Annotated in this window: 46 protein-coding genes, 3 tRNA genes and 1 pseudogene (2 of these 50 cut by a window edge); 19 read left to right on the top strand and 31 right to left on the bottom strand. The window is 67.5% G+C overall.

Annotated elements, in window-relative coordinates; all coding sequences use genetic code 11:
• Positions 1-545: the 3' portion of a type II secretion system F family protein gene (locus FYC51_RS05705; protein ID WP_148732660.1), read on the top strand. Its footprint begins 322 nt before the window's first position; the window shows 545 of its 867 coding nt (coding positions 323-867); its start codon lies beyond the left edge, outside the window; the stop codon is at positions 543-545.
• Positions 546-631: 86 nt separating this feature from the next.
• Here the strand turns inward: FYC51_RS05705 and FYC51_RS05700 are convergent, their stop codons facing one another.
• Together FYC51_RS05700 and FYC51_RS05695 are read right to left on the bottom strand one after the other, a co-directional pair.
• Positions 632-1441: an HTTM domain-containing protein gene (locus tag FYC51_RS05700; protein ID WP_148732659.1), complete on the bottom strand. Its 810-nt coding sequence runs from the start codon at positions 1439-1441 to the stop codon at positions 632-634.
• Positions 1432-1809, bottom strand: a complete 378-nt coding sequence (locus FYC51_RS05695; protein ID WP_148732658.1) for a hypothetical protein — start codon at positions 1807-1809, stop codon at positions 1432-1434. Before FYC51_RS05695 ends, FYC51_RS05700 begins: the two co-directional genes overlap by 10 nt.
• Before the next feature lie 147 nt (positions 1810-1956).
• Between FYC51_RS05695 and FYC51_RS05690 the strand changes: the two genes are divergently transcribed.
• The gene (locus FYC51_RS05690) at positions 1957-3000 is read left to right on the top strand and encodes an alpha/beta hydrolase (RefSeq protein WP_148732657.1); all 1044 of its coding nucleotides are present in this window, start codon (positions 1957-1959) and stop codon (positions 2998-3000) included.
• Positions 2997-3461, top strand: a complete 465-nt coding sequence (locus tag FYC51_RS05685) for a hypothetical protein (protein WP_148732656.1) — start codon at positions 2997-2999, stop codon at positions 3459-3461. The genes FYC51_RS05690 and FYC51_RS05685 overlap by 4 nt, the downstream gene beginning before the upstream one ends.
• Positions 3462-4075: 614 nt before the next feature.
• Here FYC51_RS05685 and FYC51_RS05680 read toward each other — a convergent pair.
• The 7 genes from FYC51_RS05680 to FYC51_RS05650 all read right to left on the bottom strand — a co-directional run bounded on the left by FYC51_RS05680 (position 4076) and on the right by FYC51_RS05650 (position 12646).
• A complete protein-coding gene (locus FYC51_RS05680; RefSeq protein WP_338014673.1) occupies positions 4076-4831 on the bottom strand; it encodes an NUDIX domain-containing protein in 756 nt (251 codons plus the stop codon).
• A gap of 1 nt (position 4832) precedes the next feature.
• Positions 4833-5321, bottom strand: a complete 489-nt coding sequence (locus FYC51_RS05675) for a YajQ family cyclic di-GMP-binding protein (RefSeq protein ID WP_148732655.1) — start codon at positions 5319-5321, stop codon at positions 4833-4835.
• Positions 5322-5427: 106 nt separating this feature from the next.
• Positions 5428-7110, bottom strand: coding sequence for a glycoside hydrolase family 13 protein (locus tag FYC51_RS05670; protein WP_148732654.1), 1683 nt, complete (start codon positions 7108-7110; stop codon positions 5428-5430).
• Between the two features lie 148 nt (positions 7111-7258).
• Positions 7259-8167 carry a carbohydrate ABC transporter permease gene (locus FYC51_RS05665; RefSeq protein ID WP_148732653.1) on the bottom strand — a complete coding sequence of 303 codons (909 nt, stop codon included), beginning with the start codon at positions 8165-8167 and terminating at the stop codon, positions 7259-7261.
• A complete protein-coding gene (locus FYC51_RS05660; RefSeq protein ID WP_148732652.1) occupies positions 8167-9105 on the bottom strand; it encodes a carbohydrate ABC transporter permease in 939 nt (312 codons plus the stop codon). Before FYC51_RS05660 ends, FYC51_RS05665 begins: the two co-directional genes overlap by 1 nt.
• 1 nt (position 9106) lies before the next feature.
• Complete coding sequence (locus FYC51_RS05655; protein ID WP_148732651.1) at positions 9107-10426, bottom strand: ABC transporter substrate-binding protein; 1320 nt, start codon at positions 10424-10426, stop codon at positions 9107-9109.
• An 81-nt stretch (positions 10427-10507) separates the two neighbouring features.
• Positions 10508-12646 (bottom strand): alpha-galactosidase, encoded by a 2139-nt coding sequence (locus FYC51_RS05650; RefSeq protein WP_148732650.1) that lies wholly within the window; start codon positions 12644-12646, stop codon positions 10508-10510.
• A 132-nt stretch (positions 12647-12778) separates the two neighbouring features.
• Here FYC51_RS05650 and FYC51_RS05645 point away from each other — a divergent pair, with 132 nt between their 5' ends.
• Positions 12779-13927, top strand: a complete 1149-nt coding sequence (locus FYC51_RS05645) for an ROK family transcriptional regulator (protein WP_148732649.1) — start codon at positions 12779-12781, stop codon at positions 13925-13927.
• A gap of 4 nt (positions 13928-13931) precedes the next feature.
• Here FYC51_RS05645 and FYC51_RS05640 read toward each other — a convergent pair whose 3' ends face one another.
• A complete protein-coding gene (locus FYC51_RS05640; RefSeq protein WP_148732648.1) occupies positions 13932-14951 on the bottom strand; it encodes a LacI family DNA-binding transcriptional regulator in 1020 nt (339 codons plus the stop codon).
• Between the two features lie 267 nt (positions 14952-15218).
• Here FYC51_RS05640 and FYC51_RS19155 point away from each other — a divergent pair, with 267 nt between their 5' ends.
• The 6 genes from FYC51_RS19155 (at position 15219) to FYC51_RS05615 (ending at position 20995) form a co-directional block, all read left to right on the top strand.
• Positions 15219-15383 carry a hypothetical protein gene (locus FYC51_RS19155; protein WP_187432509.1) on the top strand — a complete coding sequence of 55 codons (165 nt, stop codon included), beginning with the start codon at positions 15219-15221 and terminating at the stop codon, positions 15381-15383.
• Positions 15384-15390: 7 nt separating this feature from the next.
• Positions 15391-16104, top strand: a complete 714-nt coding sequence (locus FYC51_RS05635; protein ID WP_148732647.1) for a PH domain-containing protein — start codon at positions 15391-15393, stop codon at positions 16102-16104.
• Positions 16105-16257: 153 nt separating this feature from the next.
• Positions 16258-16339, top strand: a tRNA-Tyr gene (locus FYC51_RS05630).
• Positions 16340-16442: 103 nt separating this feature from the next.
• The gene (locus FYC51_RS05625) at positions 16443-17273 is read left to right on the top strand and encodes an inositol monophosphatase family protein (protein ID WP_148732646.1); all 831 of its coding nucleotides are present in this window, start codon (positions 16443-16445) and stop codon (positions 17271-17273) included.
• 308 nt (positions 17274-17581) lie between these two features.
• Positions 17582-19783 carry a peptidoglycan DD-metalloendopeptidase family protein gene (locus tag FYC51_RS05620; protein WP_148732645.1) on the top strand — a complete coding sequence of 734 codons (2202 nt, stop codon included), beginning with the start codon at positions 17582-17584 and terminating at the stop codon, positions 19781-19783.
• A gap of 264 nt (positions 19784-20047) precedes the next feature.
• Entirely contained in the window at positions 20048-20995 is a 948-nt protein-coding gene (locus FYC51_RS05615; protein WP_148732644.1) for an endonuclease domain-containing protein, read from the top strand.
• A 142-nt stretch (positions 20996-21137) separates the two neighbouring features.
• Here the strand turns inward: FYC51_RS05615 and FYC51_RS05610 are convergent, their stop codons facing one another.
• Positions 21138-22838, bottom strand: coding sequence for a glycoside hydrolase family 13 protein (locus FYC51_RS05610; protein ID WP_148732643.1), 1701 nt, complete (start codon positions 22836-22838; stop codon positions 21138-21140).
• A gap of 281 nt (positions 22839-23119) precedes the next feature.
• Here FYC51_RS05610 and FYC51_RS05605 point away from each other — a divergent pair, with 281 nt between their 5' ends.
• The 3 genes from FYC51_RS05605 to FYC51_RS05595 all read left to right on the top strand — a co-directional run bounded on the left by FYC51_RS05605 (position 23120) and on the right by FYC51_RS05595 (position 27105).
• Positions 23120-24355, top strand: coding sequence for a sugar ABC transporter substrate-binding protein (locus FYC51_RS05605; protein WP_148732642.1), 1236 nt, complete (start codon positions 23120-23122; stop codon positions 24353-24355).
• Positions 24356-24478: 123 nt separating this feature from the next.
• Positions 24479-26098 carry an ABC transporter permease subunit gene (locus tag FYC51_RS05600; protein ID WP_148732641.1) on the top strand — a complete coding sequence of 540 codons (1620 nt, stop codon included), beginning with the start codon at positions 24479-24481 and terminating at the stop codon, positions 26096-26098.
• Positions 26098-27105, top strand: a complete 1008-nt coding sequence (locus FYC51_RS05595) for a sugar ABC transporter permease (RefSeq protein WP_148732640.1) — start codon at positions 26098-26100, stop codon at positions 27103-27105. The genes FYC51_RS05600 and FYC51_RS05595 overlap by 1 nt, the downstream gene beginning before the upstream one ends.
• Positions 27106-27115: 10 nt before the next feature.
• Here the strand turns inward: FYC51_RS05595 and FYC51_RS05590 are convergent, their stop codons facing one another.
• A complete protein-coding gene (locus FYC51_RS05590) occupies positions 27116-27733 on the bottom strand; it encodes a DUF3558 domain-containing protein (RefSeq protein WP_148732639.1) in 618 nt (205 codons plus the stop codon).
• A gap of 164 nt (positions 27734-27897) precedes the next feature.
• Here FYC51_RS05590 and FYC51_RS05585 point away from each other — a divergent pair.
• A tRNA-Thr gene (locus tag FYC51_RS05585) sits at positions 27898-27969 on the top strand.
• A gap of 33 nt (positions 27970-28002) precedes the next feature.
• A tRNA-Met gene (locus FYC51_RS05580) sits at positions 28003-28076 on the top strand.
• 157 nt (positions 28077-28233) lie between these two features.
• Here the strand turns inward: FYC51_RS05580 and FYC51_RS19800 are convergent.
• From FYC51_RS19800 to FYC51_RS19790, 3 genes are read right to left on the bottom strand one after another with little or no spacing between them, the layout of a single operon-like run.
• A complete protein-coding gene (locus tag FYC51_RS19800; protein ID WP_338014672.1) occupies positions 28234-28533 on the bottom strand; it encodes a tyrosine-type recombinase/integrase in 300 nt (99 codons plus the stop codon).
• The gene (locus tag FYC51_RS19795) at positions 28431-28844 is read right to left on the bottom strand and encodes a tyrosine-type recombinase/integrase (protein ID WP_338014670.1); all 414 of its coding nucleotides are present in this window, start codon (positions 28842-28844) and stop codon (positions 28431-28433) included. The genes FYC51_RS19800 and FYC51_RS19795 overlap by 103 nt, the downstream gene beginning before the upstream one ends.
• Positions 28841-29212 (bottom strand): tyrosine-type recombinase/integrase, encoded by a 372-nt coding sequence (locus FYC51_RS19790; protein ID WP_338014669.1) that lies wholly within the window; start codon positions 29210-29212, stop codon positions 28841-28843. Before FYC51_RS19790 ends, FYC51_RS19795 begins: the two co-directional genes overlap by 4 nt.
• 327 nt (positions 29213-29539) lie before the next feature.
• Here FYC51_RS19790 and FYC51_RS05570 point away from each other — a divergent pair, with 327 nt between their 5' ends.
• Genes FYC51_RS05570 through FYC51_RS05560 form a run of 3 tightly spaced genes read left to right on the top strand, consistent with a single transcriptional unit; the run spans position 29540 to position 33205 of the window.
• A complete protein-coding gene (locus tag FYC51_RS05570) occupies positions 29540-30964 on the top strand; it encodes a hypothetical protein (protein WP_148732638.1) in 1425 nt (474 codons plus the stop codon).
• A 14-nt stretch (positions 30965-30978) separates the two neighbouring features.
• A complete protein-coding gene (locus FYC51_RS05565; RefSeq protein WP_148732637.1) occupies positions 30979-32313 on the top strand; it encodes a KAP family P-loop NTPase fold protein in 1335 nt (444 codons plus the stop codon).
• Positions 32282-33205, top strand: coding sequence for a hypothetical protein (locus FYC51_RS05560; RefSeq protein ID WP_148732636.1), 924 nt, complete (start codon positions 32282-32284; stop codon positions 33203-33205). The genes FYC51_RS05565 and FYC51_RS05560 overlap by 32 nt, the downstream gene beginning before the upstream one ends.
• A gap of 284 nt (positions 33206-33489) precedes the next feature.
• Here FYC51_RS05560 and FYC51_RS19150 read toward each other — a convergent pair whose 3' ends face one another.
• Both FYC51_RS19150 and FYC51_RS19545 read right to left on the bottom strand, forming a co-directional pair.
• Positions 33490-33828 carry a hypothetical protein gene (locus tag FYC51_RS19150; protein WP_187432657.1) on the bottom strand — a complete coding sequence of 113 codons (339 nt, stop codon included), beginning with the start codon at positions 33826-33828 and terminating at the stop codon, positions 33490-33492.
• A pseudogene (locus FYC51_RS19545) lies at positions 33808-34192 on the bottom strand (integrase core domain-containing protein); the annotation flags it as partial. The pseudogene FYC51_RS19545 and the gene FYC51_RS19150, both read right to left, overlap by 21 nt.
• A 370-nt stretch (positions 34193-34562) precedes the next feature.
• Between FYC51_RS19545 and FYC51_RS05550 the strand changes: the two are divergent.
• A complete protein-coding gene (locus FYC51_RS05550; protein ID WP_148732635.1) occupies positions 34563-35960 on the top strand; it encodes a hypothetical protein in 1398 nt (465 codons plus the stop codon).
• A gap of 126 nt (positions 35961-36086) precedes the next feature.
• On the opposite strand, the gene FYC51_RS05545 is transcribed toward FYC51_RS05550, so the two are convergent.
• From FYC51_RS05545 to FYC51_RS05485, 14 genes are all read right to left on the bottom strand, one after another.
• Entirely contained in the window at positions 36087-36911 is an 825-nt protein-coding gene (locus FYC51_RS05545; RefSeq protein ID WP_148732634.1) for an abortive infection family protein, read from the bottom strand.
• Between the two features lie 523 nt (positions 36912-37434).
• Entirely contained in the window at positions 37435-38862 is a 1428-nt protein-coding gene (locus FYC51_RS05540; RefSeq protein ID WP_148732633.1) for an ATP-binding protein, read from the bottom strand.
• Between the two features lie 77 nt (positions 38863-38939).
• Positions 38940-39743, bottom strand: a complete 804-nt coding sequence (locus tag FYC51_RS05535) for a TIGR02391 family protein (protein ID WP_187432508.1) — start codon at positions 39741-39743, stop codon at positions 38940-38942.
• Positions 39744-39751: 8 nt separating this feature from the next.
• Positions 39752-40315, bottom strand: coding sequence for a hypothetical protein (locus FYC51_RS19145; protein ID WP_187432507.1), 564 nt, complete (start codon positions 40313-40315; stop codon positions 39752-39754).
• Between the two features lie 135 nt (positions 40316-40450).
• A complete protein-coding gene (locus FYC51_RS05530; protein WP_148732631.1) occupies positions 40451-40978 on the bottom strand; it encodes a helix-turn-helix domain-containing protein in 528 nt (175 codons plus the stop codon).
• A 333-nt stretch (positions 40979-41311) separates the two neighbouring features.
• Complete coding sequence (locus FYC51_RS05525; protein ID WP_148732630.1) at positions 41312-41812, bottom strand: hypothetical protein; 501 nt, start codon at positions 41810-41812, stop codon at positions 41312-41314.
• 308 nt (positions 41813-42120) lie between these two features.
• Entirely contained in the window at positions 42121-43446 is a 1326-nt protein-coding gene (locus FYC51_RS05520; protein WP_148732629.1) for an MFS transporter, read from the bottom strand.
• Positions 43443-46370: an alpha-mannosidase gene (locus tag FYC51_RS05515; RefSeq protein WP_187432506.1), complete on the bottom strand. Its 2928-nt coding sequence runs from the start codon at positions 46368-46370 to the stop codon at positions 43443-43445. The genes FYC51_RS05520 and FYC51_RS05515 overlap by 4 nt, the downstream gene beginning before the upstream one ends.
• A 145-nt stretch (positions 46371-46515) precedes the next feature.
• Positions 46516-47085: a dihydrofolate reductase family protein gene (locus FYC51_RS05510; RefSeq protein WP_148734147.1), complete on the bottom strand. Its 570-nt coding sequence runs from the start codon at positions 47083-47085 to the stop codon at positions 46516-46518.
• Positions 47086-47294: 209 nt separating this feature from the next.
• Positions 47295-52010 (bottom strand): NAD-glutamate dehydrogenase, encoded by a 4716-nt coding sequence (locus FYC51_RS05505; protein ID WP_148732627.1) that lies wholly within the window; start codon positions 52008-52010, stop codon positions 47295-47297.
• Positions 52007-52912 carry a universal stress protein gene (locus FYC51_RS05500; RefSeq protein WP_148732626.1) on the bottom strand — a complete coding sequence of 302 codons (906 nt, stop codon included), beginning with the start codon at positions 52910-52912 and terminating at the stop codon, positions 52007-52009. The genes FYC51_RS05505 and FYC51_RS05500 overlap by 4 nt, the downstream gene beginning before the upstream one ends.
• Positions 52909-54399, bottom strand: a complete 1491-nt coding sequence (locus FYC51_RS05495; RefSeq protein WP_148732625.1) for an APC family permease — start codon at positions 54397-54399, stop codon at positions 52909-52911. The genes FYC51_RS05500 and FYC51_RS05495 overlap by 4 nt, the downstream gene beginning before the upstream one ends.
• Before the next feature lie 182 nt (positions 54400-54581).
• Positions 54582-56162 carry an alpha/beta fold hydrolase gene (locus tag FYC51_RS05490; protein WP_187432505.1) on the bottom strand — a complete coding sequence of 527 codons (1581 nt, stop codon included), beginning with the start codon at positions 56160-56162 and terminating at the stop codon, positions 54582-54584.
• Between the two features lie 131 nt (positions 56163-56293).
• Positions 56294-57671: the 3' portion of an acyl-CoA dehydrogenase family protein gene (locus FYC51_RS05485; protein WP_148732623.1), read on the bottom strand. The gene runs 419 nt beyond the window's last position; 1378 of the gene's 1797 nt are visible here — the last part of the coding sequence; its start codon lies beyond the right edge, outside the window — the gene reads right to left on this strand; its stop codon occupies positions 56294-56296.

The raw sequence follows: 57671 nt of genomic DNA, 5'->3' as shown, positions 1-57671 counted from the left end.
CCCCCGACGCGATACGGGTACTGATCGTGACTGCATCGGTACTCATGCTGTTCTTCCTGCCCGATGTCATGATTCACAGCCGTGCGCATGACCGCCAGATGAGCATCAAGCGCTCGCTGCCTGACACTCTGGATCAGATGACGATCGCCGTCGAGGCCGGGCTCGGCTTCGACGCGGCAATGGCGAAAGCAGCGCGGAACGGTAAGGGTCCGCTCGCGGAGGAATTCATTCGCACGCTTCAGGACATGAGCATCGGACGAACGCGCCGCGACGCCTTCATGGAGCTCGAGCGTCGGACGAACTCCGAGGACCTTCGACGGTTCGTACGCGCGATCATCCAAGCCGACGCGTACGGTGTCGCAATCGGTGACGTGCTTCGGGTGCAAGCCGGGGAGATGCGTCTCAAGCGTCGTCAGCGCGCGGAAGAGGAGGCCATGAAGGTCACCATCAAGGTGCTCTTCCCGTTGATCTTCTGCCTGCTCCCGGTGCTGTTCATCATCGTCCTCACACCTGTGGTGATCCGTATGGTCGAGATGTTCGGCTGACCCACCTCCAGGTAAGCCGGCATCATCTCAGTCGCAGGCGGCGCAGAGTACGGTCGATCGTCTGGCATGCGGAGACGTCGCCGAGCTCATGCGTCGACCTCCTTCTTCTGCGTCGACATAACGTCCGCTCGGCTCGTGACACGAAATGCCGGTCGGAAGAGGAAGAGTGGGTAGAGGGACACACACGTGAGCGCGAATGCGAAGAGCGCCACGTTGTCGTGATCCATGAGGGTCACGATCGAGATGTGGAGCCCCAGGCCGAGGACCACCGCAACGCGACGGGTCGAGCGAAACCATAGGCCGACGGCGATCACCAACTCGACAACCACCGTGCCCAATGCAGCGAGGGTGAAGAACTGCTGCGGAAGCTCGATCCAAACCCACTGGGCGAGCGGAATCCCGGACAGGAAGACGAAGCTCATCTTGCTGAGTGCCGAGAACAGGTAGCAGACCGAGAGCTGGGTCATCATCAACAACTGCGGCCACCACCTCACGGCGGGCCGACCGGACACCGGGCGTATCGACCAGGCAGTACCGGATCTGGCGAAGATCAGGTAGGACATGATGAGGGTTCCCAGCAGCCGGTGGCTGCTGTAGGTCTGCTGATCCCAAACGAGGAATGCGACGCTGCACGCTACCGATGTGATCGCCGCCGCCTCGGTTCGCCATCCGACGGTGACCGCGAGAGCTGCTCCGAACGACAGCACCAGCAAGACCGTGAGAAGGGGATCGCTTGGTACCGGAGCGCCGGCGATGACTGGGGTTGCAAGTCTTCCACCGGCGATCCGCTGGAGGATGTCCCACGCTTCAACGGCATTGAGCATCGTGGCGATCCCCACGCCGATCCGAGCGATGGCGACCGGACGCGGATCTGTACGGATCTCGATCAATCGCACGTGATGCTCCGCTCGTGCGCGGACTGTTCCACGATTACGCGGTCAGCGCCTGGTACCTCTTGGCACAGCCGCTCCGGCAGGACGGGCAGCCAATCGATGTCCGGGCGGAGTTGTCCGACGAGTTCATCAATGTCTACGGGCTCGATCGGGTCGCCGTCGGCATCGAAGATCGTTACGGCCACGCCGCCGGCGCCCGAGTACATCTGAAACCCGAACTTCTGCGGCGGGGGAAGTAGGAGCGCAATCGCGGGCACCGCGAATTGCACCAGGACGACCAATAGGATCACGATCGTGCCGATACGATCGGACCGGGCACGGACACGGGTCATCGCTGCGGCTTCGTCGGAGGCTCCGGGCGATGACGACATGGGTACCACCGTAAGCCGAGGAACAACGGCCCCCAATGCCCCATTGATGGGACATCATCGACTCTTCAGCGCCGAGCCCGCCAACAGTCGGAACTCGCGTATCACCATCTGTCCGTAGGCTGGAGCCACACCCATGGGGGAGGTGCCGTGGCCGAGCAGCAGCAGGCGGAGCAGCGCACCGACGAGCAGCACGCCGAGCGCTGGCGCCCCGACGTGCTCGGCGACGGGTTCGAGCAGCTCTCGCTGCCGCTCGGCAGCGACGACGAGGGGGACCTCGTCGCGACCCTCGTGCGGCATCGGCCGGCGCGGCGGTTCGAGTGGCCGTGGGAGCGGCGGGGCGCGGCATCCGGCTGCGACGTGCTCTACGTGCACGGGTGGAGCGACTACTTCTTCAATCGCGAGCTCGCCGCGTTCTGGTCGGCGGCCGGCGCCCGGTTCTTCGCGCTCGACCTGCGCAAGTACGGGCGCAGCCTGCGGCCAGGCCAGACGCCCGGGTTCATCACCGACCTCGCGGCCTACGACGTCGACATCGAGGCGGCGCTCACGGCGATGGGACACGGGGCGGATGCCGCGGCATCCGCTCGGCCGTTGGTACTGCTCGGCCATTCGACCGGCGGGCTGACGCTGAGCCTGTGGGCTGCGCGGCATCCGGGTCGGGCGGCGGCGCTCGTGCTCAACAGTCCGTGGCTCGAGTTCCAGCTGAGCCGAGTCGGGCGCGAGGCGATCACGCCGATGGTCGCGTGGGGCGCGCGCGTGAACCCGATGGGCCCGATGCCGAACGTCGATCTCGGGTTCTACACGCGATCGGTGTCGAAGGAATTCGACGGCGAGTGGGAGTATGACCCCGCGTGGCGGCCCGAGCGAGGGTTCACGACGCATCCGGCCTGGCTCACCGCGATTCTCGCCGGGCACGCGAAGGTCGCGGCGGGCATCGACGTGGGCGCGCCCGTGCTGACGCTGCTGTCCGCACGGTCGACGATTCAGGCGAAGTGGGATGACGCGATGCTGACCACCGACATCGTGCTCGTGGTCGACGACATCGCCGACCGGGTGCTGAAGCTCGGCCCCGAGGTGACCGTCGCGCGCATCGACGGCGCCATGCACGACGTGTTCCTGTCGCGCGAGCCGCCCCGGACCGCCGCCTACGCGGCCATCACACGGTGGCTTCGCGGATACCGGCCACGATCATGAGCACGACGACGAAATGGACCCGGCGAAGCATCCTCGCCGTCGGACTCTGGGCATGGGTGGCGGTCGCCGTGTTCGCAACCGCCTGCATCGGAGTCTGGCTGCGGGAATCGTTCTGGCTGATGGATCACACGCTGAGGGCGAACGCAGTTGCAGGAGGAATGCCGTGGCTGATCCTCGGAGCCGCGCTCTCGGTCGTCACCCTGATCTGCGGACGTTTGGTGGGTGGACGGTGGTGGGACTCGACTCTCGCCGTGACACCTGCGATCGTCGTCGTCTTCGTCGAATTGATCACCGGAGTCGCAATGACCCTGTACGGACATGTGCTCTTCCTGCCGGCGGTCGTGATCGCGATCATCGGCATCGGAGGAGTCATTCACGCCACGGTCAGGCGGCTCCGCCAGATGCCGGACCCGACGCCGGAGCGAACGGACCGCGCAGCGCCGCCCACTCCAGGAGCATGATCGTCTTCGCGCCGAGCGAGGCACCGCTCACCACTACTGGGGGCTACCGGGTCGGGGTACCCAGGCGTAGCGTCGCTCACAATCCAGGCCGGGCGACCCGACGTCGAGCCCCTTCGGCGGTCCGGCCAACGGTGGCGGTCGCGAGTGCGATCATCGGGTCGATCGAGCAGTGCGCGAGGAACTCGTGATGAGGAACCCGATCCATCGCGGATCAACCGAAGTGCGGTCGTCGCTGAGCGTGGCGATCACTGCGGTGGCGTCCTCCTCCCTCCGCGTCGTGCCGCTCGCACGATGGACGGCGTCGGGTTCGCCGTTCGTTCCGCCCGCGACCGAGCCGCCCCGCACGACCGCCGTGCGCGCGCCTGACGACACCACGATCGACGAAGTCATCGCGGAGGCGCCGCCGGCACCGGTCCAGGAGGCCGAGTCGGACGCTACCGTTCCGCTCCACCTCCGCGGGGCGATGGGCCCGCTCGTCGATGCCGTAGGCCACGTCGCGACCCCCTCGACGTGATCGCCCGCGGTGTCGGCGGGCGGGACGCTCGACCACGGCGGCGCAGCTGAATGCGACGACGCGGTGCGGATGCCGCGTGGCAGGCTCCGCCGATCGGCCCTCAGCCGGCGGCGCGACCAGCTGAGAACGGCCCCCGAAGCGCCGCCCACTGCAGCAGCATGATCGTCTTCGCATCCACGATGTCGCGGCCGATGCGGTCGAGCGCGTCATCGAACCCGACCTCGAGCACCTCGATGTCCTCGCCTTCCTCGGCCAGGCCGGTGCGGGCGCCGGGCAGCACGTCGCCGCGGCGGTAGGGCGCGGCGAAGAAGTGCAGCCGCTCGGTCACCGAGCCGGGGCTCATGTAGACGTCGAACACGTGCTCGACGTCGCCGACCACGTGGCCGGTCTCCTCCTCGGCCTCGCGGCGGATGGCCGTCTCGGGGTCGTCCTCGTCGAGCAGGCCCGCCGCGGACTCGACGAGCATGCCGTCGGGATGCCCGTTCACGTACACGGGGAAGCGGAACTGCCGGGTGAGCAGCACCGTGCGGACCTCGGGCTCGTAGAGCAGGATGGTCGCGCCGTCGCCGCGGTCGTACGTCTCGCGCTCCTCGACGGTCCACGTGCCGTCGGCGTGCTGGAAGTCGAACGCCGTCGTGCGGGTCACGTACCAGTTCGACGCGAGCACGCGCACGTCGCGCACGCGCACGCGCGGGTTGCGCTCGAGGTCTCGCCCCGTGCGGTCGAGGCCCGTGCGCCCTCGCCGGTCGGGGACGTCGACGCCCGGCTGCGGCATCCGCTCGCCCGTGCGCGCGGCGTCGCCCGTGCGCGCGGCGTCGCCCTGCGGCATCCGCTCGCCGTCGCCCGCCGCCGGCACGTCAGCGGAAGTTGACGAACTGGAGGTCGACCTCGAAGTCGGCGGCCTTCAGCAGGCGGATGACCTCCTGCAGGTCGTCGCGGCTCTTGGAGGAGACGCGCAGCTCGTCGCCCTGGATCTGCGACTTCACCGACTTCGGGCCCTCCTCGCGGATGATCTTGCCGATCTCCTTCGCCGCCTTCTGGTCGATGCCCTGCTTGAGCGCGATCTCGATGCGGAACTCCTTGCCGGAGGCGTACGGCTCGCCGGCGTCGAGGCTCTTCAGGGTGATGCCGCGCTTGATGAACTTCGACTGCACGACGTCGAGGACCGCCTTCACGCGCTCCTCCGACGAGGCCTTCAGCAGGATCTTCTCGCCCGACCACTCGACCGACGCGCCTACGCCCTTGAAGTCGTAGCGCTGGTCGATCTCCTTGCGGGCCTGGTTGACCGCGTTGTCGGCCTCCATCTTGTCGACCTTGCTCACGATGTCGAACGTCGAATCTGCCATGCGGGCCAGTCTATCGAGGGCCGAGCGGATGCCGCGGGGCGAGCGGATGTCGCGGGGTCGGCGGATGCCGCGAGCTCGTGCACGCCGCGGCATCCGCACGCCGCGATCAGCGCAGCCAGGCCGTCGTGGCCGAACCAAGGCGGCCGTCGACGAGCGGCGCGCTCGTGATGAGCACCTCGCCCTCGGGCAGGTCGACGGGTTCCGCACCGAAGTTCGTGATCGACTGCCAGCCGCCCGGCCGTGCGAACCAGAGCACGTCGGAACCCGCGGGGTGGTCGTGCCAGAGCAGCCCCTCCGCGTCCTGCAGCTCGTGCCGCAGTGTCAGGGCCCGCCGGTACATGCCCAGCGTGGAGTCGGGGTCGGCGGTCTCGGCCTCCACCGAGAACTCGCCCCACCACCCGGGCTGCGGCAGGTGCGCGCCGTCGTCGCCGAAGCCGGACGACGAGCCCGCCGTCGTCCAGGGCAGCGGCACGCGGCATCCGTCGCGGCCGACCTCGACCCCCGGGCTGCGGAAGAACGTGGGGTCCTGCCGGTCGGCGTCGGGGATCTCGGCGACCTCGGGGAGCCCGAGCTCCTCACCCTGATAGAGGTAGGCGCTGCCGGGCAGGGCCAGCATGAGCAGGGTGGCCGCGCGGGCGCGACGAAGGCCGAGCGCGGCGTCGAGCTCCGCCGCCGGCCCGCCGTGCAGCAGCCACCGCTTGCCGACCTCGCCGTCGTCCCCGGGGTCGTCGGCGAGGCCGTAGCGGGTGGGGTGGCGCACCACGTCGTGGTTCGAGAACACCCACGTGTTCGACGAGCCGGTCACGGCGACGGACTCGAGGTTGTGGTCGATGATCGCCAGGAACTCGGCGGCGTCGAAGTTCGCGCGCAGCAGGTCGAAGTTGAACGCCTGGCCCAGGCTCGTCGGCAGAGCGTACCGGTAGCGACGCTCGGGCTCCACCCACGCCTCGGCGACCGCGATGCGCGGCGGGTCGTACTCGTCGAACACGGCGCGCCACTCCGCGTAGATCTCGTCGAGCTCCTCTCGGTCCCAGAGGGGGTGCGAGCCGTCGGTCACGAGCTTCAGCTCCTCGAGCTCGGCGTGCGAGCGGAGGGGATAGGTGAGGTCCTTGGCGAGCGCGTGGGCCACGTCGACCCGGAAGCCGTCGACGCCCCGGTCGGCCCAGAACCGCAGGGTCGTGAGGAAGTCGTCGCGCACCTCGCGGTTCGCCCAGTTGAAGTCGGGCTGCTCGGGCGCGAACAGGTGCAGGTAGAACTGCCCGTCGCCGACCGGCTCCCAGGCCGAGCCGCCGAACATCGCCTGCCAGTCGCTCGGCGGCTCGGTGCCGTCGGGCCCCTCGCCGTCGCGGAAGATGTAGCGCTCGCGCGCCGCCGAACCCTTCGGTGCGGCGAGCGCCTCCTGGAACCACACGTGGCGGTTCGACGAGTGGTTCGGCACGATGTCGACGATCAGGCGGATGCCGGCGGCGTGCAGCGCCCGCACCATCTCGTCGAAGTCGGCGAGCGTGCCGAGCTTCGGGTCGACGTCGCGGTAGTCGTCGACGTCGTACCCGCCGTTGGCCAGCGCCGACGGGTAGAACGGTGACAGCCACACCGCGTCGACGCCGAGCTCGGCGAGGTACGGGATGCGGCTCGTGATGCCGCGGAGGTCGCCGATGCCGTCACCGTTCGCGTCGGCGAAGCTGCGGGGGTAGATCTGATAGACGGCGGCCTGGCGCCACCAGGTGGGGTCGTTCGCGATGACGGCCGTCGCGTCCTGGGCGAGGGTCGTGGGGGTCGTGTCGGTCATCGGTCGGGCCTTCCTTTCCGAGCGGATGCCTCGGGCCGCACGATACGCCGATCGAGGGCTCGAGGCATCCGTCGCCTGCTTCGAGGGTTACATGGAACCGGTCGAGGAGGTCACCCCTTGCGGAGGCGACCGCGGTCGGTTCGCGCGGTCACTTGATGGAGCCCCGCGTCACGCCGGAGATGACCCAACGCTGCGAGAACACGTAGACGATGAGCAGCGGCGCCATCGCCATGAGATAGGACGCGAACGCCACCGTGTAGTCGGTGTTGAACTGCCCCTGGAACACGTACTGCGCGAGCGGCAGCGTGCGCGCGGCGGGGTCGCTCAGCACGACGAGCGGCATGATGAAGTCGTTCCACGCCCACACGCACGTGAGGATGCCGACCGTTGCGTTCATCGGCGCGAGCAGCGGGAAGATGACCTGCCAGAACACCCGCCACGTCGACGCGCCGTCCACCCTCGCCGCCTCCTCGAGCTCGATCGGGATCGAGCGGATGTACGCGGTGTAGATGAACACGTTCAGCGAGAGTCCGTAGATCGTGTAGAGCACGATCATGCCCGCCTGGTTGTCGAGTCCGAGGATCGCCGTCTGCTTCACGAGCGGCAGCATGATGATCGGGAACGGGATGAACAGCGCCGCCAGCAGGTAGAAGAACACGCCCTTGAAGAACGGCCGGTGGATGTTGCGGGCCAGGGCGTAGGCGACGATCGAGCTCGTCAGGAGTGTGAACACGACCGACCCCACGGTGATGAGGGCGGTGTTCATGAGCGCCTGCGGGAAGTTCGTGCGCTCCCACGCCTCGGGGAAGTTCGCCCAGTTCACCGGGTTCGGCCATTCGAAGCCGGTGCCCGACGCCAGCTGGTCGGGTGTCTTCAGCGAGACGACCACCGCGAGGTAGAGCGGGATCAGGATCGTGAGCGAGCAGACCGCGATGAGGGCGGTGGCCCACCAGTTGACCCGACGGGTGTCGTCGTCGTCGCTGCGGGCGCGGCGTCGCCGCGGGACGTCGGGCAGGGCCTCCTCGGCCTGCGCGAGGGTGGTGGTTGCGGTGGTCATCAGAAGTCGGCCTCTCTGCGCTGAAGGACCCGGAACTGGAAGAGCGAGACGACCGTGATCACGATGAAGAAGATCACCGCGTTGGCCGTCTGGTAGGCGAACTCGCCGCCCGAGAACCCGCCGCGGAAGATCAGCAGGGTGACGGATTCGGTCGAGGTGCCCGGACCGCCGTTCGTGAGGGCGACGATCTGGTCGAAGACCTGCAGGTACCCCTTCAGGCTCAGCACCACGTTGATGGTGAAGAACGCCCCGATCAGCGGGAAGGTGATCGACCGGAACTGGCGCCATGCGGAGGCGCCGTCGAGCGACGCCGCCTCGTAGAGCTCGGCTGGAATGGTCTGCAGGCCCGACAGGTAGATGATGATCGCGAACGCGCACGCCTGCCAGACGGCCAGCACGACGATCGCGGTCCATGCCCAGTCGGGACTGGTGAGGATGTTGTCGGCGAAGAGGGGGATGCCCGACAGGATCTTCGGCAGCGAGTTCGAGAAGAAGAACTGGAACACGTAGCCGATCACCAGGATCGAGAGCACGTAGGGCACGAAGTAGACGCCGCGCCAGAAGTTGCGGGCCTTGATCTTCGCGTGGAGGCCGAGGGCGATCGCGAGCGAGATCACGTTCGTGAGGATCGTCGCGACGATCGCGAACAGGAACGAGAACCCGTAGGCGGCGAGCACGCGGTCGTCGCGGAAGAGGTTGACGTAGTTCGAGAACCCGACGAAGTTCCACTCGCCGTAGCCGGCGTAGTTCGTGAAGCTGAAGAAGATGCCCACGAGCACCGGAAGGGTGTGGAACAGCGCGAACGCGATGACGGCGGGCCACACCATCCAGTAGAAGGCGGGCAGGGCGCGGCGGCTCTCGAGCCTGACGCGCTTGGCGCGGGCGGGCTTCTCGCCGGCGGTGGACGAGCTGCGCACCGCCTGGGTCAGCGTGGTCATGTCATTCTCCCGTCACGGGGATCGTGCGAGCGGCGACCTTGGCCCACTCGCGGTCGAGGGTGGCGAGCGCGGCATCCGCGTCGCCGGTGAAGAGGAACTCCTGGTCGATCGCGGCGAGCGGGATGCTCGGCGGGATCTGGTGGTCGATGAAGCCGGTGATGCGGCCCTCGTCGAACCAGGGCGCGACCGACTGGATGGCCGGGTCGTCGCTGAGCTGCGCGCCCTCGACCGAGGGCACCATGTTCTGGGATGCGGCGAACTGCTCGATCACGTCCTGCTCGAACAGGTAGTCGATGAAGCGCAGGGCCTCCTCGCGGTGCGGCGTGTTCTCGCCCATGGTCACGACCACGTCGACGCCCGAGACGAGCAGCCGGTCGTCGGGATCGTCGGTCGCGGGGTAGGGGAAGATCGCGGCGTCGATGTCGGGGTTGATCTCCTTCACCGGGTTGATCGCCCAGATGCCCTGCATGAGCATGGCGACCTCGCCGTTCGCGAACGCGGCGTTGCCGTCGTCGTAGGTCTTGCCGCGGTAGCCCTCCTGCGTGTACGAGAACAGCTCGTACTGCTGGTCCATGGCCTCGGCGAAGTCCTGCTGGAACGACACCTCCGAGTCGGGGCCGACGTCCTCGCCCTCCTCGCGCATCTGCTCGAAGAAGTCGCCCTGCGCGGGGTAGGCGCCGAGCGCGTTGAACGAGGGGAGCCCCGTCCACGAGTCGGCGAGCGTGCCGTAGAAGGGCACGATGCCCGCGTCCCGGAGCGCGTCGCACACGGCGATGAACTCGTCCCAGGTCTCGGGCACCTCGAGGCCCTGCTCCTCGAAGATCTCGCGGTTGTAGATGACGCCGTTGGCGTTGTTCACGTAGCCGAGGCCGTTGACCTCGCCCTCGGCGTTGCCGAGGTCCGCCAGGATCTCCTGCACGGCGGGGTTGATGGTCTGCAGCACCGGCTCGTCGGAGAAGTCGTAGAACACGCCGGCCTGCGCGAGCCGGCCGAAGTTGCCGTTGGCGTTCAGCGTGATCACGTCGGGCGCCTTGTCCTTCACGAGCAGCGTGCGGATGATCGTGTCGGCGTCGGCGACCTGGTTCTGCACCACGTCGATGTCGGGGTTCTCGGCCTCGAAGTCCGCGATGACCTGCTCGAAGTCCTCGAGCGCCTCGCCCTTGAACTGGAAGAAGTCGAGCTGCACGCGTCCGTCGCCGGGCGCCGAGCAGCCGGCGAGCAGCAGGGCGCCGAGGGCTGCGGATGCCGCGACGGCGAGCGTGCGGCGGCGCCGTGCTCGTCGCCGATGCTCGCGCGCCGGGCGGATGGGCTGGTCGGTCATGGTGCGCCTCCTTGCGCTGCGGATGCGGTGGGTGCTTGGTGTCAGGACGGATCGGAAGGTGGTCTCGATACGCGCATCGCGCTACTCGACCACCGGAGTCAGCTCGAGGAGCACGAGCTGGGCGGGGAAGAGCACGGGGGCCTGCAGGCCCGCCGTGCCGAGTTGCCGGCCGGTCAGCGTGATCGGCTGCTCGGCCCAGGGGAGCGGGGACTGGCCGGGTCCGTCGGCCACGTTCCCCGCCGCGATCCGCACGGAGTACCGGCGGTCCGCGTCGAGGCCCGGCAGCGTGAAGCGTCCGGGCGGATACGTCACGCTGGTCGAGACCTGCGTGAAGGTGAAGAGGGCGGATGCCCCGTCGCGGGCGACGACGCCGCGGACGTCGGTCGTGGCATCCGCCGTGTCGCCGTGCACGAGCACGCCGGAGTGGATGAGGGCGCGGTGCCGCTTGTGCAGGTCGACCCAGCGGGCGACCGACGCGAGCCCGTCGTCGTCGAGCGCGGTGAGGTCCCACTCGATGCCGAGGTGGCCGAGCATCGCGACGCCGGCGCTGAGGTCGAGCGAGACACGGCGGCCGGTGGAGTGCACGACGGGGCTCGTGAGGTGCGCGCCCATCATCTCGGGCGGCACGACGAGGCTCGTGTAGCGCTGGATCTGCAGGCGCTCGACGGGGTCGAGGGTGTCGCTCGTCCAGACGCGGTCGGTGTGCTCGAGGATGCCGAGGTCGACGCGGGCGCCGCCCGACGCGCACGACTCGATCTCGAGCGACGGATGCCGCCGCTTCAGCTCCGCGAGCAGGCGGTAGAGCGCCTCGACGTTGTCGTGCACGCGGGCACGACCCGAGTCGGCCGCGCCGGCCTCGAGGAGGTCGCGGTTGTGGTCCCACTTGAGGTACGCGATGTCGTACGCGGCGAGCAGCGCGTCGAGCCGCTCGAGCAGGTGCGCCCAGGCGCCCTCGTTCGCGAGGTCGAGCACGTACTGCTGCCGCGCGGGCACGGGCAGCTCGTCGCGGCCGCGGAGGATCCAGTCGGGATGCGCCCGTGCGAGCTCGCTGTCGAGGTTCACCATCTCGGGCTCCACCCACAGGCCGAACTCCATGCCGAGCCCGCGGACGCGCTCGATGAGCGGGCCGAGGCCCGACGGCCAGACCGTGTCGTCGACCTCCCAGTCGCCGAGGCCCGCGGTGTCGTCGCGACGGCCGCGGAACCAGCCGTCGTCGAGCACGAACCGCTCCACGCCGACGGCCGCGGCGCGCTCGGCGAGCGTGGCCAGGGTCTCGAGGTCGTGGTCGAAGTACACGGCCTCCCACGTGTTCAGGGTCACGGGCCGCGGGCGCCGCGGATGCTGCGGGCGGGCGCGCAGCTCGTCGTGGAAGCGCCGCGCGAGCTCGTTCAGTCCGTCGCCCCACGAGCCGATGGCCCAGGGCGTGGTGTACGACTCGCCCGCTGCGAGCACGATCTCGCCCGCGCCGAGCAGCTCGCCCGCCGAGACGAACGACTCCGCCGTGGGCGTACGCTCCGCCGCGAGGCGGTGGTTGCCGCTCCAGGCGACGTGCACGGCGTGCACGAGCCCGCGCTCGAAGCCGAAGCCCGCGCGCCCGGCGGCGAGCACGAGGCTCGCGTCGGCGCCGGGGCGTCCGCGCCGGCTCTCGCGCACGTGGGTGCCGATGGTGAAGGCGTGCCGCTGCGGCGACCGCTCGCGCAGGTGCCGCCCGGTCGTGTCGAGGAGCTCGCCGAGGTCGCCCGGCACGGGGAACACGGGCGCGAGCGCGGCGAGCGAGTACGGCTCGGCCGCGCGGTTCTCGAGCGCGATGCGCTGGCGGAGGAGGCCCGACGGGGTGACCTCGAGCGTGATGGTGGCCGCGAGGCCGGCCGCGGCATCCGCTGCGCCGATCACGGCCCGGGTGGATGCCTCGTCGACCTCGATCGACTCGGTGACGAGCTTGGTGGAGAACGAGCGGCCGTCGCGGTGCCCCGCGAGCCCGGGCGTGCCGAGCCAGCCCGAGGACTCCTGCGGGATGAGTGTGAGCGGCGCCGGCTGGTCGAGTCCGCCTGAAACCCGCTGGGGGAGTGCCGCCGTGCCGAGGGCCGCGAGCTCCGATTCGCCGAGCTCGCCCTGGTCGATTCCCCAGTAGACGATCGCGGGCAGGGGTGCGTGGCGGGCGTCGAGGACGACGCTGGTCCCTCCGTTGCGGAGGTGGAGGAGCCCGGTGCGGCGCTGCATGAGTTATTTCTACGACAGAAATAACATGGTGTCAATACACCCCTGTTCGGGGGTGAAAACCGCGTCATGCTCGGTTCACCGTGTGATCTTCGTGCCATGATGGAACGAATCCACCGTCCCGGGAGGTCGACGATGACACCACGCGAGTCCGAGGTGAGCGACAGCGCGCGCGACCTCGCCCGCGAGGTGCTCATCCACGGGCCCATCTCGCGCGCCGAGCTCGGGCGCCGGCTCGGGCTGTCGCCGGCGAGCCTGACCCGATTGAGCAAGCCGTTCCTCGACCGCGGACTTCTCGTCGAGGCATCCGAGACCCTGCAGGGATCGACCGGTCGACCCGCGCGGCCGCTCGACGTGCCCGTCGACGCCGGCCGGTTCGTGGGCATCAAGGTCACGGGCGAGTCGGCGTTCGGCGCCGTCACCGACCTGCGCGCGGGTGCCGTGGCGACCGCCGAGCGCGTGCTCGACGACCACGCCGTCGAGCGGGTGGTCGCGAACCTCGCCGACCTCGTGGCCGAACTGCGCGCGGCCGGCGGCGCCGACCTCGCCGGGGTCGGCGTGAGCGTCGGCGGCAATGTCGCGGACGGGCGGGTCGTGACCCGCGCGCCGTTCCTCGGCTGGCGCGACGTTCCCCTCGCCGAGCTCCTCGAGTCGCGTCTCGGCGTGCCCGTCACCGTCGAGAACGACGTGACCGCGCTCACGACCGCCGAGCAGTGGTTCGGCGACGTGCGGGGCCGCGACTCCTTCGCGGTGGTGACGATCGGCGCCGGCGTCGGGTACGGGCTGGTGATGCACGACCGGGTCGTGACCACGCCCGACTCGGGTCTCGGCCTGGGCGGGCACCTTCCGCTCGACCCGAACGGCCCCCTGTGCCCCGAAGGGCATCGCGGATGCTCCAGCGCCATGCTCTCCATCCCGAGCATCACCGCGCAGCTCGGCATCGCCCTCGGCCGCGAGGTCGACTACGACGAGGTGCTCGCGCTCGCCGCGGCGGGACATCCGCTCGCCGTCTCGGTCACGAACGCGGCCGGCCGCGCCCTCGGTCGCATGATCGCCCTCATCGCGAACCTCGCCATGGTCGACGCCATCGTGCTCGCCGGCGAGGGCATGGCGCTCTGGGACGTGGTCGGCGACGTGGCGCTCGCCGCGCTCGCCGCGGACCGCGACCCCGAGGCGTCGGCCGTCGAGCTCTTCGTCGACGACGCCGGGTTCGCGTCGTGGGCACGGGGCGCCGCCGCCGTCGCGATCCAGGCCGCGCTCGGCCGGCTGCGCCTCCCGGCCTAGGGGGTTACGGCTCCAACGGCCGCGCCGAGGAGGACCGCACGCGGAGCTCGTACGGCAGCGGCGTCGCGGCGGGGGGCGCCGCATCCGCGTCGGGCTCGAGCTGCTCCATGAGGATCTCGACCGCCTTCTCGCCCTGGAGGCGCGGGAACTGCGCGACCGTCGAGAGCCCGAAGAAGTCGGACAGGTCGTGGTCGTCGATGCCGACGATCGACACGTCGCGCGGCACGACGAGTCCGAGGTCGCGCGCCGCGAGGATCGACCCGATGGCCATCTCGTCGGATGCCGCGAAGATCGCGGTCGGGCGATCGTGCGGCACGCCCAGCAGCTGCTTCGCCGCGTGGTAACCGCCTCGGATGGTGAAGTCCGCCGGCGCGAACAGGCGCGGGTCCACCTCGATGCCGGCGTCGCGGAGCGCGCCCTCGTAGCCGATGCGCCGGTTCGTCGGCAGGTGGAAGTCGAGGTCGAACTCGATGTCGCCGCCGATGTGGGCGATGCGGCGGTGGCCGAGGCCGATGAGGTGCTCGGTCGCGAGGCGGGCCACGGCGACGTCGTCGATCGTGAGCGTGCGCACGCCGGGGATCGGTCCGCCGACGCCGACGAGCGGCTTTCCGAGGTCGTGGAGCCGTGCGACCTCGGGCTCGGCGAGCTCGAGCGAGACCGCGATGACCGCGTCGACGCGCTGGCGCAGCAGGAAGTGCTCGAACACGCTCGCGCGCTCGCGGCCGTCGCCCGACAGGTTGTACAGCGTGAGGTCGTAGCCGTGCCGCAGCAGCGCCTGCTGCGCGCCCTCGAGCACCGACGAGAAGAACCACCGGTTGAGGAACGGGATCACCACGCCGATGTTGCGCGTGCGTCCCGATGCGAGGCTCGACGCGTTCGACGACACGACGTAGCCGAGCCGCGCGGCCGCCTCGAGCACCTTCTGCCTCGACGAGGGTGAGACGTGGCCGCGGCCGCTGAGCGCTCGCGAGACCGTCGCGGTGGAGACCCCCGCGAGCTTCGCGACCTCTTCGATGCCGGCCATGGCCTCCTCATTCCCGGCCTCGCCGATGCCGACACGACGTCGCATACCGGGCCTCGGCGCGTCATCCCAGGCCTGACCGAGTCACGAGGCATCCTATCGTCTGGCCCTGTCGGAGACCCGTCGTGACCCCCATCGACGGGACACCGTTTGCCGCCTCGCCTGCGTGGCGCGTTGCCAGCGGCGCGCCCGTGCGGTAGAAAAGGCCGGGTTGATGCATGCACGTCGGGGGCGGACCAGCCTCCTCGGAGACTGGAAGGGAGAGCTCGCGTGAAGTGGGTCAAGCGCATACTCATCGCAGCGGTCATCATCTTCGCGGTCTTCTACGTGGTGACGCGCCCGCAGGACGCGGCCAACGCCGTCGAGGGCGCGGTCGGCGCCGTCTGGAACGCCGGCGCGGCCATCGGCCAGTTCTTCACCTCGCTCGCCACCTGAGGCCGGCGTGCTGTTCGACCCCAAGGTCCAGAAGTACCTCATCGCCGACGAGGGCGAGGTGATCGTCGACGAGGTGCGCAAGCACTGGGCCGTGATCATCGGTCCGACCATCGAGATCCTCCTCGCGATCCCGGCACTGCTCCTGCTCGGCGTGATGCCGTCGACGCTGTACTGGGTGCCGATCTTCCTCTCGCTCGCGCTGGCGCTGCACGGCGGCTGGCGCATCCTCGAGGCGCAGATGGACCGCTTCGTCATCACGAACATGCGGGTGTTCCGCGTGCACGGCATCCTGTCGCAGTCGCAGGCCACGATGCCGCTCGCGCGAATCCTCGACATCTCGGTGCACCGGCCGATCATCGGCCGCATCCTCGGCTACGGGCACTTCGTGTTCGAGTCCGCCGCGCAGGAGCAGGGCCTGCGCGAGATCCGGTTCGTCGGCCGGCCGAACGAGCGCGGCCTCACCATCCAGCGCGTCATCGCCCGCTCGGGCCTGCGCGGCCCCGTTCGGCGCCAGGAGACGCCGGCCGCGCCTCCGCCGCCGCCCCAGACGGTTCCGCCGCCCCCGCCGGTCCCCGTCGTGACGGTCGCGCCCGTCACGTCGTCCGACGCGCCCACGGGTCCGATCCCGGTCGCGCACGACCCCGACGCGCCGTACGATCCCGACGCCCCCCACGACCCGAACGACACCGCCGAGATCCCCTGGTGGAGGGCCGCGAACTGACGCTGAATCGGCGCGGAATCTCCGCTGATCAGGCCTTCCATGGCCACGATGGCGGCCGCGGCATCCGGTGCCCGCGTCGATTTCTCACCACGGCACTCCGCGGGTATCCTTGACAGGCCCCCGGTTGTGTGCAGAACGCGGTCGGGTGCGACTGGCGAGTTACCCAAGCGGCCAAAGGGATCTGACTGTAAATCAGCTGTCTACGACTTCGGGGGTTCGAATCCCTCACTCGCCACTCCAGAAGCCCCGGTCCGCCGGGGCTTTCGTGGTTTCCCGGGGCAGTGGCACGGCCTCTCGGCCGTCATCGAACGGATGCCGCGGGGCGTAGCGTGAAGGGCATGACCCAGCTCGACGCCCACGGGGCATCCGCCGGCCTGCTCGACCTCACCCGCGACATCGCCGTACGGGCCGCGGAGTTCGCGCTCGACGCACGACGGGCGGGCGTGCGCGTCGCCGCGACGAAGTCGACGCCGACCGACGTGGTCACCGCGGCCGACCGCGACACCGAGGCGCTCATCCGCTCGTTCATCCTCGACGCGCGTCCCGACGACGGCATCGTCGGCGAGGAGGACTCCGCGCACATCGGCACGAGCGGCATCGACTGGGTCGTCGACCCGATCGACGGCACGGTCAACTTCCTCTACGGCATCCCCGCGTGGGCCGTGAGCATCGCCGTCGTCGAGGGCGCGGGCGGGGGCGACGTCGGCGGGACCACGCTCGCGGGCGTCGTGGTCAACCCGGTGACCGGCGAGGTGTTCGAGGCGTCGGCGGGCGGAGGGGCGCGGCTGTCCGGACGCGAGCTCGCCGTGAACACCGACGTGCCGCTCGCGACGGCGCTCATCGGCACGGGCTTCTCGTATGCCGCCGAGCGGCGCCACGAGCAGGCCGCCGTGCTGCTCGAGCTCATCACGAAGGTGCGCGACATCCGCCGCATCGGCTCGGCCTCGCTCGACCTCTGCGCCGTCGCCGCGGGCCGCATCGACGCCTACTACGAGCGCGGGCTCAACGCCTGGGACCACTCCGCCGGGGCGCTCATCGCCCGCGAGGCCGGGGCCCGCGTCGGCGGACTGCACGGCGGACGCGAGAACCGCGAACTGCTCGTCGCGGCCGCGCCCGCGCTCTACGAGGAGCTCGCGGCGGCCCTGCGGGCGGCCGGCCTCGACGCCTGAGACGCGCCGTGACGGCGTTCTCCACAGACGCCGATTCCGTGCGTGTTCGCGCGCCTGCGCGCGTGATTCTGCGAGCGCTCTCAAGCGATGCCGCGGATGCCGCAACGAACGTGCGCCGGGACGGGCGAATACCTCCGTGCCGCGTGACGACGACCTATGAGAACGGATAGTCTTTACCAACCCGTTATCTCGACACAGGTCGTGATCGCTCACCTCCCCGTTCGTACTCCCCGATACGCCGAAGGTCCCCCCACGTGCTCGAGCCCCACCTCGTGCCCGACGGTTCAGCGCCAGGCACTCAGTCCCCCGTGCGGCCTGAGCGACCCCTGACGCGCCGCGAGCTCCGCGAGCGTGAGGCGGCGGATGCCGCGCGCCAGGCAGGTGCGTCCGGGTCGGTCGAGTCGGGGCAGGTGTCGTCACAGGCGGGGTTCCCGCGGCAGGCCGCGGCGCCGGTGTATCCGCAGCAGGCCGCGGCTCCGGTGTATCCGCAGCAGCCCGCCGCTCCGGTGTATCCCCAGCAGCCCGCACAGGTGGTCCCGCAGCAGCCGGCGTTCTCGCAGCCCGTACGTCCCCAGCACCCCGCGCAGGCGCTGCCGCAGTCGGCGCCGCAGCAGGCGGCGCCTCAGGCGTGGCAGCCGTCCGCGTATCCGACGTCGACCGCTGCCGCACTGCCGCCGGCGCCGATCGTGCAGTCCACCACGCCTGCTCCCTCGGCGCACTATCCGACCGCAGCGCAGCCGACGGCACCGACGCGGCCGGTGGCCCAGCCGACGGAACCCACCGCCCCCGCCGCGCAGCATCCGACCGCGGCGCAGCATCCGACCGCGGCGCAGCATCCGACCGCGGCGCAGCCCGCGCGTCCCGGCTTCGACGACCTCTTCGGCGGCATCGGTGCCGCTCCCCACGAGACCATCGAGGCGCCCGTCCGGCGCCGGGTCGCCGAGACGACTCCGAACTCCGAGGCCGAGCTGGCCGACCGTCGCACCGGTCGAGGCTCGGCCTCCTCCATGTCGGGCGGCTCCGGCTCCGCCGAGGCGCCCTCCGCGCGCGGCCGCGCCGCCGACCGTCGGCCCGCTGCCGCGGAGCCCGGCGGCTTCGACGCCCTGTTCGCCGACCTCGGCGAGGCTGACGAGGCCGACGAAGCTCCCCGCGGCGGGCGCGGCCGGTCGGCTCGCAAGGCCGAGAAGCCGAGGAAGCCGTCGCGCGCCGAGAAGGCCGCCGCCAAGCGGGGGTCGTCGGCGAAGAACGGCGGACCCCGACGTGGATCGTCCGTGCCATCGGCGCCCCGCCCGGTCGGCGGCGACGTCGACCTCGCCGCACTGATCGGCGGCACCGCGGCGACCGGCGCGTCCGCGGCCGGCGCACTCGGTCCCGCCGCGGCCGGGGCCGCATCGGGCAGCGCCGCACCGGCCACGGCCGCCGCTGCGGCGGGCATCGCGGCACCCGCCGTCGTGCCCCCCATCGACGCCACCGCCGGATTCGCGACGGCGATCGCCGCGGCGGCGGGCGCCCGACCGGGGTTCGATGCGGCCGCGCCGGCGCCGGCATCCCTCAACCTCGGCCGGCCGACCCACCGCCCGAACGCCGCGCCGGTCGACGCCGACGTCACGGGCGTGTCCGACCTGCTCGACTTCGGCTCGTCGCCTGACGCGACGCCGACCGCTCCCGCTCCGTCGCGGCGCGCGGCGCAGCGTCCCGAGCCCGCTCGCGAGAGCGCTCGCCCGGCCCCGCAGGCTCGGCGTTCTGCGCCTCGCGTGGCACCGCGCCCGGCGCCGCGGCCCGCGGCAGCCGCCCCCCGCCGCCGTCGCGCCACCCGTCAGCTCGCGAGCCTCGTCGCGATGAGCTTCGCGGCGCTCCTGGCCGTGGCGACGACGATCCCGTCGCTCTCGCTCCTCACGCCCGAGGACGTGCAGGCGCTCGCCATGTCGGACTCGTCGGGCTTCGGCCTCGACGGCCAGCGCGTGACGATCAACGGCGACGTCGTGGCGCAGAGCGTGCAGCGCGAGGGCTACCAGCACCAGTCGATGGCCGAGTACGCGGAGGCGGCGGGCATCCGCGCCGAGGCGGACTTCATCAACAACCCGGCCGGCACGATCCAGTGGCCCTTCGCAGTCGGCGTGCACGTCGGCGACCGCTTCGGCTACCGCGACTGCGCCGGCTGCTCGAGCGACCACGGCGGCCAGGACTTCAACCCCGGACTCGGCGCCGAGATCCAGGCGATCGCCGACGGCACCGTCGCCGTCTCGACGGACTCCGGCGGCTCGCTCGGCGTGGTCATGATGATCGACCACGTCATCGACGGCGAGCTCGTGACGAGCGTGTACGCGCACATGGAGTACGGCTCGCGCCGCTTCGAGGTCGGCGACACGGTGCGCGTGGCCGACGTGATCGGCACCACGGGCTCCACGGGAATGTCGACGGGTCCGCACCTGCACTTCGAGATCCGCCTCGGCGGCGTCGACGGCACCAAGGTCGACCCGCTCGAGTGGCTCTACGCCAACACGAACTAGCCGCGGCGCCCAGCGCGCCCGCCACACGGATGCCGCGACACCGTGGGTGCCCTGCCACGCGCTTCCGCGCGCAAGCTCACAGCGTTGCGCGAATCGACGCGACCCCAGACCGTCGCGATCCCGTCCGAATCGCGTTCGCAGGATGAGCTGGATCATGATGCTCGTCCGGGCCGCTGAGCCCACTTGGTCCTCCGAACCTGGTGCGGATCGGCGCTTGTCCACAGGCTCACGGCGCTGAGCGCCCCGGCTCGACACACTCGGGACATGCGCTATGCACCTGCAGCCGTCGCCAGCGTCATCCGCGAGCGCGGCGGAGCGCTGCCGTACCGAGCACTCGACTCAGCCGGGGTCGCCCGCGCAGACGTGCGACGCGCCCTCGCGGCTGGCGGGATCCGCCAGGTGAGAGAACGCTGGTTCGCCGTGCCGGATGCTCACGCCGACATCGTCCGCGCCGTCCACGTCGGGGGCAGCCTGACCGCCGGATCCGTTGCCCGACTGGAGGGGTTGTGGTCGCGACCGGATGGACTGCTGCATGTGCGTGTTCCGCGCACCGCGGGACGCCTGTGGGCACCCGACGGTTCGCACCTCCCGCTTCATCGAGGCGAGCACCATGTCTGCGTTCACTACCGGACAGCGCGCACCGGCACGCCCGCGCGGGATCCGTTGACGCTCGCGCTGGCGGAACTCGCAGCATGCGCGCCGAGACTCGATGCGATCATCGCGATCGACGCTGCGCTCGCCACCCGTCGGCTTCAGTACGCGGAGCTACCGGCGCTGAGATCGCTGATGATGCCCTCTCGGAGGAATCTGCTCGACTTGGTCGACGGCGGCTGCCAGTCCGGCACCGAGACGATCGTGCGCATGCTGCTCCGCTCGCGGCGGCTTCGCCACCGCACCCAGGTGTGGATCGACGGGGTGGGTCGTGTCGACATCCTCGTCGGCGATCGACTCATCATCGAGATCGACGGCGCGGGCTTCCATACCGACGTCGAGTTCGAACGGGACCGCCGCCGCGACTTCGAACTCGTCATGCGCGGATACCAGGTGCTCCGACTCAGCTACTCCATGGTGATGACCGAGTGGGACGCGGTACAGCGCGGCGTACTCGACCTCCTCGATCGCGGCGAGCATCTCTGGGGATACCGCGCCGGCCCGTTCCAGCGTGATCCCACCCGGTCGATCGCTCGAAAGCACCTCGATCCCGAGCAATGACGCGGATTTGTAGGAAGAGCGCGAGCAGGTGCATCTAGATAACCCACATCGCACGCGTCATCCTGCGAACTCGGCGGTGACGGCCGCCGCGGCGGCGCGGCCGCGGCGCCGTGCGAAACTGCTGCGTGTCGCGCCCGCGGAACTACGCGCGGAGCCAGGCCGTGGTGTCGTGGGGGAGCGTGCGGCCGTCGAGGGGCCCGCTCGCGAGCAGCACGTCACCGGCCGGCAGCTCCACGGGCGACGTGCCCGTGTTCGCGACGACCACGACGGGCCCGTTCCGGAGCGCGACGACCGAGTCGGGGAACCCGGGCAGCCACTCGAGCGTCCCGGCGCCGAGCGCGTGCTCGCGTCGCAGGCGCAGCGCGTCGCGGTAGAGCGAGAGCGTCGATCCGGGGATGCCGCGCTGCGCGTCGCGCGCGAGCGACGCCCACTCGGCGGGCTGCGGCAGCCACGCGGCATCCGTCGGCCCGAAGCCGTAGGACGGCTCGGCGCCCTCCCAGGGGATGGGCACGCGGCATCCGTCGCGGCCGTAGCGCTCGCCGTCGGTGCGGAACCAGGTCGGGTCCTGGCGGGCGTCGTCGGGGAGGTGGATGACCTCGGGCAGGCCGAGCTCCTCGCCCTGGTAGAGGTACGACGAGCCGGGCAGCGCGAGCATGAGCGCGGTCGCGGCGCGGGCGCGGCGCAGGCCGGGCGCGTACTCGGGCAGGCCCTTCGAGCGGGGGCCGAGGCCGTGGCCCTGCGGGTTGGCCTCGGTGACCGAGAGGCGCGTGGCGTGGCGCACGACGTCGTGGTTCGAGAGCACCCACGTCGAGGGCGCGCCGACGGCGCCGAACGCGTCGAGCGACGCGTCGATCACGCGGCGGAGCGCCGCGGCATCCCACGGCGTCTCGAGGTAGGCGAAGTTGAACGCCTGGTGCATCTCGTCGGAGCGCACCCACTTCGCCACGCGGGGGAGCGGGTCGACCCACGCCTCGGCGGCGAGGATGCGCTCGCCGGGGTACTCGTCGAGCAGCGCGCGCCAGTCGCGGTAGATCTCGTGCACGCCGTCCTGTCCCCAGTACGGCGCGCCGTCGCCCTCGTCGCTGATCTCGGGCTCGAGGGGCACGCCGGCCTCGTCGGGCGGGACCGCGCCGGGCACGCCGCCGGCGCCGCCCATGCTGCCGCCCTCGGCGGGCGGCGTGTAGTCGGGCAGCCCGTCTGCCTTGACCATGCCGTGCGCCACGTCGACGCGGAACCCGTCGACGCCGCGGTCGAGCCAGAACCGCAGGATGCGCCGGAACTCCTCGCGCACCTCCTCGTTGGTCCAGTCGAAGTCGGGCTGCGAGCTGTCGAACAGGTGCAGGTACCACTGGCCGGGGCTGCCGTCGGGCTCGACGACGCGCGTCCACGCGGGACCGCCGAAGACGGACTCCCAGTTGTTCGGCGGCTCGTCGCCGGCGGGGCCGCGGCCCTCGCGGAAGAGGTAGCGGGCGCGCTCGGCGCTGCCGGCCGACCCCGCGAGGGCGGCCTGGAACCACGCGTGCTCATCCGACGAGTGGTTCGGCACGAGGTCGATGATCACGCGGATGCCGCGGGCATGCGCCTCGGCGAGCATCGCGTCGAAGTCGGCGAGGTTGCCGAAGCGCGGGTCGACGTCGCAATAGTCAGCGACGTCGTAGCCGGCGTCGCGCTGCGGCGACGTGTAGAAGGGGGAGAGCCAGATGGCGTCGATGCCGAGGTCCTGCAGGTCGCCCAGTCGGCTCGTGATGCCGGCGAGGTCGCCCATGCCGTCGCCGTTCGCGTCGGCGAAGGACCGGGGGTAGATCTGGTAGATCGCGGCGGTGCGCCACCACTCGGAAGTCATGACGAGAACTGTACGACATCTCGTTACAGCATGGAAACGCTTGCAGCATCGCCACGTCACGCGATGGTCACGAACCGGTATCAATGCCGGTGGTCCGGTTTGGTAATGAACGTCACGCAAGGTATACCTGTAATCGCTTGCACATCTGCGAGTACTCCACACGGAAGAACGGCCTTTCGGTCACGGTGCGCGATCCCGCTCGGAAACGGGCGGGGCGGGATCCCGGATCCCGCACCAGGCGAAGGCGCCGATCTCTCACGCACACTGAGAAGGGCACACCAATGAGGGTGAACAAGAAGGGCCTCCTCGCTGCAGGCGCCGTCGCGGTCGTCGTGACGCTGGGCCTCGCGGGCTGCGCCGGCGGCGACAGCGGGTCGGACGCCGAGGCGTCGTCGAGCGGCACGCTGACGGTCTGGGTCGACGCCGAGCGCGTCGACGCGCTGAAGGGCGCGGCCGAGGCGTACACCGAGAAGACCGGCGTCGACGTCGAGCTCGTCGGCAAGGACAACGCCGACATCAAGGACGACTTCATCCAGCAGGTGCCGACCGGCAAGGGCCCCGACATCACCATGGGTGCGCACGACTGGCTGGGCGAGCTCTCGACCAACGGCGTCGTGGCTCCGATCGAGCTCGGCGACTCCGCCGGCGACTACCTCCCCGTCGCGATCGACGCGTCGACCTACGAGGGCACCACCTACATGCTCCCCTACGCGGTCGAGAACATCGCGGTGCTCCGCAACGCCGACCTCGTTCCCGAGGCCGCCACGAGCTTCGACGACATGATCGCCAAGGGCCAGGCCGCCGGCCTCGCGCACCCGTTCGTGGTGGAGCAGGGCGCCGAGGGCAACCCCTACCACCTCTACCCGTTCCAGACCGCGTTCGGCGCTCCCGTCTTCGGCACGAACGACGCGGGCTACGACCCGACCGACCTCCAGCTCGGCAGCGCGGGCGGCGAGCAGTTCGCCGCGTGGCTCTCGGCGCAGGGCAAGAACGGCACCGGCAACTTCAACACCGACATCGACGGTGACATCGCCAAGCAGGCGTTCCTCGACGGCACCGCGGCCTTCTGGCTCACCGGCCCGTGGAACGTGGGCGCCGCGATCGACGGCGGCGTCAACGTCGCGATCGACACCGTGCCGAGCCCGACCGGCGAGGCCGCCGCGCCGTTCGCCGGCGTGAAGGGCTTCTTCATCTCCTCCGAGTCGAAGAACAAGGTCGCCGCGAACGACTTCCTCGTGAACTACCTCGGCACCGAGGACGTGCAGCTCGAGCTCTTCGAGGCGGGCAACATCCTCCCGGCGCTCTCGGCCGCTGCCGAGACCGCGTCGAGCGACCCGATCATCGAGGGCTTCGCCGCCGTCGGCGCCGAGGCCGTCCCGATGCCGGCCATCCCGGCCATGGGATCGGTGTGGCAGTACTGGGGCATCGCCGAGGCCGACATCATCAACGGTGCCGACCCGACCGCGACCTGGCAGAAGCTGACCAGCGACGTGCAGGCCGCGATCGACGCCAAGTAACCCTCTCGTTGGTCGAGTAGCGCCGCGAAGCGACGCGTATCGAGACCCGTCACGTGGTCTCGATACGCGTCCTCGCTTCGCTCGGGCGCTACTCGACCTCCGGTTGCATGTGAGGAGCACCAGATGAGCACGACGATCGACGACGACGTCACCACGGAGACGCCGCCGAAGCCCACCAAGCGCCAGCGTCAGGCGGCGAACATCGCCGACGCGGCATCCGGCGGCATGAAGATGCTGCTGCTCAAGCTGGTCGCCCTCGGCATCCTCGACGCGGTCGCGGTCTACGCCGTGCTCGTGCTCGCGGGCTTCGGGCAGTGGATCGTCGCGGCCGTCGTCGCCGCGGTCGCCGCGCTCGTCAACTGGATCTACTTCTCTCGACGCAAGCTCCCGGCGAAGTACCTCACGCCGGGCATCATCTTCCTGGTCCTGTTCCAGGTCTTCGTGCTCGTCTACACGGGCTACATCGCCTTCACCAACTACGGCACGGGCCACAACGGCTCGAAGGAGCAGGCGGTCTCGTCGCTCATGGCCTCGTCGCTGCAGCGCGTCGAGGACTCGCCGACCTACCCCGTCACCGTCGTCGACCAGCTCGGCACGCTCGGCCTGCTCGTGACCGACCCCGACGGCGACGCCTACGTCGGCACGAACGACCAGCCGCTCGAGCCGGTCGACGCCGAGTTCGACGGCGACAAGGCCGTCGCGGTCGACGGCTGGACGTCGTTGCAGTTCGCCGACGTGATCGCCCGCACCGACGAGATCACCGAGCTCGCGGTGCCGTTCTCCGACGACCCGAACGACGGTGCGCTGCGCACGCCCGACGGGTCCAGTGCCTACCAGTACGTCTCGACGCTCGAGTACGACGAGGCCGCCGGCACGATGACGGATGTCACGACGGGCACCGTCTACTCCGACATCGGGACGGGCGCCTTCACCTCCGCCGACGGCGAGGAGCTGCTGCCCGGCTGGCAGATCACCGTCGGCTTCGACAACTTCGTGCGCGCCGTGACGGACCCGCGCCTCGCGCAGCCGCTCGTCTACGTCACGCTGTGGACGTTCGCGTTCGCCCTCATCTCGGTCGCGTCGACGTTCTTCCTCGGGCTCTTCCTGGCGATCGTCTTCAACGACATGCGGATGCGCGGGCGCCGCTACTACCGGGTCCTCATGATCCTGCCGTACGCGATCCCGTCGTTCCTGTCGGCCCTGATCTGGGCGGGCATGATGAACGAGAGCTTCGGCTTCATCAACCAGGTACTGCTCGGCGGGGCATCCGTGCCCTGGCTCACCGACCCCTGGATGGCCAAGGTCTCGGTGCTCATCGTGAACCTGTGGCTGGGCTTCCCCTACATGTTCCTCGTCTGCATGGGAGCGCTGCAGTCGATCCCCGACGAGTTGCAGGAGGCGGCGACGGTCGACGGGGCGCGGCCATGGGCGGTGTTCCGGCTCATCAAGCTGCCGCTGCTGCTCGTGACCGTCGCGCCGCTGCTCATCGCGTCGTTCGCGTTCAACTTCAACAACTTCAACACCATCTATATGTTGACCGACGGCGGCCCGCGCGACTCGAACGCGCCGATCCCGGTCGGATTCACCGACATCCTCATCACGATGGTCTACAAGGTGGCGTTCACCGGCCAGTCGCGTGACTACGGGCTCGCGAGCGCCTACTCGATCATCATCTTCATCATCGTCGCGGTGATCTCGATCATCGCGTTCCGTCGGACCAAGAGCCTCGAGGAGCTGAACTGATGGCGAAGGAGACCAAGCAGCACCGGTCGTGGGTCGAGGCGCCCGTCGTCGAGGCCGAGATCCTGGCGGCCGGACTCGACGCCGACGCACGCGAGCGCGCCATCGAGGACGCCCGTCGGTCGCGCGACGGGTACGTCCCGCCGAAGCGTCCGTTCAACTTCGGCCGGTGGTTCCGCGCGACCGGCTGGCGGCACGTCGTGGGGGTCGTCATGCTGCTCTTCGCGCTGTTCCCGATCGTCTTCGTCGTCTCGTCGTCGCTGAATCCGCGCGGCACGCTCACCGGATCGAACGCCCTGTTCTCGCAGATCGGCCTCGACAGCTACGTGCGCATCCTCACCGACCCGCAGGTGCCGTTCACGCAGTGGTTCGCGAACACGATCCTCATCGCCGGCGTCACGGCCGTCGGCACCGTGTTCCTCGGCGCACTGGCCGCGTACTCGTTCTCGCGCATGCGGTTCACCGGGCGCCGGTTCGGGCTCGTCTCGATCGTGGTCATCCAGATGTTCCCGCAGATGCTCGCGGTCGTCGCGATCTTCCTGCTCATGAGCTCGATCTCCGACTGGTTCCCGGCGATCGGCCTGAACACGCACATCGGCCTGATCATGGTGTACCTCGGCGGCGCGCTCGGCGTGAACACGTTCCTCATGTACGGCTTCTTCAACACGATCCCGGCGTCGATCGACGAGGCCGCGAAGATCGACGGTGCGGGCCACGCGCGCATCTTCTTCACGATCATCCTGCGCCTGGTCGCCCCGATCCTCGCGGTCGTGGCGCTGCTGTCGTTCATCTTCTCGGTGAACGAGTTCGCCGTGGCATCCGTAATCCTCATCGACACCGAGAACCAGACGCTCGCGGTGGGCCTGACGAAGCTCGTCTCGAACCCGCGCTACGCCGACTGGAGCGCGTTCTCGGCCGGCGCCGTGCTCGCCGCGCTGCCCGTCGTCGTGCTGTTCCTCTGGCTGCAGAAGTACATCGTCGGCGGGCTGACTGCCGGCGCGGTGAAGTAGCTCGAGCGGATCAGCCGCAGAGCTCCGAAGGGGGCAGCCCGCCCGTCACGACCGAGATCGTGTGGATCGGAGCGCCGTCGCCGGCGTTCACGTCCTGCGTTGCGAAGGTGATGTAGCCCGGGGTGTCCTCGAGGGTGTAGCGGTCGGTGTACTTCTGCGACGGCACGAGGCCGGGGTATGCGGTCTTCGCGTTGGCGACCGTTGAGCCGATGCGGATGGCTTCGGCGGTGGCGGGGCCGTCGGTGTCCCAGACGCTGACGAGGACGATCCCGCCGTCGTTCCCCGCCGCGATGGCGAGACTGGCCCCCGCGGCATCCACGGCGTCGAGGAACCGCACGGCGGGATTCGGGCAGGTGCTCACGGCATAACCGGGCATCGCTGCGACCGCCTCGTCGAGCGTCATGCCGAGGCGCACCGGCCCGACACCCTCTGCGTCGACCAGCCAGGTGGACGGATCCGCCGGGTCGGCGACGGGGTCGGATGCCGGCTCAGGTGCCGGCGTCGAGGTTGCGGTGGGCGAGGCCGCGGTCGACTCGGTCGGAGTCGACGGAGCGGCCTGCGACGCCGCGCAACCGGTGATCGCGACAAGGCTGACGGCGGCGATGAGGAGGCTGGAGACGACGCGCACGATCGGACGATAACAGGCCGGCGCGGGCGGGCCTGTTCTCGCCGGATCACGGTTCGGAAACGGTGCGCGGAGGCGTTCTCGACCGAGCCCGTTCCCCGGGTCCGGCCGATTCGGAGCACGCCCCGTGAGGTGATATCCTCGTACGGTTGCCGAGTTCGGCACACGCCCCGATAGCTCAGTGGTAGAGCACTTCCATGGTAAGGAAGGGGTCGTCAGTTCAATCCTGACTCGGGGCTCTGGTTCTCCCGGCATCGCCGGCGAGGCCTCGCGGCGGGGTAGCTCAGGTGGTTAGAGCACACGGCTCATAATCGTGGTGTCGCGGGTTCGAGTCCCGCCCTCGCTACAACAGCAGAATCTCGCGGATCTCACTCCATTCGGGGCGACCGTACTTGAGCATGACGTTCTCGCATGACCACATTTTGACCACATCCGGTACGAAGTGGGGTGACCAGGGCGGCTCGTACGTGATCCAATGCGCGACATCGAGAGTGTCGCTTCGGTTAGTGCAGAACGCCCGCTCGTGCCGCCGCTTCGTCGAGGCGGACCGCGACAGCGTCAAGGTCGTCGTCGAATAGATCGGAGTAGGTGTCGAGGGTCATCGCCGCGGACGCATGGCCAAGCATTCGCTGAACAGCCTTAACATTCGCGCCAGCCGAAACCGCCAGGCTGGCAGCGGTGTGACGTAAGTCGTGGATGGTCATCCGCTCGAGGCCGGCGCCATCGAGCGCTTGGTCGAACCACGAGTTCGCTCGGACGGTAGGGGTCGTGAGGTGGCCGCCTGATCGGTCGGAGAACAGCACCGAGCCGTCTCGTCTCCTCGGCCCGCGCAGAGTTCCGCCAAGGAAGCGACCATGAAACGGGGAAACGGCACGACGCGTCGCTTGTGGGTTTTCGGAGTTCCGATCACTACTTTCCCACCGACAAGGACGGCGTTCACGCTCACTGAGAGCCTCCGACGACTTAGGTCCACATCGCCAACGCGGAGGCCGCTGACCTCACCCCATCGCAGGCCCGTATACGCGAGGACGCGGATCAGCGTCGCGTTAGGTCCAGACGATCGCGCCAGGAGATCAACCTGCTGATGCGTCAGATAGATGTGCTCTCTGCTCACCTTTCGTGGTAGCCCGACGCCTCGCGCTGGATTGGACGGAATACGGCGATCTCGAACCGCGGTGTCGAGAATCCCGGCCAGGACTCCGTAGCACCGATGCACAGAGCTGCAGATTTGGGCTTCATGCTGCCCGGAACGCCTTCGCCCAGACGCGCAACCCAGTCCTGCACATCGCTATGACGAACGTCGGCGACGGCGATGCGTCCCCAGGCCGGCTCAACGTGTAACCGCCAGGCAGACTCGACAACCGCGACTGAAGAGGGCTTGAGATGCGTCTGGAAGGCGAGCCAGGTGCTGCCGAGCACCCCTATCGTGATCCGGCTTTGGGACGGGTCGATATAAGTGCCAGATGCGTTGTTGAGCTCCACGCTCGCCAAGAAGAGCTCTGCTTCCTTCTTCGTTCTAAATCCGCGTTATGTAGTCTGTGAATGATCTGGCTTTCGATAGCGAACTCGATATCGCCTGCCAGGTGCCGTCGTGTAGGGCTCAACGGTGGCCACGGTCCTCCCACTAGTCGACCTAGAGCCTATCCAGCCCTCCGGGCGAATCGCGTGGGCGAAACGATGCACGAGTATGCGGCGAAGATCGCGCGCTAGACAGACAAGAGACCTCTCAGTGGGGGTATCGGCAAACGGGGGAGCGACAGTAGCTTTCGGAAAGGTCAAGATCGACCTCTCGGTGGAAGGAGATCTTCGATGGGCGCCCACGACGGCACAACCCCTGCAGAGACTGCGCCTCCTACGAAGGAAGAGCTCGAGCGGCTTACCGCGGCAGAGGCTTTGGCGAAAGCCATTTCCGATCGGCAGATCGCTGAAGGCAAGGCCGCCGACGATAGAGAGACGGCAAGACTCGCTCATCTCAAATCGCAGTCCGAAGCCGAGGAGGCGAAGGCCACGGCGGAGCTTGCGCTTGAGACGACGAGACTCGCCCAACAGAAGTCCAAACTCGACAACGAATCAACGCGGCTTGCGAACGAGCAGAAGGTACGCGAGGGAAAGCAAGCGGAATACGATGCGCTCGCGGCGAAGGTTGCAGCCGCCGTACCCAAACTGAGCCAGATTCCCGTCAACACAATCACGGTTCCCGATGGCTACGCTTTCCGCGAGTCGGAGAATGTTGGACACGTGTTGGACAAGACAGCGGAGGCCTTGGTCGCTGACCTAAGGGCGTCGGGCCAGCTCAATGTGAACGAGTTTCCGAAGATCGTCATCACGAGCAATCCCAAGTTGGCGGAGTCCGCGATCGCCTTTTACGCCATGAAGGCCGAGTTCAATACCTTGGTGGGTCAAGCTGACGCTGTCCGCGAGGATGCCGAGAAGCTGCTCGAGGCGAAGATCCCGGAAAAGACGAAGCTCACGATCCCAGGCGTCGGGGACATCATTGCCAGTGGTGCAGCGGCGGCGGCCCAAGCAGTTACGGAGGTGGCTGGGCTCTTTCAGACGGACACAGCGCTGACGAACGTCGTGAGCGAGCCGGCCGAATTTACCGTCCACGCGAGAATCGCCCGCCGCCTTATCGGATCCATTAACGGAATTATCGTCGCAAGCGATCAGATCTCTCCTGTGGCAGAGGATTCACCGTTGCTTGCGTCGCTTCAGGAACTACTGACTGCTTACGACAAGCTCGCCGACACCGCAATAGCCCTCCAGAGCAAGTTCGACTCAACTTCAGATGACGAAGCCAACTTGCAGACTAGGGCGGCACTTGCGTCCATGAAAACCCGCGTGGCAGCCCTCAGAACTCGAATAGAAGCGCTCGTCGCGCGCGTAACCACTGTCCCCGTCGGCAACAACCTCGCGCCGCTGACCGAAGCGATCATTCTCTCCACGTCAGCTATCGCTGACGCGAAGACGTCTGTTCTCATCGTCCCGCCCGCCAAGGCATACACCGATCAGGTCGTTGTGAAGAGACGAATCTTCAGCCCTCGGGTGTCTGTCTCCACCTACCTCGAGCTGCCGTTCGTTCTTCTGCAGACTGGACAAGTTAAGTGGGCGGGCACTTCGGCGGCCCGGACCGGATACACAGCCTTGTTCAAGCGCGGTGAGGTAAAAGTGGTCGAACTCAAGAAGTTCAGTTTCCAGGTGGCGCCAGATGCGGCGGCGTCCCCCGCGACGAACTAGACCAGACTCGTCTTGTGGCGGATTCGAATGGCGGCTTCTCGGATGACCCGATCGACGGCTCGGCGGCGGCACCAGACCTCTTGGGACGGGACGCGTTCGCGAACGTAGTAGTCGACGCTCTCCGAGTAGTACGGCGCCAGCGCGCGTCGACTGTGGTTGGTCTCGTGGGCGCGTGGGGATCCGGAAAGACCAGCTTGATTCACATGGTTGCGTCTCGACTGGAGGCTGCAACGGAGGGGAACTCGCCGAAGTCGGATCCTGGGAAGGCCGTCGGAATCCCGTCGTGGAAGGTTGTTGAATTTAACCCTTGGTACTTTCAGGATCTTCCATCGCTCCAGTGGGGTTTCTTGAGCACACTGTTCGATGCCGTTGCGTCGGCTGGCGGGAGGCGTGCGAGGAAGATTCGGTCGACGCTCCAATCATTCGGGCGCGCTATCGCTCCGTTGGGCGTGGCTGGCAGCATCGTCGGCGTAGATGTATCAGGCGTGTTGCGAGGAGCGGCCGACCTGATCGGTCCCGATCAATCGGTTGCACGGCAACAGGCGGTTCTTGAAAAGCTGCTGCTTTCGGAGAGCGCTCATCCGGTACTTATCATTCTCGATGACTTGGACCGTTTATCGCCCGACGAGTTGCTGCTCGTATTCAAGATGATCAGGCTAGTCGGGCGTCTTCCGTACGTGCACTACCTCATCGCATACGACGAGGACACGCTGCTGGACGTCCTTCGCCGCACCGGATTGGTTGGGCTGGATCAAGCTCATCGTGCCGGCGCTTATCTTGAGAAGATGGTCCAACTGCGGCTGGACGTGCCTCCCCTCAGGTCATCTCAGATCGACGCGCTGACGGACGCGGCGCTAGAAGAGATGGTCCGCTCGATTGGACTGCAGATGGACCAGCGCCAAGAAGGCGAATTCGCCACAAACTGGCAGATGCATGTCCAAGGACAGATGCGGACGCCTCGGATGCTGAAGCGCTACGTGGCTCAGGTGGAGTCTCTGTACCCGGCATTGTCGGAGGAGGTTGATGCTGCGGACTTTCTTTTGTTCACCTGGATCAAGGTGATGGCCCCGCAATTCTTCGCGGCTCTTCCACGTGAGAAAGAGACGCTTACCGGCTACGTCGGATCCGTCTTCTCGGCCATCGTTGCCAAAGACAAGAGCCCACGGGATCTTACCGACGCGTGGGAGAAGCTCATCAAGGAATCTGTGGTTGTCCCGGGGTCATCGGGCGCGGTTAGCGGTGTGCTGGCCAAGCTGTTTCCGCGATACAACGCGATCGTAAGCGGCGCGAACACGTTCCCTGGTGAAACCACATCTAGTGAAGAAGATCGCGAATCCGGACTACTTTGACCGGTACTTCGCACTCGAAGTTCCTTCCGACGACATTCCCGACAGCGTGGTTGACGCTGGTTACCGTGCCATTGTGGTTGGAATGACGGACGACAACGTAGAGCGAATCGCCTCCGCCCTCCGTCACAACACGCGCCTGGCCGTCCGGAAGCTGGAAAGCAGGTTCGACCAAACCCAAGCGCCCCAGGATGCGGACGCGCTGCTCTTGTGGCTGGCCGGGCAGATGAAGGAGGTGCCGATCGGACCCGATCTCTTTGGCCCGCGGCGCAGCGTCGAGGGATTATGCGTACGCCTGTACTTGCAACTTACGCCAACCGATGAGGCCGTTGTCCGCGTCGTGGACAAGATCGCCGCCAGCCCCGCCGGCCTTTCCCTGGTGTCACTCCTTACCGGTCAAGCCCGCACCCATTCGTTCTACGGATCCGAGGCGGACATCCAAGCCCGCCGGGCGGCCTACCCCGCGGGTTCGGCTCGCTACGGAACGTTAATCGCGGAGGCGTTCAACGAGAACGGGCACACGAAGCCGCTGGATCTCCCTGACGATGTTTGGGCCACGATATGGGACTGGCGGGAGATCGACCTCGAGGAGGCGCGTCGCTGGCTCACGAGCCAGTTCGAGTCGCATGGGTGGAATCGTCTCGACACCGCTGCGCGCCTCGTCACTACGACTGCACCAGTTGGCACCCAGCAATGGGCAATCAGCGACCTCGATCTGGTGGCGACGGACGAACTCATGGGTCTCGACGAACTCATACACGAATGTGAACAGCTTCCACGGCTTGCACCCGAGGAGCGAATTCACCCCCGAACACTCGCGACACCCGAAGCGCGCCGCGGTTATGTGAGAACCGTCGTAGACGACATTGTGGCGGGACGACGTCCTCGATCCTGATGACCGGTCCCGACCAACTGGCATGGATCGAAGCGAATTCGCGCGACGTTTAGCGAGAGCCCAGGGCTCGCTCCCAGATCCTTCGATTTTCAGTCGCGACGGGCACCGCGGCAGATCGCTCGAGAGAAACACTAATCCCAATGAATACGCGGCAACTGAGGCGATTCTGATCACCGTGCAGGTACATCCAGTCCGCTCGAATGTGGGCAAAATGTGGGCACGCCAAAGCCGAGCGCACCAGTGCGGCGGTGTGATGTATCAGGACATGCCTGGACGGTTCTGCATCAGGACATCTCTGGCAGTTGATGTATCAGGACATCGCTGACGTTAGAGGGTTCGAGGGGCTGGTCCGCGGGGGCGCCGTTGCTGACGTGTTCGGTTCCGGGCTTGGGCCAGGGGTGCTCGATGATCAGGGTGCCGCGGAGGTCGAAGACCATGACGGTGTTCCCGGCGTCCATGACGCAGACCCGTTGGCCGGCGGTGGCGCGGCCGATGCCGAATCGGATGCCGCGGAACTCGACGGCACCGGTGTTCCCGACCAGCTTGACCCGGATTTCTTCCGAAGGCGCAGGCGGGGGTATCTGCGGTGTGACGGGCCGGGGCGGATCGGTCTTCGGTGTCACGTTCCACGCGTTCTGCGGGGTGATCCGGCCGGGCAGCGCCTGGTGCGGCCGTTCGGTGTTGTAGATGCGATCGAAGTCGTCGACCTGTGTCTGGAGCTGCTCGAGGGGCGTCGGCGAGGGGCTGCTTGTTCAGGTACCGGAACAGGGTCCGGTGGAATCTCTCGTTCTTGCCCTGCGTGGTCGGCTTGTACGGTTTCCCGGTGATCGGCTCGACTCCGAGCGAGCGCAGGTAGGTGACCAGCTGTCCCAGCACGCCACGGCGCGACGGGTTCAGCGCCGCCCCGTTGTCGCTGAGCAGCCGCTGCGGGACACCGTGCGCGGCGACGCCCTTCTGCACGACGGCGATCGCCTCTTCCGAGGTCTCACCCCAGGCGACGCGGCGGAAAGGCCGTCGACCTTTACGCCCTCGATGGGCGCACCCTCAGTGGCACCGACCCAGAATCGATCCGGCTCATTTCAATGCTCGAGCAGGTCATGCCCGCCGGCGGACGCGTCGGCCAGGGGCAATGCCGCGCCGACGCTGGCATCACCCTCCCTCCGCAACCTCCGCGAATTCGAGGACACCTGCAACCACCTGCACATCGATCTCGCATACGCGGGCAGGCCGCTGAACATCGGCCGATGGCCAAATCGACTTGGTGAGGGCCTCCCTAGCCGCCAAGGCGGACGGCGTCCCCTGTGTCCACTGCCTGTGCTCCCGCCAAGACGAGCGAGGCTTCTGATTAGATGTCGCAATGACCGACAACGTGGCTGCGCAGCTGCCGCAGACGCCGATGTATATCTTCCACGCGAAGGGTGCCAACCGAATTACCTATACCGGCGCGACTCGTATCTCGGAGGCGTTCGCTAAGGAAGCACATCCCGTGGTCGGATCGGTTTGCGTCGCCGTGCAGGTCGGTGATGAAGAGTTGGGTGAGGGAGAGTTCATCGTCGCGCTTGCGATCACGCGCGGGGTAGCTGGCATTGCGAGCGGGACCGTGCGAGCTACGCTTGCGCCGATCCTGCGTTTAGTGACTCCGATCCCACTCGCTGACTTTCAAGCGAGCCCTGTTCTCCTTGGTGAGGTTCCAGACTCTTACTACGCTCGGGCACTCGACTTGGCGACAAGCCGACGGTTGATCGAATATCTCCAAAGAGTCGACACCAGTGTCGGCCCGTGGCTCGCGTCGGTCTTGGGGGCGCCACGAGAATTCGCTGAGAATGTGCAGCAGTCGCGGGTTGAAGCTCGAGACGCCGTCCAACTCGCCGCTCAACTGGCGGACATCGAGCTCCCACCCGACGTGTTCGCGTCGCCGCCGTCGGAACGCGACGACGAGACGCTCCTCGAGACGGTGATAAACGCCGGGTACGAACAGGACTTGGAGGAGGAGCTCCTTCCCCTCGACCTACAACGCTTCGACGGCAAACTCACGGGTCGGCAACGTGCCGCGAGCCTTGCGGTCTTCGAAGACCCATCGGGGAGGAAACGACTTCTCGTGATGTCGGTCAACAAAAAGCCGATCGAAGAGGAGCTAGGCGTGGATCTCTTGTACTGGGATCAGGTCCACGACGCCTTCACTTTTGTCCAGTACAAGAGGCTCGAGAAAGTCAACTTGGACGAAGGCGTCACACAGTACGAGTGGGGGTATCGCCGGCGAAGCGAGATCGTAAAGCAGCTTGCGCTCATGCCAGCCGGTCTTGAGCGTGCAAAGTCGGCTGCAGATTGGAGAGCGTTCGAGACGCCGTTCTGGTTCAAGTTCGTTCGAGGCGACGCTGGACGCAAGATCGATGATCGGACGCTCAAAGGGATGCACGTTCCAGCGGACTGGCTTCGTCTCGCATTGGAGGACGACACGCTGAAGTCGGGCCCCAGGGGCGGGTTCCGAATCACCTACGACAACACGAAATACCTCGGCAGGGCGGCGTTCGCCCAGCTAATCACTCGCGGCTTCGTGGGAACGACGACCGGGCGTTCCAAGGCTTTCAAGAAAGTGATGAAGTCCGCGAAGGACCGGGAACTGATCGTCGCGGTCAGAACCGACTGGCAGAAAGACGAGCCGGAGCCGGAGCCGGAGCCTGTCCCGCCGATTGGTAAAGGACCCACAACCTTTGGCGACGGCGAAACACTCCAATTCTCGGATCTATCCTTCTGAGCTCTTATCGACCACGGGGTCGCAGCTCCACCGCCGCAGCTGAACTACGCCGCGATTCTAGAGCCCGCTGGCTGACCAGTCGGTGGCGGCAGATAACCATCTCGGACACCGTGGAACTTTCTCTGGCTAGAGAGCGTCGAGTAACGCCCCAGCGACCAAAGCAGTGGCGCGTGCGACGAGCCGCGCCTCGTCGGGTGTGAGCGGCTGCGTCCGTCGTGGGCCAGACGGGCGCCCATGGCCCGTGCCGGCATCGTTTCGGAGCCGGTTCGCTTCCACAGCCAACAAGAAGAGACACTGCTGGACAGCTCTGTGCGGGTCTGGATCGAGATCGACTACAGGCGGGACCGCATAACCAATCACTGTGAATGCTTGCGTCAGTGTGTACGGGAAGTTCGCACCGCGCCCGCCGACAGGATAACTACCCGTCATTTGCTCGAGAACATGTCGGGCGGCGGCTTCGTCCAAGTCCTTGCCTGCGCCAAGCTGCAACGGCGCGTCATCCGGATTGAGGTTGATGCGGTCGACGTAGCTGCGCAGCGCATCGGTAAGCTCCGTGCCTGCCAGGTTGTCGATGACCTTCGGCCTGAGGGCTCCGTTCGAATCCAACGTGAACCCAAGCCGATCGAATGCTTCGCGGAGGCGCAGGACTTTGCCGTCGCCGGCGAACGATTCACGGCTCGCGCTGAACGCGCCATCGGCGCGAAGCAGAGCCACTAACTGCTTTGCCAACTGCAAGCCGCCCGCAGGGTTGTGGTCGGTGGCAAACACGAAGACTGCGCGGACCCGCTTCACCTTACCCACGGGCCCGCCACCCCGTGCACGCCCTCCCGGTCCAGGATCTCCGTCGCTGAGCTCGGTGCGGCGGAACGCCTGGTCTAGTTGGTCATGCGACGGACCTTTACCATCCTCAAAGAAATCTGCGACTACTGCACCCAACTCGATGAGATCCATGTGTGCCTCCCTCAAGCCCAGCGCACGGGCGTCTGTCGATATCCTCGATCCTCCCGCATGATGCCCCCAACGCGGGTTGCTGACTGCTGTGGGAGTGATCCGCTTGAATCGCGCGCCGAAGAATAGATCGAGCTCGGAATTCCATGCACTTCCGAATATCGACGGCAACTGCGCCCGAGAAGGACCAGGTGAGCCATGTAGAAGGTCGAGGGGACTCGCGCCGAATTACTCCGTAGCGGCCTCCCTTACCTCCTGAGTATTGTCCAAGCCCGATGTCCAGGTGGGCCTCGCCCAGATCCGGTGGTGCACCCGGACGAGGTCGAGCAAGCTGGCGCCCCCGAAGGAGAGATGGATGCGAGCCATTGGATGCAATGTGGATGATCGCTGTTGTCATATATGCGCGTGCATTCTCGAACGGAATTCGCCACAGCACGAGGCCTCGCCCGACGAGCAGCGGGTGCACACCTACGTTGACTACGCGCGAAGCAAGCAACTAGCCGAAGGTCAACGGAAGTAATGGGCCCTAATCGCGGCTTGTTCGGGGGGCCGGGTACTCGTCGCCGTTCTCGGCGAGCCAGGCAAAGTACTCCGCGTGGTCCTTCGCGTGCTCCTTCTCGTACTCCTCGATCAATGCGTCTAGACCTTCTACCTCCGTGTCGCGCTCTGCTGGTACGTATTGCTCGAGCTTTTCAGCGAAGAGACCACTCGTTTCGCCGAGCTTGAACCAGGTGCGAGCGTAGGTCAGCTGAAGCGGGCGATCGAATCGGAACTTGCCTTCAGCAGTCTTCCTGACGATTTCGCCCCTGGGCTCCTCGCCGAGCTTCCTAAGGTAGAGATCGAGATTCCCGCCCGGGTAATCGGGGTGAACTTCACGTATCTTCGTCAGCAACTCACCTCGAGTTGCACCGTGTTCCGGGAAGCTTGCGAGAGCCCTCACCACCACTTTGTAGTTCTTGTATGTGCTTTGCTTCGTCCCCTTGTCGGTCAGCGCCTTGGTGAATTGAGCACGCACGCCACCCGCGTACGTTTCCACATACTCCGTGGCGGCGTCATCCCACACGGATGCCGATACCTTGAAGAGCGTCTTTTGCTTGACCTCGATGTCGAGCTGGTCGAGGCAGGCTTTTGCGAGACCGTGGGTGACACTGGCCACGCCCGCCGACGATGCAATGATGTCCGCCCTTACTTCGCTGAAGTCGACGTTCAGGAGCCGGCCGCCTTCGTCGAGAAGCTCCCCGAGCTCAGTATCGGTCAGCGGACGGAGCTCGATAGGTGCGACTCTATTCGTGACGTTTGCGCTGGGCAGGTTGACGACGTCGTCGCTGGTCTCACGTGCCCCGAGAACGATGATTGCGGTGCGTGGGTGAGCGGTATCGGAAAAGATCTTGAGTACGTCGGCGAAGCCATCTCGCACCTCTTGGGGGACCTTGTGAAAATCCTCAATGAGCCAAGAGCAGTCACGGCTCTTGAACCTCTTGGCGAGTGCAGCTGGGCTGGTCTGAGGATCGACCACTCGGCGAGCGGTTTCACCTTCCCCAGCCCTGTAGGACGCCTTCGCGCCGAGACTCGCAGGTAGCTTGCCCCCGCCCAAGGTGGTGGAGCCCCCAAGTTCGACGTCGGTGCTCGTTCGCTTCTCGACGGTGGTGAAGGATGCGAGTTCGTCGAACCCGGAGTCCATCAATTGCTCAAAGGTCGTCTTTGAAGTGCATCGGGTGACGACGTACCTGCGCTTCAATTCGCCCAGAACCTTCTCGGCGAGGCTTGATTTGCCGGCACCGGACTCTCCGAAAAGAATCACCTGCATTCCGGCCGAACTAAGGGCGCTCTTGAGCCGCTTCTCTTCTCTTGTCCGCTCGACGAAAAGACGCTTTGCCGGCGATCCCGGCGTAAAGACCTCGTTCACCGGAATGAGGCCGTCGTGCCGCCTGAAGAGCCGTCTGAGCCAACCCATTCAAACTCCAATCTTGATTCGTCTGAAGCATAGGGTGTACCGACGCTATAAGGCTCAAACCCGCCTGGTCGCCCAGCTTAAACTCCCTCGGTGATGCCGCGACGCCGACGCTCTCGATCAAGGATGCGCAGCAGTAAGTCCGCAAGATGGACGATATCCGCGGCCTCCACCGGATCGTCGAATTCGACGACACGATGGCTCGTGGGGTTCTTGAAAGCGCCGAGGGCCCCGCGGTACAGCATGGGATAGGCCTCGATCTCAGCAGAGGTCCCGTCACCTCCGATTTCGAACGGACCGCCAGGTCGGAGCCCCTTTGCCAGATCGACACCGTATGTGCTCGAACTGGCACCCGTCGCGCTGCGCAGCGCCACCTCCACAGCCTTCATAGCGGCAAAGACCGCAATCTCATAGTCGCCGCGCTCAAAGTTCACGCGCGCTGTTTGCTCCAGTTCTGGATGCAGGTCGACGTGGAGCCTCCGCGTGGCCTGGACATGCTCGGCGGAGCCTTGCACGAGAGCGAGCTTGCCCGCGGTGGTGATCGCCCACTCCGATCCGCTGCCAGAATTCTCGGAAGCCGGCCCCACCAGACCGTTGGAAATGAGCCACGAGAAGCCATCCGCGAAGAGCTCGCCGATGAGCCCTCGGAAATCTGCGTTGCGACGACTCGTCTCGCGGTTGGCCTGGTGGATGCTGCTGGTCGCGTACGCAGCCAGGTTGGGGACGGCCCATTCGTTCCTGCTTGACTCCGACATGGCTTGAAGCAGCAGCATGCCGAGCTCAGATGCCGTCGAGCGAAGGAGAAGGCCCAGCTCAACGCTCCGACTGTCGGCGAGCACAACAACGATCTTGAGATCGTCGTCCTCGAGGTCATCTCGTGTCACGCGCACGTTCAGTCTTCCTTCGGCACGTAGGTGTGCTTCCAGGGCTGGCCGCCAACCGAACTGGCTCCACCCGAAGGCACGTACGTCTCGCCACCGTACTCGAGTGTGGGTGGCAAGGGTCCTCGGCCTTTTCCGGCGCGCCATCCCTTCCCGAACCGCAGCTTGACGAGTTGAACCTCGCCGTTCGGGTCGTCGGCTCCCCACAGCCATTCCGCGGTGTCCTGCACAATCTGGGAGACACGAGCCGAAGTGATCCCCAGCACTACAGCTATGTCGTTGTTCGACAAGCCCTCCTTGGCGAGCCGGACGATTGCCTCGTTTGTCTTACGCGCCACCTCGCCCTCGCGCCGCGCGACATCCGCGCGCTCCCTCGCAATCGCGAGAGCCTCCTGCATGAATTCGTCCGTGAACTCCCACGCAACTGCGGGGAACTGTCTCGCGGGCGTCGATTGACTGATGACGTCGTTGGCGCGTCGGATCGCGTCCGTCAGGCGTTTGTAGACAAACCGGTCTCGGCCGTCGACGTCAACGAGCCAACCTTCGTCCCATTGGGTCAGCTGAACTCTATGCATGCTGACACTCTAAGACCGTCCAAGTAAAGTGTCAAATGATTTAACTAAATGGGTAACCAAAGTCGACTGTCCAGAGGTGGTTCACGCGGCGGACGTCCTCGTCGGTCGGCGGATAGTAGCTGCGGAATTGGTCCTTCATGGCTGGACCTGAGACGCCGAGGCTTTGCGCGCGGCGGCCAGAGCGTCAGCGGTGGAGGGCCGATACTTCAGGCACCAGGCTTCAACTTCCGGATGGTCAATCTTGCTGGAGGCCACCCAGCGGCCGCTCCGCTGAACGAGTTTTTCGCGCTCGGCAACCGCCGACAGAACCGCTTCGGCTTCTTCATACCCAGCCGCCTCTGGACGGCCGCTCGCCGTGATCACAGCGGTGAGTGCGGTGAGTCGCATCATATCGAGCGCGGTTGCGGGGTCGAGGTTCGTACCAGTCACGCCGGAGAGCCAGTCGCGGCTTACGCCCGTGGCCAATGCCCACATGGCGATCGTCGCTTTTGCGGGACGCCGATGACCGTTCTCCGCCGCGGAGATCGTCGCCCGAGACAGGCCCGCGAGTTCTGCGAGCTCTCCCTGCTCGAGCCCGGCTTCCTCGCGCGCCTTCCTGAGACGGTCTGAGAGCGACCATGCGGGGTACTTGTCTCGGTTCGGATCCGGCAATTGGTGCGACATTTCAACAACGTTATTCACATGTCGAACATTAGTCAACCATCGGTTGTCGTCGAGCGAGGACCAAGCATGGGCTGCAGGTTCAACCTCGAACGTGAGTCCACGCCGGCAGGAGGCCTCGCCTTGCGTCAGAAAACTGGACAACCCAGTTCCGCCATCGACGGCAAGGATCTAGCCCCGTGAAGGCGGCAAGTAGCATCACCGGGCGTGCCCACACTTTGCCCAGAGTCCAGCCTGAATCAGTTGAGTCCGTCATGATCACGGTGATTCAAGAAACCCCGAGATTCCGGGGATCCGGGCAATGGATGGCCCGAAACACGGGGTTAGAGCGCGGGTTCAAATTCCACTGGTAGGGGCCGGCATCGGCGGGCGAGGCAACTCGTTGCCAGGCCGACCGGCAGCTGACCGACGTAGGTCCTTCACGATTAGATTCTCGCGCAAGAACAGGCAGAATCTGGCGCCGACGGTTGCGGCCGCCGCGAAGATCGTCAGCCAACTCACCACGAACGCTGACCCAGCTGAGAGGCTCACGGCTAGAGCCGTCAAGATCAGCAAGATGGACAAGACGGTCAGGACGCGGGCGGCGGCTTTGAGTTCCTGAGGCCAGCCGGCACCAGGCAGCATGCGGACGGCGATTCTCTGGGCAAGAGCCTCCCGAACCTGGCGAAGTCCCTCTTTCCCCGGGCTATCATCATGCATTTCGCCGAGGGCATGATTGAGAAGGACAATCCGCTTCAGACCCGCGTGATCACTTCTCAGACTTGACCAATTGATAGCCAAGGTCGTGGCCGACGCTATGAGTGCCACACCGATGGCCACCATGGTTCCCTCGGTCATCGGACCTCCGCACCTCGACCTAAGCTCATCCTGACGTGGGCCTCTGACAGTTGCACATCTCTGGACATTGCACTCCAGCCCGCTGTGACCACATTTTGACCACACTCGAGTCCCTGGGACCGTGAGCGACTCGAGGTCAGCGTGATGCACGACGGCCGAGTTTTCGCCATTCTTGGCCACGATCAGGATGGCATTGTGGGAGGGATACGAGCACACGGCTCATAATCGTGGTGTCGCGGGTTCGAGTCCCGCCCTCGCTACAACAGGAACCCCCGGTCTTCCGGGGGTTTTCGTGTACCGGGTGCGACTCAGCGACCGAGCCGGTAGAACACGAACGGGATCGCCGACACCAGGCAGCTGACGGCGGGTACGAGCGTGAGCGACACGAAGACGGTCCACTGCATCTCGGGGGTCACGGTCACGCCGGCCTCGTAACCGGCGAGCACGACGAATGTGCCGAAGACGAGCACCGCCAGTGCGGCCATGGTCTGGGACACGAAGGTGAGCGTCGAGAACGAGATGCCGTCGTTGCGCACCCCGGTTCTGCGCTCGATGTCGTCCACGGCGTCGGCGATCATCGTCGCCTGCACGACGAGGAAGATGCCGAGGGTCATCCCCGTGAGGAAGATGAACACCAGCAGCACGGCGATGTTCTCGAACCCGGCGAGGAACATCGCCGCAAACAGCGCCGCGCCGATCACCGAGCTGCCGATCGCGAGGGTCTTCGCCGACATACGCTTGAGCAGCAGCGGCGTGAGGAACGATGCCAGCACCATGCCGATGATGATCGCTGCGCCGATGAGGGTGAACGCCCCCTCGCTGTCGTAGGCGATCACGACGAACACCGCGCCGCCGACCTGCACGATGTAACGGCCGAAGCCGAGCACCGACCCGATCAGCACCATGAGCAGCGGTGTGTTCCGCAGCAGCGTGCCGAACAGCTGCCGGAACGTGAGGCGATACTGCACTCCGGGGCGGTACCGCTCGCGTGTGTTGGTGAACGCCAGTAGAAAGAGGCCCATGCCCAGGACCGAAACGACACCCACCGCCAGCGACCATCCGGTGCCGGTGGTCTGGTCGTCCGAGCTGAGCAGCAGGGCGAGCCACGGCATCCCGAGCGTCGCCAGCCCGAGCGCGATCCCGCCGAACGCACGCACGTTGGAGATCACCCGCATGCGGTACTCGGGTTCGGAGAACGCCGATCCGATGAGCCCCCAGAACGGCACGTCGCACGCCGTGTAGGCGATGCCCCACAAGACATAGCAGACGGCGAAGAAGACAAGCTTGCCCGTCTCGGACACGTCCGGCACGGTGAACAGCAACGTCGAGAACACCGCGACCGGCAGGGCGGAGAAGAGAATGTACGGCCGCAGCTTGCCCCAGCGCGTGCGGGTCATGTCGACCAGGCTGCCCATCACCGGGTCGTTGATCGCGTCGAAGATCTTCGCGACCGTGATGACGGCGGTCACGACCGCGATGCCCTCGGTGCTGAGTCGGGCGTACTGCAACAGGTAGACGAGGATGAACGTCGTGACCGTCGTGAGGACGAGGTTCTGGCCGAACCCGGCCACGACGATCGAGATCCGCTGCGTGCGGCGGCTTGGGATCTTCGCTTCGGTGGCGGCGACGCTCATGTGCGTTCCAGCAGGATCGTCTTGATCTCGAACGGGCGGAAGCTCAGCTGGGCGAGATCCGCCGATCCGAGGCGTCGCTCGATGAGGTCGGTTTCGACAGCGCGCGCATGCGGGATGCCGGTTCGCAGCGCCGTCTGGGTCGGCAGCCCCAGGCTCTCGTACAGCCGCACGATCACGCCCGAGCCGTCCTCGGCAGGTTTGACCGTCTCGACCACCACCCCCGGGTCGTCGGCCGAAACGGCACTGCCGAAGACCACGCCGTCGGCGGGCAGCAGCGGATTGTTGAGGCGATAGGCCTCGCGCACGACGGCGGCCAGATCACCAGGTGCGAACGGCATGAACGCGTACGTGAACTCGTGGATGCCCCGGTCGGCGGTCTGGTCGGGGAACGTCGGCGCCCGCAGCAGGTTGAGGCTGATGAGCCCGTTCTTCGCCCGATGCCCGTACTTGGAATCATTGAGAAGGGCGAAGCCTCCGGCATCCGCCACGGTCGCGATCCACTTGTGTGCGCAGATCTCGAACTGCGCCTTCTCCATGGCGTCCCGCTCAGTCGTGGGGCGTGCGATATGCCCGAACTGGATTTCGCACAGCGCCTGGCCGCCGTAGTGATGCGGGCGGAACTCGGCGCGCAGCATGCGGTGTCTCTCATGCCACTCGGCGTGCGTCTCGAACCGAATGATGGGACTGCCCGCCTCGAGCACGATGCGCTGACGCACGGTCACCTTCGCCGCGCGGTACTCGTGGTGGCGGATCACGAACGGCCCGTCGATCGACGTGCGGTGAGAGGTGACCGCGAGCACCTTCGGCTTCGTGTCGACGTAGCCAGGGTCGATGTCCCACGCGTCCCACGGGAACTGGTAGGGGTCTCCGTACACTGCGAGGCGGTTGAAGGAGCCGGCCACGTGCTCGATGCCTGCGGAGTCGACGCACGAGACGAGCTCGCCGCTGGTGTCGAAGCGCACCGTGAGCAGGCCGTTCGAGATCGCATCGGCGGTGTGCGAAAGGTCGGGGAACGTGCCGACCGGCTGCAGGTGGGCGGCAGCATACGGGCCGATGTCGGCCGACCACCACCGTCCGTCGACGTGCACGTGGTCGTGCCGGCGGAATGAGGTGAGGTTGATCGCCGACGGGCCCGCGTCGCCGCGGGGCAGGTCGTCCGTCAGTCGCGCACCGATACGGTCGAGCTCCTGTTCGACCTCGGCGTACGACTCGCGCGCTTCGCGGTTGACGCGCTCGATGGACGAGCCGGGAAGGATGTCGTGGAACTGGTTCAGCAGCACGTCGCGCCACAGCGGCTCGAGCTCGGCGTTCACGTCGGCGCCCGCCAGGGCGGCGAGCGCCTCGACCTCGTGCAGCTTGCGTTCGGCGATGCGGTTGTGCCGCTTGGTGTGTCCGATCGTGGTGTACGTACCCTGATGGGCTTCCAGGTAGAGCTCGCCGGAGTGCCGTTGGGGGATGTCGCGCTGCTCGAGAGCGCGGAAGAACGCGGATGCCGGGGACTTCTCCACCTTCGGAAGTCCACGCAGCGACCCCTCGCGCCGGAGCAGCTCGTGGTGCACTTCCCCGGGTCCGCCTCCGCCGTCGCCGGCGCCGTACACCAGCAGTGCCGTCCCCAGATCGCGCTCGGGGTACTGGACCATCCCCTTGAGCAGGCCGTCGGCCGCGGCACGGCTGTTGTAGTCGCCTTCCGGCGGCATGTGGACGAGCACCGAAGACCCGTCGATGCCCTCCCAGTGGAACGTGCGGTGCGGGAACACGTTGACCCTGTTCCACGACAGCTTGATGGTCTGCAACCAGTCCATGCCGCAGCCGCGAAGGATCTGCGGGAGGTTGCCGCTGTAGCCGAAGGTGTCGGGCAGCCAGCACAGCCGCAGGTCCTCGTCGCCGAGTCCGAACTCGTGCTTCAGGAATCGTCTCCCGACCAGGGCCTGGCGGATCAGCGACTCCCCGCTGGGCAGATTCGTGTCGGGTTCGACCCAGAACGAGCCCTGCAGTTCGATGCGGCCCTTCCTCACGGCATCCTTCAGCCGTTCGAACAGCTCGGGATGCCGCTCATTCGTCCACTGCAGCTGCTGCGGCTGGCTCGTTCCGTAGATGAAGTCGTCGTACCGGTCGATGGAGTCCAGCGCCTTGAGGAAGGTGCGCGCGGCCTTGCGCTTGGTCTCGCGGATGGGCCATACCCACGCCATGTCGAGGTGGCCGTGCCCGACGGCGCTGTACGTGAACGCGCTCGTGGACGGCTTCGAGAGCTCCTCCGCAAGACGCGCGCGGGCGGCTCGAGTGTCACCCTCGGCGAAACGCGAGTACGCCCCGCCGAGCGCGGCGTGCAGGTCGGCCGCGAGCCGGGAGTCATCGGTCGACACGGCCAGGACGAACAGGGCGAGGTAGTCGTAGTAGAGCCCGAAGGCGTCGTCGTCGCGCTCGGCGAGGTGGGCACCGAAGTACACGCCGCGCCCGACGCCGAGGAACAGGAAGCCGTTGAACGCGACGTCGGCGTAGAGGTCGACCAGGCCCGCCGACAGGTCGGCGTGAGGGACGGGCCGGAACTTTCCGCCGCTATGCGGCAGATCGCCCTGCGTCCACACGGTGCTGATCGAGTCGAGCATCGCTCCGTCGGAGGAGTAGACGAGACCCTCGCCGCGGATGCCGAGCATGACGACGGGATCTGCAGTCTCCGCCGGCACGTCGCCCGTGATGTGCAGCCACGCGCATTCGAGCGGCCGGCCGAAGCGGGCGCCGGCGCGCATCGGAGCGAAAGCGCTACGGTCGAGATCCGCGAAGGGGATCGGCTCGGGCGAGCGTACGACCTCGGCGCGCAGGTCGACGATTCTGCGGTAGACGCGGCTGCGAATCGCGCGCAGCCGCCGGCCGTGGAAGGGGTGCTTGTCAGCCAGCCCCGGCAACGTCGCCAGCACCTCGAGCATCCGACCTCCCGCCGACGCGCGGCGTCCCTGCCGCCCCGACCAGCCTATGTACCAATGATGCGAGGTCTTCGCGGCCCAGCCGGTAGCCTCGACGGTGCGGTCGTTTCGTCGCGAGGCGGCGGCCAACGCGCCAGGACTCGTCACGTCACGCGGTTGCTCCCGAGGGCCGGTAACGCTGGGCGACCACCCCCGAGCGGAACTCATGGCGATCCACGAGCTCGAGCTGCATGCGCTCGCGCAGACCGGCGAGCAAGGTCGGCCCGTGTCCGGCGAGCACCGGCTGCACGACGAACACGTACTCGTCGATCAGTCCCAGATCCGCCAAGGCCAGGGGGAGCGTCACGCCACCCACGGACAGGCCCTCGCCCGGCTCCTGCTTGAGCCGCTGAACCGCTTGCCCCAGGTCGCCTCGCACCAGCTCGGCATTCCAATCGACCCCGCTCAGCGTGCTCGACACGACGTACTTCTTCGTCCGGTCGATGGCCTCGGCGAACGGGATCTCCCACGCACGCATCCAGTCGGGCCACGCGCCCGTGGCCGGCCGTCGCCACGCCGACTCCATCATCTCGTAGGTCACCCGGCCGAAGAGCTGGGCATCGGCTCGCTCCATCTCAGCGGTCCAGTAGCGCATCGACTCCTCGTCAGGGGGAAGCCCTGCCTCGTGATGGACGCAGCCATCGAGTGTGACGTTGATCGAGTATCGAATTGGTCTCATCTCGCCGCTCTCCTTGATCGCGCAACGCGTCTTCACCGGACCGTACTCAGACTATGTCGGCGCCATTTCTCGTCGGCGCCCGATCCCAGCTGTCCCCAGAAGAGTCGATGCCTCGACATCCGTTCTCGTAGGGAATCGGGTCAGTCATTCGAGGTGGTCAACTGCCCGTCGCAGGCGAGGTTGATCGGGTTTCACAGACACCTCCACCGTCAACGGACCAGCGATCGCAACTGTCGGAGGGCGACCGACAGCACGGCGATGTCGGGGTCCGTCACGGTGCTCGCCGCGGCGAGGGCATCGACCGCGCGCTTCGCGGGGATGCCTCCCCCCTCGAGCCACCGTGCGAACCTCTGCTCGAGCTCCACGTCACCCGCGTGCGACAACACCGAGGCGGTGAGCTCGACGAGCACGGCGTAGAGGTCATCGCGCAGCGAAGCGCGCGCCATCGACTGCCAGCGGCCCTCCTGCGGAAGCCCCGAGACGCTGGTCAGCAGGTCGTCGAACCGGATCTCGCCCGAGAGCAGGAAGTAGGTGCGAGCGACCTCGCCCAGGTCCCACCCTCGAGCCTGCGCGAGCTCGACGACATCGAGCAGGCGCAGCGCCTCGAGCAGGCGCGCTCCGCGGTGCGCCAGGTCCTCGGGAACCCCAGCGGCATGCAGCGCAGCCTTGCGGTTCGCGAACTGGTCGGCCTCCTCACCGCGGAAGAACTCGGCGAGCCGGTCCGAGAGGATCGCGACCGGACCCGCGAACCTCGTGATCTCGGCCCCGATGTCCACCCGGTCGGACCGGCGCTGCACGAACCACCGGGCGGCCCGATCGAGCAATCGCCGGAAGTCGAGGTACAGCGTGGACTGCGTGCTCGTGTCGACGAGGGTGTCGGTGGCCTCGACCGCGACCACGAATCCGCGCAGGTCGAAGATCTCGCGAGCAGCGACGTACGCCCGGGCGATCTGCTCGGTGGTGGCCCCAGTCTCGGCGGCGGCGCGGTCGGCGAACGTGATCCCGCCGCGGTTGACCATCGAGTTCGCGACCGCGTTGATGATGATCTCCCGGCGCAGCGGATGCCGGTCGAGGTACGCCGAGAAGCGCTCCCGCAGCTCGGTCGGGAAGTACTCGGCGAGCGTCCCGCCGAACCACGGATCGTCGGCGAGGTCGGTCGCGGCGAGGTCGGACTTGAGCGCGAGCTTCGCATACGCGACCATGACCGCGAACTCCGGGCGGCTCAGCCCGTCGCCCCGCTGGATGCGCTCGGCGACGTCGGTGCGGTCGGGCAGGAACTCGATCTCGCGATCCAACTCCCCGCGCGCCTCGAGGGCCTCCATCAGCCGTTCGTGCACGGGCAGCATGACGGCCGCGTTCGCACGGGAGTTTCCGAGCAGCACGTTCTGCTCGTAGTTGTCGCGCAGCACCTGCGCGGCCACCTCGTCGGTCATCGACACCAGCAGGGCGTTGCGGTCGTCGATCGTCAGGTCGCCAGCGCGGATGACCTCGCCGAGGAGGATCTTGATGTTCACCTCGCGGTCCGAGATGCCCACGCCGGCGGAGTTGTCGATGGCATCGGTGTTGATCTGCCTGCCGGCGCGCGCCGCTTCGATGCGTCCGCGCTGACTCGCCCCGAGGTTGCCGCCCTCGCCGACCACGCGAGCGCGCAGCTGGACGCCATCGACCCTGATCGCGTCGTTCGCCCGGTCGCCGATCTCGGCATTGGTCTCGGTCGAGGCCTTGACGTACGTGCCGATGCCGCCGTTCCACAGCAGGTCGACCGGGGCCAGGAGCACGGCCCGCTTCAGCTCGTTCGGCGTGAGCGCCTCCACCCGGTCGTCGAGCCCGAGCGCCGCGCGCATCTGCGGCGACACCGGGATCGACTTCGCGCTGAGCGGGAACACTCCACCGCCCGTGGAGATGAGCGCCGCGTCGTAGTCGGCCCACGACGACCCCGGCAGGTGGAACAGGCGCGTGCGCTCTCCGAAGGAGGCGGCGGAGTCGGGCTCCGGGTCGACGAACACATGACGGTGGTCGAAGGCGGCGACGAGTCGGATGTGCTCCGAGAGCAGCATCCCGTTTCCGAACACGTCGCCCGACATGTCGCCGATGCCGACGACCGTGAAGTCCTCGGCCTGCGTGTCGAGGCCGAGTTCGCGGAAGTGCCGCTTCACCGACTCCCACGCTCCGCGTGCGGTGATCCCCATGGCCTTGTGGTCGTAGCCGGCCGACCCGCCCGAGGCGAACGCGTCGTCGAGCCAGAAGTCGTACTCCTGCGACACGCCGTTCGCGATGTCGGAGAACGTTGCGGTCCCCTTGTCGGCGGCGACCACGAGGTACGGGTCGTCGCCGTCGTGGCGCACGACTCGCTGCGGCGGCACGATCCCCGCGGCAGTGCGGTTGTCGGTGATGTCGAGGAGCCCGCGGATGAACAGGCGGTACGCGGACGTGCCGGCTTCGAACCAGGCGCTCCGGTCGACCGCGGGGTCGGGCAGCCGCTTGCCGACGAAACCGCCCTTCGAGCCCGTCGGCACGATCACGGCGTTCTTCACCATCTGCGCCTTGACGAGCCCGAGCACTTCGGTGCGGAAGTCCTCGCGTCGGTCGCTCCACCGCAGGCCCCCGCGGGCGACCCTCCCGAAGCGCAGATGCACACCCTCGACCTCGGGCGAGTAGACCCAGATCTCAGCCATGGGCTGCGGTTTGGGCAGGTTCGGGACGCGCTTGCTCTCGAGCTTCATCGACACCCACGACTTGGGGAGGCCCTCGACGTCGCGCTGGTAGAAGTTCGTGCGCACCGTCGCATCGATCGTGCCGACGAAGGCGCGGAGGATGCGGTCGTGGTCGAGGCTGGGGACATCGTCCAGCGCGCGCAGCAGCTCGTCGCGGACCTGCTCGTAGCCGGTGCCGCCGTCGGCCCTGTCGGGGTCGAACCTGGCCCCGAACACGCGGACGAGGCCCGCCGCGAGCGTCGGGTTCGCGGTGAGCGCCTGGTCGATGTACTCCATCGAGAAGGCGGAGCCGATCTGTCGCAGGTAGGCGCCGATCGCACGCAGGATGACGACGTCACGCCAGTCCACGCCCGCCTGCAGGACGAGCGAGTTGAGGCGGTCACCCTCGGCGGCGCCCGACCAGATCGCGAGGAATGCCCGCTCGAACGCCGCTGCACGGGCGTCGTCGCCCCACATCTCGGCGTCATGCAGGCTCAGGGCGAAGTCGGAGATGTGCCTCGTCGAGCCGTCCATGAGGGTCACATCCTGGGGGCGATCGTCGATCACCTGGACGCCGAGCGCGGTGAGCATCGGCAGCACCTCCGTGAGCGGCCGCGAGGCGGTGCTCACGACCCTGAGGAACCGCAGGTGGGGATCGTCGCCCGCCGCGTACAGGTGCACCGCGATTCCGCCGGAGTCGTCCAGCCGCTCGATGCGGCCGACATCGGCGACCGCCTCGTCAGGTGTCGTGGAGTCCTTGTACGACTCCGGGAACGCGGCGCCGTATCGGGTGAACAGCCCTGCAGCCACCTCTTCGTCGTGCACGCGGTGCAGGGCGTCGACGAACTCGGAGTCCCACGTGCGGATCGCGGCTTCGAGGCCGGCGTTGAGCTCCGCGACATCGACCGGAGGGATGTCGACGCCCCGCGGCATCCGCAGCGTGCAGTGCAATTGGGCCAGCGGCGAATCCCCGACCTTCGCGGTGTGCTCGATGAACTCGGCGCCATAGGCCTCGGTGAGCAGGGACTCCACGCGCAGTCGGACGGGCGTGTTGTACCGATCGCGCGGCATGAACACGAGTGCCGATACGAAGCGGCCGAACTCGTCACTGCGGACGAACACCTGTGAACCCCGCCGCTCCTGGAGCTTGCTGACCTGCGTCGTGACGTCGAGCAGGTGTTCGGGCGAGTCCTGGAACAGCTCGTCACGCGGGTAGTCCTCGAGGATCTGCAGCAGGTTCTTCGCGGAGTGCGAACCGGGCGCGTGTCCGGAAGCCTCCAGCACGGCGCTCACCTTGGCCGCGATGACGGGGAGCATCAGGACGGACGATGCGTAGGCCGTCGAGGTGAACAGCCCGATGAGGCGACGCTCGCCGGTGACGTTTCCGACCTCGTCGAACGTGCGCACTCCCACGTAGTCGAGGTACACCGCCCGATGCACCGTCGCGCGGGAGTTCGCCTTCGTGATGGTGAGCAGCCGGGGGGCTCGCGCTGTCGCCCGGGCTTCGGGTCGGAGATGCGCGACCCGGATGGGCGCATCGCGGAGGATGCCGAGTCCGCTGCCCGGGATGGGAGACAGCACATCCTCGCCGTCGACCACGTCGAGCGCGTACTCGCGATAGCCGAGGAAGGTGAAGTGGTCGTCGGCGAGCCAGGTGAGGAACTCGACGGTGCTGGCGACCGCTTCCGCCGCCACCCCGATCGGAGGGGAGGTGCGCAGTTCGGCGACGATGCCGAGACAGGTGCGCCGCATGGCGCTCCAGCCGTCCACCGCTGCGCGCACGTCGGCGAGTACGGACCCGATGCGCGCCTGCAGCGCCGCGCGCTGCTCGCCCGTCGGGATGCGGTCCGTCTCGATGTGCATCCACGACTCGCGCGGGCCGTCGTCGGTGCCGATCGCCAGAAGGCGCCCCTCGGCGTCGCGGCCGGCCGAGAGGATCGGATGCAGGAGCAGGTGGACGGTGAGGCCCGCGTCGGCGATGGCCGCGGTGACCGAGTCCACGAGGAAGGGTGAGTCGTCGGTGCAGATCTGCACGATCGTGCGGCGCGACGTCCACCCGTTCTCGGTGAGTGTCGGCGTGTACACGGCTACGCGAGCCTCGCCGGGACGCCGGTCGTCCGCGAGTGCCGTCAGCGCGGTGAGCGCCCCCGTGACGTCGCGTGGCTCCCGGCTTTCGAAGCTGTCCGTCGGGAGCACGCGCCGAAGCTGCTCGGCCAGCGCCGCGGCGGTCATGCTCGGCCTTCCGTCGCCGCGCCGGGGACCGCGACCACAGGTACGGGCGCGTACCGGATGATCTTGGTCGCGCTCGATCCGAGGAACACACGAGCCACCGGATGCGTCGCCGACGAGCCGATGGCGAGGATGTCGCCGTCCTCCCAGTCGAGCATCCTGATCGCCCGCGCCCAGTCGGGCCCCTCGGCGATCGCGAACTCGAGCGAGGACTCGTCGAACCCCTGCGAGTCGAGGTACGTCTTCGCCTCGCGCTGGGCATTCGCGGCCTGGGCCTTCCACAGGTCGATCACCTGGGTCTCGGTGTGACTCGAACGGGCCGTGACCGGTCGGCGCGGTGGTGCGACGACGAACGTGGCCACGCGGAGGTGTGCCGAAGCCCGATGGCAGATGTCGGCGACGCGGGCCAGCAGGGACCAACTCGCGTCATCGTCGCGGAATCCCACGGTCACCCGAGTCACGGGGCGATCGGTGCGGTAGCTGCGAGGAGCGATCGCCACCGGGACGGGTGACGAGTGCACCAGACGGTCGGTCTTGGAACTGAGTCGGATGCGGCCGGGTTCGGCGTCGCTGCTGGAGCCGACGACGAGCATCCAGGCATCGGACCGGGCCGCCTCCTCCAGCAGGGCGTGTGGTACCGATCGGTCGCTCACCCAGACGGCGGAGCCTTCGATGGTCGGGTGTTGAGCCAGATCGTCGCGCGCCTCGGCGGCGCTGAGCTCGCCCTCTCCTGCGGCCCACGCCTCGAACTCGCGGTCGGTTCCACCCGCCGCCGGTGTTCCCCATCCCTGCGGAACCACGGAGATCGCGCGCACGTCGCCGGGCACCGAGCGGGCGAGCTGACATGCGAGCTCGATCGCGCTGCGATCGTTGTTGTGCGGCCCGTACCCGACGACGTAGGTCACTGCTTCTCCAATTCAGGGTGGATCGGCTCCGAGATCTCCTCGTCGGAGGTGTAATGGTTCAGCGTGGCGTGCCGCCGGCCGTACGCGAGGTAGAAGACGAACACGATGGCGAGCCACGTGAGGCAGATGATCCAGGTGATCGGGCGGAGGCTCACGAGCACGTAGATGCACACGGCCACTGTGAGGATGGGGACCACCGGGTACAACGGCACCTTGAAGGGGCGCTCGAGCTCAGGATGCCGCCGCCGCAGCACGATGAGCGAGATCGCGACGATGCTGAAGGCGACCAGGGTGCCGAACGACACGCTGTCCCACAGGTAGTCGGACGGCACGAATCCCGCCACGAGCGCCACCAGGAGCGAGACGACGACGGTGTTGTAGACCGGCGTGCCGTGCTTGGGGCTGACGGCGAGGAACTTCTTCGAGACCATGCCGTCGCGCGAGATGGAGAACAGGATGCGCGTCTGGCCGTACAGGGTCACGAGCGTGACCGAGAACACCGAGATCACCGCGCCGGCCGAGAGGACCGTCGCCCAGATCGGTGTTCCGGTGACCAGCTCCATGACCTTCGCGAGTCCGGCTTCGCCGGCTTCGGGCGTCGAATACCACTCGACCGGCATCGCGGCCAGGCCCGCGATGCACACCAGGACGTAGACCCCGGTGACGATCAACAGCGCGCCGATGATGGCGCGGGGGATCGCCTTCTGCGGATTGCGCACCTCCTCGCCGGCGGTCGCGACCGCATCGAGTCCGATGAACGAGAAGAAGATCACCCCGGCCGCTCCGCTGATGCCCGCGGCCTGGGCGAAGAAGTCGTCGAAGTGATCGGCGTTGAAGGCGGAGAGTCCGATCACGATGAACAGGCCCAGCACGCCGAGCTTGATGCACACCATGATCGCGTTGATCGTCGCGGACTCCGAAGCACCCCGGATGAGCAGCAGCATGCACAGGCCCACGAGCACGATGGCCGGCAGGTTGACGACGCCACCGGTGGCCACGCCGTCATCGCCGGGGATGAACGAAACGGAAAGCTCCGTCGGCAGCTGGAACCCGAACAGGAGACGCAGCAGCTCGTTGAAGTAGCCGCTCCAGCCCACCGCGACCGCCGAGACGGCCAGACCGTACTCGAGCAGCACGCACCCGCCGACGAGGACCGCGACACCTTCGCCGAGCGCGTGATACGAGAACGAGTAGGTCGATCCGCTCACCGGGATGGACGAGGAGAGCTCCGCGTAGCAGAGAGCCGACAGACCGGCCGCGAGACCCGCGAGCAGGAACGAGATGATCACCGCCGGCCCGGCCACCGGGATCGCTTCGCTCAGCACGAAGAAGATTCCGGTTCCGATGGTGGCGCCGACACCGAACATCATGAGCTGGAACGTGTTGAGCTTGCGCGGGAGCTCCGTGCCGGGATGGAAATGATGCTGGAAGATGATCGGCTTGCGTCGCAGCAGCTGGGCACCGAGCCCGAGACGTTGGTCGGACATGGACGCTCCCCCTTGAACGCTGTTGGTCCGAGTTTCCCGCCGGGGAGGCTCGATGTCGAGCCCGTCGTCCCATCGGTCATCCGAATGCCGGTCATCCAGCGCCGCCGCATGGATCGCGTGAGGCGGCGGGCGACATCGCAGCATTGCCGGCCCGCACGGCCTGTTCATGCAGGGTCAAGTGGTCACGGGGTGGTGAAGACGGGCGGCGTCACCTGAGCGATGCAATCCTCGTCGACCGGCGCCGCCGGATCGGCGAGGAACGAATTGATCACCTCCACCGGGCAGGGGTCCTGCAGGATCACCTGGTGCCCCAGTCCCGGAAAATTGACCACTTGCGACGCGCTCAGGGTGGGTGTGGCGGCGTCCTGCCAGGAGGGTGAGGTCACGGCGTCGAACGTTCCGCCGAGGAAGAGCGCGGGCACGTCGCTGACGGCTTCCGCGTGTGCCCGCTCGTCTGCCGGCGGGACGTCCCAGATCTCGCAGTCGGCGAAGAAGCGCGGCACCTGCGGGAGCAGGCTCAGCACGCTCTCGGGGAATCCGGGCAGCGCTTCGGAACCGAGGGCGACGACCTCCTCGAGACTCGTCCGCGGAAGATCCTCGCTGCAGAACACGCCCCACTGCAGGCCCAGCCCGACCACTCCCGCCGGCGGGAGGTACTGGATGACGGATGACGCGATGCCGGTCCCGTCGCCGGCCGCGATCTCATGGATCATCTGGGGGAGCACGGCCGAGTACGCGGGGCCGGTCGCGAGGCGGAGCACCACCACGTTGGCGAGTTTGTACCCGTCGACGACGACCGAGACGGTGTCTCCCGCCGCGGTCGTGACGGGTACGGTCAGCGGTTCGGCGTCGAGTCGATTCACGGCTTCGGTGAATTCGGCCTCGAGGTCGGGGTATGCGGCCGCGCAGGCCTCCTGTGCGGCGCATGCCGCATACATCTCGTCGAAGGCGGCGGCGGACGTGGGCCAGAAATCGGCAGTCCATCGGACGTTGGGTGGCACCACCGAGTCCAGCACGACGCTGCGGACGCCCTCGGGGTGGTCTCGCAGCACGGTCAGCGCGAGATCGGTGCCATAGGACACTCCATAGATGTTCCACTCCTCGATGCCCATCGCCACCCGCAGGTCGGCGATGTCCGCCGCATTCTCAGCCGTGTTGTAGGAGTCGAGTGCGACGCCGTCGTCCACCAGGCGTTCGCGGCAGGCGGCCGTGGCGGCATCGGACTTCTCGCCCGTCGCGGGATCGTTGTACGCCAGCCCGACGGCTTCCGCGTAGAACGCGTCCTGCTCGGGACATGAAATGTACGGTTCGCTGTGATAGGTGCCGCGCTGGTCCACGAACACCACGTCGTGCTCGGCGTTCATACCCGCGGCCACCGCGGCGGGCGCACTGATGAGTCCTGTTCCGCCCGGCCCGCCGTCCAGATACACGATCGGATCGGCCGCCGGCGTCGCCGATACCGCACGAACCGTGGCGACCGCGATGCGCACGGTGCGACCGTCGGGATCACCGCGGGTCTCGGGAACCGTGAGATATCCACACGTGTACTCGGGCCCGAGGTCCAGTTGCGGTGCGCCCTCCAGATTCGGATCCGGGCACGGGCTCTCCTCGTACGAGGCCTCATATGCCGCCGGCTCGGCGGTCGCCGAGGGCGTCGCCGCGGACACGTCCCCGAACGTGCACCCCGTCACCGAGACTCCGGTGAGGGCGAGAGCGACGGCGAGGCACAGCGAGCGGGACGGAGAACTCTGGCGAGGGTTCACGAACCTCACGGTATTCCCCACCAAGGTCCGGCGACAGGTACCGCGCTACACCCACTACTGGGACTTGACCTGCCCAGCAGAGCGGGGCCGCGCCGATCGGCGCGGCCCCCGGATGTCGTTCGTGCGAGGCGTCAGACGCGTGCGGCGCGCCGCACCACGTCGCCGAGCGAGTCGGCGTCGAGGGCGAACAGGTCGCGTGATCCGGCGGTGGCGGCGCCGACGAGTCCGGATGCCGCCGGCAGCAGCTGCTCGGCGTAGAACCGCGCCATCGGCAACTGCGACGCCGCGACACTGTCGCCGTTGAGCGTGCGCGCTGCGAGCGCGGACTTCGCGAGCAACCAGCCACCGACCACGAGCCCCCAGATGCGGAGGTACGGGCTGGAGCCCGCGAGCACCGAGTTCGGGTCGGAGACGCCGGTGCGGAGCATCCACCCGGTCGTCTGCTCGAGCATGTCGAGACCCGTGTTCAGCTGTGAGCGGATGGACGCGAAGTCCTCGCCGGCGACCGCCAGCTCGCCGTCGAGCTCCCGCATGGTGGCGATGAACTCGAGGAACGAGGCGCCGTTGCGCACGCCGAGCTTGCGGCCGACGAGGTCGGCGGCCTGGATGCCGTTCGTGCCCTCGTAGATCGCGGTGATGCGCACGTCGCGGTAGTGCTGGGCGGCTCCGGTCTCCTCGATGAAGCCCATGCCGCCGTGGATCTGGAGCGCGAGCGAGGTGAGCTCGTTGCCGAGGTCGGTGCCGAACGCCTTGCAGATCGGGGTGAGCAGGCCCACGATCTCGTCGGCGCGGGCGCGGGTCGCGGCATCGGGATGGTTCGTGGAGATGTCGACGTACACGGCGTTCTGGAGCATCATCCGCCGGAGCGCGGCGATGTACGACTTCTGCGTCATGAGCATGCGGCGCACGTCGGGGAAGTCGATGATGGGGGAGTCCTGCGTGGCGCCGATCGCCCGGCCCTGGATGCGCTCCTTCGCGTAGTCGAGCGACTGCTGGTAGGCCCGCTCGGCGACGGCGAGGCCCTGCATGCCGACCGACAGGCGGGCGCTGTTCATCATGACGAACATGATGCGCATGCCGAAGTTCTCCTCGCCGATGAGGTAGCCGGTGGCGTCCTCGTACGACAGGACGCAGGTGGGCGAGCCGTGGATGCCCATCTTGTGCTCGAGGCCGACGGTGTGCACGCCGTTGCGCTCACCCAGCGAGCCGTCCTCGTTCACCAGGTGCTTCGGAACGATGAAGCACGAGATGCCCTTCGTGCCGGCGGGCGCGTCGGGCGTGCGGGCGAGCACGAGGTGCACGATCTGGTCGCTCAGGTCGTGGTCGCCGAACGAGATGAAGATCTTCTGGCCGGTGATGCCGTAGGTGCCGTCGGCGCGCTTCACGGCCTTCGTGGTGAGTGCACCGACGTCGGAGCCGGCGTGGGGCTCGGTGAGGTTCATGGTGCCGGCCCACTCGCCGCTGACCATCTTGGGCAGCCACGCCTGCTTCTGCTCGTCGCTGCCGTAG

The sequence above is a fragment of the Agromyces mariniharenae genome (genome assembly GCF_008122505.1).
Taxonomy (GTDB): Bacteria; Actinomycetota; Actinomycetes; order Actinomycetales; family Microbacteriaceae; genus Agromyces; species Agromyces mariniharenae.
This window is presented reverse-complemented; position numbering and strand designations above follow the sequence as displayed.

Bases quoted from the DNA above. Each gene is read 5' to 3' on its own strand.
- FYC51_RS05685 (WP_148732656.1), top strand. From the start codon at position 2,997: ATGAGCACGACGACGAAATGGACCCGGCGAAGCATCCTCGCCGTCGGA.
- FYC51_RS05510 (WP_148734147.1), bottom strand. From the start codon at position 47,085: ATGAGACCAATTCGATACTCGATCAACGTCACACTCGATGGCTGCGTC.
- FYC51_RS05530 (WP_148732631.1), bottom strand. From the start codon at position 40,978: ATGTCGCACCAATTGCCGGATCCGAACCGAGACAAGTACCCCGCATGG.
- FYC51_RS05645 (WP_148732649.1), top strand. From the start codon at position 12,779: ATGACACCACGCGAGTCCGAGGTGAGCGACAGCGCGCGCGACCTCGCC.
- FYC51_RS05505 (WP_148732627.1), bottom strand. From the start codon at position 52,010: ATGACCGCCGCGGCGCTGGCCGAGCAGCTTCGGCGCGTGCTCCCGACG.
- FYC51_RS05520 (WP_148732629.1), bottom strand. From the start codon at position 43,446: ATGAGCGTCGCCGCCACCGAAGCGAAGATCCCAAGCCGCCGCACGCAG.
- FYC51_RS05670 (WP_148732654.1), bottom strand. From the start codon at position 7,110: ATGACCGACACGACCCCCACGACCCTCGCCCAGGACGCGACGGCCGTC.
- FYC51_RS05675 (WP_148732655.1), bottom strand. From the start codon at position 5,321: ATGGCAGATTCGACGTTCGACATCGTGAGCAAGGTCGACAAGATGGAG.
- FYC51_RS05640 (WP_148732648.1), bottom strand. From the start codon at position 14,951: ATGGCCGGCATCGAAGAGGTCGCGAAGCTCGCGGGGGTCTCCACCGCG.
- FYC51_RS05660 (WP_148732652.1), bottom strand. From the start codon at position 9,105: ATGACCACGCTGACCCAGGCGGTGCGCAGCTCGTCCACCGCCGGCGAG.
- FYC51_RS05610 (WP_148732643.1), bottom strand. From the start codon at position 22,838: ATGACTTCCGAGTGGTGGCGCACCGCCGCGATCTACCAGATCTACCCC.
- FYC51_RS05595 (WP_148732640.1), top strand. From the start codon at position 26,098: ATGGCGAAGGAGACCAAGCAGCACCGGTCGTGGGTCGAGGCGCCCGTC.
- FYC51_RS05605 (WP_148732642.1), top strand. From the start codon at position 23,120: ATGAGGGTGAACAAGAAGGGCCTCCTCGCTGCAGGCGCCGTCGCGGTC.
- FYC51_RS05515 (WP_187432506.1), bottom strand. From the start codon at position 46,370: ATGCTCGAGGTGCTGGCGACGTTGCCGGGGCTGGCTGACAAGCACCCC.
- FYC51_RS05665 (WP_148732653.1), bottom strand. From the start codon at position 8,167: ATGACCACCGCAACCACCACCCTCGCGCAGGCCGAGGAGGCCCTGCCC.
- FYC51_RS05545 (WP_148732634.1), bottom strand. From the start codon at position 36,911: ATGGATCTCATCGAGTTGGGTGCAGTAGTCGCAGATTTCTTTGAGGAT.
- FYC51_RS05495 (WP_148732625.1), bottom strand. From the start codon at position 54,399: ATGTCCGACCAACGTCTCGGGCTCGGTGCCCAGCTGCTGCGACGCAAG.
- FYC51_RS05655 (WP_148732651.1), bottom strand. From the start codon at position 10,426: ATGACCGACCAGCCCATCCGCCCGGCGCGCGAGCATCGGCGACGAGCA.
- FYC51_RS05540 (WP_148732633.1), bottom strand. From the start codon at position 38,862: ATGGGTTGGCTCAGACGGCTCTTCAGGCGGCACGACGGCCTCATTCCG.
- FYC51_RS05695 (WP_148732658.1), bottom strand. From the start codon at position 1,809: ATGTCGTCATCGCCCGGAGCCTCCGACGAAGCCGCAGCGATGACCCGT.
- FYC51_RS05525 (WP_148732630.1), bottom strand. From the start codon at position 41,812: ATGACCGAGGGAACCATGGTGGCCATCGGTGTGGCACTCATAGCGTCG.
- FYC51_RS19145 (WP_187432507.1), bottom strand. From the start codon at position 40,315: ATGCATAGAGTTCAGCTGACCCAATGGGACGAAGGTTGGCTCGTTGAC.
- FYC51_RS05650 (WP_148732650.1), bottom strand. From the start codon at position 12,646: ATGCAGCGCCGCACCGGGCTCCTCCACCTCCGCAACGGAGGGACCAGC.
- FYC51_RS05550 (WP_148732635.1), top strand. From the start codon at position 34,563: ATGACCGACAACGTGGCTGCGCAGCTGCCGCAGACGCCGATGTATATC.
- FYC51_RS05570 (WP_148732638.1), top strand. From the start codon at position 29,540: ATGGGCGCCCACGACGGCACAACCCCTGCAGAGACTGCGCCTCCTACG.
- FYC51_RS05625 (WP_148732646.1), top strand. From the start codon at position 16,443: ATGACCCAGCTCGACGCCCACGGGGCATCCGCCGGCCTGCTCGACCTC.
- FYC51_RS05600 (WP_148732641.1), top strand. From the start codon at position 24,479: ATGAGCACGACGATCGACGACGACGTCACCACGGAGACGCCGCCGAAG.
- FYC51_RS05615 (WP_148732644.1), top strand. From the start codon at position 20,048: ATGCGCTATGCACCTGCAGCCGTCGCCAGCGTCATCCGCGAGCGCGGC.